Origin of the sequence: Dactylosporangium aurantiacum (assembly GCF_000716715.1) — a bacterium.
Lineage (GTDB): Bacteria > Actinomycetota > Actinomycetes > Mycobacteriales > Micromonosporaceae > Dactylosporangium > Dactylosporangium aurantiacum.
Window position 1 is genome coordinate 1 of the sequence record NZ_JNYJ01000012.1, and the last position, 55,715, is coordinate 55,715.

At 73.7% G+C, this 55,715-nt stretch carries 54 protein-coding genes (1 of these 54 running past the window's edge); 36 read left to right on the forward strand and 18 right to left on the reverse strand.

Translation table 11 applies throughout. The features are described from left to right. The first annotated feature begins 385 nt into the window (after positions 1-385). Positions 386-805, forward strand: a complete 420-nt coding sequence (locus OP18_RS15765) for a hypothetical protein (protein ID WP_033359672.1) — start codon at positions 386-388, stop codon at positions 803-805. Positions 806-869: 64 nt separating this feature from the next. Here the strand turns inward: OP18_RS15765 and OP18_RS15770 are convergent, their stop codons facing one another. Together OP18_RS15770 and OP18_RS15775 are read right to left on the reverse strand one after the other, a co-directional pair. Beyond that, positions 870-2,081, reverse strand: coding sequence for an acyl-CoA dehydrogenase family protein (locus OP18_RS15770; RefSeq protein WP_033359673.1), 1,212 nt, complete (start codon positions 2,079-2,081; stop codon positions 870-872). Further along, positions 2,081-3,106 carry a phosphotransferase family protein gene (locus OP18_RS15775; protein WP_052386794.1) on the reverse strand — a complete coding sequence of 342 codons (1,026 nt, stop codon included), beginning with the start codon at positions 3,104-3,106 and terminating at the stop codon, positions 2,081-2,083. Before OP18_RS15775 ends, OP18_RS15770 begins: the two co-directional genes overlap by 1 nt. Before the next feature lie 243 nt (positions 3,107-3,349). On the opposite strand from OP18_RS15775, the gene OP18_RS15780 reads away from it, so the two are divergent. From OP18_RS15780 to OP18_RS59660, 7 genes are all read left to right on the forward strand, one after another. Then, positions 3,350-4,123, forward strand: a complete 774-nt coding sequence (locus OP18_RS15780) for an ACT domain-containing protein (protein WP_063745526.1) — start codon at positions 3,350-3,352, stop codon at positions 4,121-4,123. Positions 4,124-4,199: 76 nt separating this feature from the next. Further along, positions 4,200-4,736, forward strand: a complete 537-nt coding sequence (locus OP18_RS15785; protein WP_052386795.1) for an ACT domain-containing protein — start codon at positions 4,200-4,202, stop codon at positions 4,734-4,736. A 108-nt stretch (positions 4,737-4,844) separates the two neighbouring features. Then, positions 4,845-6,098, forward strand: coding sequence for a cytochrome ubiquinol oxidase subunit I (locus OP18_RS15790; RefSeq protein ID WP_033359675.1), 1,254 nt, complete (start codon positions 4,845-4,847; stop codon positions 6,096-6,098). After that, positions 6,095-7,063, forward strand: coding sequence for a cytochrome d ubiquinol oxidase subunit II (locus OP18_RS15795; RefSeq protein WP_033359676.1), 969 nt, complete (start codon positions 6,095-6,097; stop codon positions 7,061-7,063). Before OP18_RS15790 ends, OP18_RS15795 begins: the two co-directional genes overlap by 4 nt. Positions 7,064-7,075: 12 nt before the next feature. Continuing rightward, positions 7,076-8,830, forward strand: a complete 1,755-nt coding sequence (gene cydD, locus OP18_RS15800) for a thiol reductant ABC exporter subunit CydD (RefSeq protein WP_052386796.1) — start codon at positions 7,076-7,078, stop codon at positions 8,828-8,830. A gap of 85 nt (positions 8,831-8,915) precedes the next feature. Next, a complete protein-coding gene (gene cydC / locus OP18_RS15805) occupies positions 8,916-10,589 on the forward strand; it encodes a thiol reductant ABC exporter subunit CydC (protein WP_052386797.1) in 1,674 nt (557 codons plus the stop codon). A gap of 33 nt (positions 10,590-10,622) precedes the next feature. Then, positions 10,623-11,324, forward strand: coding sequence for a permease prefix domain 1-containing protein (locus tag OP18_RS59660; protein WP_081970794.1), 702 nt, complete (start codon positions 10,623-10,625; stop codon positions 11,322-11,324). A 40-nt stretch (positions 11,325-11,364) separates the two neighbouring features. Here the strand turns inward: OP18_RS59660 and OP18_RS15815 are convergent, their stop codons facing one another. After that, positions 11,365-11,697, reverse strand: a complete 333-nt coding sequence (locus tag OP18_RS15815; protein WP_033359677.1) for a PadR family transcriptional regulator — start codon at positions 11,695-11,697, stop codon at positions 11,365-11,367. Between the two features lie 146 nt (positions 11,698-11,843). Between OP18_RS15815 and OP18_RS15820 the strand changes: the two genes are divergently transcribed. Beyond that, positions 11,844-13,154, forward strand: coding sequence for a hypothetical protein (locus OP18_RS15820; RefSeq protein WP_052386798.1), 1,311 nt, complete (start codon positions 11,844-11,846; stop codon positions 13,152-13,154). A 20-nt stretch (positions 13,155-13,174) separates the two neighbouring features. Here OP18_RS15820 and OP18_RS15825 read toward each other — a convergent pair whose 3' ends face one another. The 4 genes from OP18_RS15825 to OP18_RS15840 form a co-directional block, all read right to left on the reverse strand. Beyond that, a complete protein-coding gene (locus OP18_RS15825) occupies positions 13,175-14,023 on the reverse strand; it encodes a hypothetical protein (protein ID WP_033359678.1) in 849 nt (282 codons plus the stop codon). A gap of 92 nt (positions 14,024-14,115) precedes the next feature. Next, the gene (locus OP18_RS52565; protein ID WP_052386799.1) at positions 14,116-15,000 is read right to left on the reverse strand and encodes a CPBP family intramembrane glutamic endopeptidase; all 885 of its coding nucleotides are present in this window, start codon (positions 14,998-15,000) and stop codon (positions 14,116-14,118) included. Between the two features lie 4 nt (positions 15,001-15,004). Continuing rightward, a complete protein-coding gene (locus tag OP18_RS15835) occupies positions 15,005-15,778 on the reverse strand; it encodes a CPBP family intramembrane glutamic endopeptidase (protein ID WP_052386800.1) in 774 nt (257 codons plus the stop codon). Positions 15,779-15,865: 87 nt separating this feature from the next. Then, positions 15,866-17,113, reverse strand: a complete 1,248-nt coding sequence (locus OP18_RS15840) for an Ig-like domain-containing protein (RefSeq protein ID WP_033359778.1) — start codon at positions 17,111-17,113, stop codon at positions 15,866-15,868. A 477-nt stretch (positions 17,114-17,590) separates the two neighbouring features. On the opposite strand from OP18_RS15840, the gene gltB reads away from it, so the two are divergent. From gltB to OP18_RS15885, 9 genes are all read left to right on the forward strand, one after another. Then, positions 17,591-22,135 (forward strand): glutamate synthase large subunit, encoded by a 4,545-nt coding sequence (gene gltB, locus OP18_RS15845; protein ID WP_052386802.1) that lies wholly within the window; start codon positions 17,591-17,593, stop codon positions 22,133-22,135. Continuing rightward, positions 22,128-23,603 carry a glutamate synthase subunit beta gene (locus OP18_RS15850; RefSeq protein ID WP_033359680.1) on the forward strand — a complete coding sequence of 492 codons (1,476 nt, stop codon included), beginning with the start codon at positions 22,128-22,130 and terminating at the stop codon, positions 23,601-23,603. The genes gltB and OP18_RS15850 overlap by 8 nt, the downstream gene beginning before the upstream one ends. A gap of 56 nt (positions 23,604-23,659) precedes the next feature. Further along, complete coding sequence (locus tag OP18_RS51215; protein ID WP_156089551.1) at positions 23,660-24,448, forward strand: neutral zinc metallopeptidase; 789 nt, start codon at positions 23,660-23,662, stop codon at positions 24,446-24,448. Between the two features lie 52 nt (positions 24,449-24,500). Further along, positions 24,501-25,550, forward strand: a complete 1,050-nt coding sequence (locus OP18_RS57195; RefSeq protein ID WP_033359681.1) for a hypothetical protein — start codon at positions 24,501-24,503, stop codon at positions 25,548-25,550. 29 nt (positions 25,551-25,579) lie between these two features. Continuing rightward, complete coding sequence (locus OP18_RS15865; RefSeq protein WP_033359682.1) at positions 25,580-26,632, forward strand: S8 family serine peptidase; 1,053 nt, start codon at positions 25,580-25,582, stop codon at positions 26,630-26,632. Positions 26,633-26,735: 103 nt separating this feature from the next. Further along, entirely contained in the window at positions 26,736-27,140 is a 405-nt protein-coding gene (locus OP18_RS15870; RefSeq protein WP_033359683.1) for a hypothetical protein, read from the forward strand. Next, on the forward strand, positions 27,140-28,309 hold the full coding sequence (locus OP18_RS57200; RefSeq protein WP_033359684.1) for a hypothetical protein: 1,170 nt from the start codon (positions 27,140-27,142) through the stop codon (positions 28,307-28,309). Before OP18_RS15870 ends, OP18_RS57200 begins: the two co-directional genes overlap by 1 nt. Then, complete coding sequence (locus tag OP18_RS15880; RefSeq protein ID WP_052386803.1) at positions 28,306-29,379, forward strand: S8 family serine peptidase; 1,074 nt, start codon at positions 28,306-28,308, stop codon at positions 29,377-29,379. Before OP18_RS57200 ends, OP18_RS15880 begins: the two co-directional genes overlap by 4 nt. Positions 29,380-29,410: 31 nt before the next feature. Continuing rightward, the gene (locus tag OP18_RS15885) at positions 29,411-30,571 is read left to right on the forward strand and encodes a mechanosensitive ion channel family protein (protein ID WP_052386804.1); all 1,161 of its coding nucleotides are present in this window, start codon (positions 29,411-29,413) and stop codon (positions 30,569-30,571) included. On the opposite strand, the gene OP18_RS15890 is transcribed toward OP18_RS15885, so the two are convergent. Next, positions 30,546-31,682 (reverse strand): low temperature requirement protein A, encoded by a 1,137-nt coding sequence (locus OP18_RS15890; RefSeq protein WP_033359685.1) that lies wholly within the window; start codon positions 31,680-31,682, stop codon positions 30,546-30,548. The genes OP18_RS15885 and OP18_RS15890 overlap by 26 nt on opposite strands. Before the next feature lie 101 nt (positions 31,683-31,783). On the opposite strand from OP18_RS15890, the gene pyk reads away from it, so the two are divergent. The 4 genes from pyk to OP18_RS15910 all read left to right on the forward strand — a co-directional run bounded on the left by pyk (position 31,784) and on the right by OP18_RS15910 (position 35,598). Beyond that, a complete protein-coding gene (pyk, locus tag OP18_RS15895) occupies positions 31,784-33,214 on the forward strand; it encodes a pyruvate kinase (RefSeq protein WP_081970799.1) in 1,431 nt (476 codons plus the stop codon). Positions 33,215-33,233: 19 nt separating this feature from the next. Continuing rightward, entirely contained in the window at positions 33,234-34,112 is an 879-nt protein-coding gene (locus OP18_RS15900) for an acyl-CoA thioesterase (protein WP_033359687.1), read from the forward strand. Between the two features lie 3 nt (positions 34,113-34,115). Continuing rightward, the gene (locus tag OP18_RS15905; protein ID WP_033359688.1) at positions 34,116-34,571 is read left to right on the forward strand and encodes an RrF2 family transcriptional regulator; all 456 of its coding nucleotides are present in this window, start codon (positions 34,116-34,118) and stop codon (positions 34,569-34,571) included. A gap of 526 nt (positions 34,572-35,097) precedes the next feature. Next, a complete protein-coding gene (locus tag OP18_RS15910; protein ID WP_033359689.1) occupies positions 35,098-35,598 on the forward strand; it encodes an NADPH-dependent FMN reductase in 501 nt (166 codons plus the stop codon). A 131-nt stretch (positions 35,599-35,729) separates the two neighbouring features. Here OP18_RS15910 and OP18_RS15915 read toward each other — a convergent pair whose 3' ends face one another. Both OP18_RS15915 and OP18_RS15920 read right to left on the reverse strand, forming a co-directional pair. Further along, a complete protein-coding gene (locus OP18_RS15915) occupies positions 35,730-35,954 on the reverse strand; it encodes a hypothetical protein (RefSeq protein ID WP_033359690.1) in 225 nt (74 codons plus the stop codon). Between the two features lie 50 nt (positions 35,955-36,004). Next, complete coding sequence (locus OP18_RS15920) at positions 36,005-36,460, reverse strand: RrF2 family transcriptional regulator (RefSeq protein WP_033359691.1); 456 nt, start codon at positions 36,458-36,460, stop codon at positions 36,005-36,007. 157 nt (positions 36,461-36,617) lie between these two features. On the opposite strand from OP18_RS15920, the gene OP18_RS15925 reads away from it, so the two are divergent. The 3 genes from OP18_RS15925 to xylB all read left to right on the forward strand — a co-directional run bounded on the left by OP18_RS15925 (position 36,618) and on the right by xylB (position 40,757). Beyond that, complete coding sequence (locus OP18_RS15925; protein ID WP_156089552.1) at positions 36,618-37,928, forward strand: ROK family transcriptional regulator; 1,311 nt, start codon at positions 36,618-36,620, stop codon at positions 37,926-37,928. A gap of 256 nt (positions 37,929-38,184) precedes the next feature. After that, a complete protein-coding gene (gene xylA / locus OP18_RS15930) occupies positions 38,185-39,345 on the forward strand; it encodes a xylose isomerase (protein ID WP_033359692.1) in 1,161 nt (386 codons plus the stop codon). Beyond that, positions 39,342-40,757, forward strand: a complete 1,416-nt coding sequence (gene xylB, locus OP18_RS15935; protein WP_033359693.1) for a xylulokinase — start codon at positions 39,342-39,344, stop codon at positions 40,755-40,757. Before xylA ends, xylB begins: the two co-directional genes overlap by 4 nt. Positions 40,758-41,247: 490 nt before the next feature. On the opposite strand, the gene OP18_RS15940 is transcribed toward xylB, so the two are convergent. The 4 genes from OP18_RS15940 to OP18_RS15955 are packed head-to-tail and all read right to left on the reverse strand — an operon-like array spanning position 41,248 to position 43,967. Further along, the gene (locus OP18_RS15940) at positions 41,248-41,508 is read right to left on the reverse strand and encodes a DUF4235 domain-containing protein (RefSeq protein ID WP_033359694.1); all 261 of its coding nucleotides are present in this window, start codon (positions 41,506-41,508) and stop codon (positions 41,248-41,250) included. Further along, positions 41,505-41,894, reverse strand: a complete 390-nt coding sequence (locus tag OP18_RS15945; RefSeq protein WP_033359695.1) for a DUF3618 domain-containing protein — start codon at positions 41,892-41,894, stop codon at positions 41,505-41,507. The genes OP18_RS15940 and OP18_RS15945 overlap by 4 nt, the downstream gene beginning before the upstream one ends. Next, positions 41,891-42,376, reverse strand: coding sequence for a phage holin family protein (locus OP18_RS15950; RefSeq protein WP_081970800.1), 486 nt, complete (start codon positions 42,374-42,376; stop codon positions 41,891-41,893). Before OP18_RS15950 ends, OP18_RS15945 begins: the two co-directional genes overlap by 4 nt. Positions 42,377-42,434: 58 nt before the next feature. Beyond that, a complete protein-coding gene (locus OP18_RS15955) occupies positions 42,435-43,967 on the reverse strand; it encodes an MFS transporter (RefSeq protein ID WP_052386822.1) in 1,533 nt (510 codons plus the stop codon). 49 nt (positions 43,968-44,016) lie between these two features. On the opposite strand from OP18_RS15955, the gene OP18_RS15960 reads away from it, so the two are divergent. Genes OP18_RS15960 through OP18_RS15970 form a run of 3 tightly spaced genes read left to right on the forward strand, consistent with a single transcriptional unit; the run spans position 44,017 to position 46,320 of the window. After that, complete coding sequence (locus OP18_RS15960) at positions 44,017-44,901, forward strand: TetR/AcrR family transcriptional regulator (RefSeq protein WP_052386806.1); 885 nt, start codon at positions 44,017-44,019, stop codon at positions 44,899-44,901. Next, positions 44,898-45,452, forward strand: a complete 555-nt coding sequence (locus tag OP18_RS15965; RefSeq protein WP_033359696.1) for a hypothetical protein — start codon at positions 44,898-44,900, stop codon at positions 45,450-45,452. Before OP18_RS15960 ends, OP18_RS15965 begins: the two co-directional genes overlap by 4 nt. A 40-nt stretch (positions 45,453-45,492) precedes the next feature. Next, complete coding sequence (locus OP18_RS15970; protein WP_033359697.1) at positions 45,493-46,320, forward strand: DUF1028 domain-containing protein; 828 nt, start codon at positions 45,493-45,495, stop codon at positions 46,318-46,320. A gap of 81 nt (positions 46,321-46,401) precedes the next feature. Here the strand turns inward: OP18_RS15970 and OP18_RS15975 are convergent, their stop codons facing one another. After that, the gene (locus tag OP18_RS15975; protein WP_033359698.1) at positions 46,402-47,295 is read right to left on the reverse strand and encodes a LysR family transcriptional regulator; all 894 of its coding nucleotides are present in this window, start codon (positions 47,293-47,295) and stop codon (positions 46,402-46,404) included. A gap of 88 nt (positions 47,296-47,383) precedes the next feature. On the opposite strand from OP18_RS15975, the gene OP18_RS15980 reads away from it, so the two are divergent. Then, positions 47,384-48,733: an aspartate aminotransferase family protein gene (locus OP18_RS15980; RefSeq protein ID WP_033359699.1), complete on the forward strand. Its 1,350-nt coding sequence runs from the start codon at positions 47,384-47,386 to the stop codon at positions 48,731-48,733. Positions 48,734-48,744: 11 nt separating this feature from the next. On the opposite strand, the gene OP18_RS15985 is transcribed toward OP18_RS15980, so the two are convergent. Both OP18_RS15985 and OP18_RS15990 read right to left on the reverse strand, forming a co-directional pair. Further along, on the reverse strand, positions 48,745-49,383 hold the full coding sequence (locus tag OP18_RS15985; RefSeq protein WP_033359700.1) for a response regulator transcription factor: 639 nt from the start codon (positions 49,381-49,383) through the stop codon (positions 48,745-48,747). Beyond that, the gene (locus OP18_RS15990; protein WP_033359701.1) at positions 49,373-50,551 is read right to left on the reverse strand and encodes a GAF domain-containing sensor histidine kinase; all 1,179 of its coding nucleotides are present in this window, start codon (positions 50,549-50,551) and stop codon (positions 49,373-49,375) included. Before OP18_RS15990 ends, OP18_RS15985 begins: the two co-directional genes overlap by 11 nt. Positions 50,552-50,676: 125 nt before the next feature. Here OP18_RS15990 and OP18_RS15995 point away from each other — a divergent pair, with 125 nt between their 5' ends. The 3 genes from OP18_RS15995 to OP18_RS60580 are packed head-to-tail and all read left to right on the forward strand — an operon-like array spanning position 50,677 to position 52,737. Then, positions 50,677-51,333, forward strand: coding sequence for an SDR family NAD(P)-dependent oxidoreductase (locus tag OP18_RS15995; RefSeq protein ID WP_033359785.1), 657 nt, complete (start codon positions 50,677-50,679; stop codon positions 51,331-51,333). Then, entirely contained in the window at positions 51,330-52,358 is a 1,029-nt protein-coding gene (locus tag OP18_RS16000; RefSeq protein ID WP_081970801.1) for an S-adenosylmethionine:tRNA ribosyltransferase-isomerase, read from the forward strand. The genes OP18_RS15995 and OP18_RS16000 overlap by 4 nt, the downstream gene beginning before the upstream one ends. A 25-nt stretch (positions 52,359-52,383) precedes the next feature. Continuing rightward, the gene (locus tag OP18_RS60580; protein ID WP_033359702.1) at positions 52,384-52,737 is read left to right on the forward strand and encodes a hypothetical protein; all 354 of its coding nucleotides are present in this window, start codon (positions 52,384-52,386) and stop codon (positions 52,735-52,737) included. On the opposite strand, the gene mug is transcribed toward OP18_RS60580, so the two are convergent. Beyond that, positions 52,674-53,297, reverse strand: a complete 624-nt coding sequence (mug, locus tag OP18_RS16010) for a G/U mismatch-specific DNA glycosylase (protein WP_052386807.1) — start codon at positions 53,295-53,297, stop codon at positions 52,674-52,676. The two genes, OP18_RS60580 and mug, sit on opposite strands and share 64 nt — an antisense overlap. Before the next feature lie 48 nt (positions 53,298-53,345). Between mug and OP18_RS16015 the strand changes: the two genes are divergently transcribed. The 4 genes in view from OP18_RS16015 to OP18_RS16030 are tightly spaced (at most 21 nt apart) and all read left to right on the forward strand, a layout consistent with a single transcriptional unit that may run on beyond the window. Beyond that, positions 53,346-53,771 (forward strand): ester cyclase, encoded by a 426-nt coding sequence (locus OP18_RS16015; RefSeq protein WP_211273565.1) that lies wholly within the window; start codon positions 53,346-53,348, stop codon positions 53,769-53,771. Positions 53,772-53,792: 21 nt separating this feature from the next. After that, positions 53,793-54,212, forward strand: coding sequence for a RidA family protein (locus OP18_RS16020; RefSeq protein WP_033359788.1), 420 nt, complete (start codon positions 53,793-53,795; stop codon positions 54,210-54,212). Between the two features lie 14 nt (positions 54,213-54,226). Then, positions 54,227-54,865: a hypothetical protein gene (locus OP18_RS16025; protein WP_033359704.1), complete on the forward strand. Its 639-nt coding sequence runs from the start codon at positions 54,227-54,229 to the stop codon at positions 54,863-54,865. A gap of 10 nt (positions 54,866-54,875) precedes the next feature. Next, positions 54,876-55,715, forward strand: partial view of an NAD-dependent epimerase/dehydratase family protein gene (locus OP18_RS16030; protein ID WP_033359705.1) — the 5' portion only. Its footprint extends 147 nt past the window's final position; only the first 840 of its 987 coding nucleotides appear in the window; its start codon is at positions 54,876-54,878; its stop codon lies beyond the right edge, outside the window.

Here is a 55,715-nt window from a genome sequence, read left to right on the forward strand (position 1 = left end):
TCACGATCCACCGGACGGAACTGCTTCGCCATACCCAATGATCGATCGAGTACCGCGAAAGCGGAACTATCCACACATACCGAAAACGCAACAGGCTCCGTGGCGACAGTGATCCACCGGGTCGATGAAAGTTCGGCATCGGGGTGCGGCGGCTGGGTGCGGGACGGACGGACGGCGACCACCGGGATGCCGCGCGCACGCGCGTGAGTCTGCCGCGCGCCAGCGCAGGCAGTGCGAGCGCAGTGAGCACGGGGGCTCCGGGGTGGGAACCTCCCGGCCGGCCGCGGCGAAAGCCGCCCGAAGCTGGTAACAGCCCGAAGCCAGTGACTGCAGTTTGCGGAAAACGGGAACAGGGCACCCGGTCAATGGAGGAGAGGTGGCTGAGATGACCGCACAGTGGAAGAAGGGTAAGCGGCGCGCTGAGAGCGTGGCTGAGGACGCCTGGGACTACCTGGTGTCCGCGGTCGAGTCGGCGCGGTCGGTGGGCGGGTCCGTGAAGGACCGGGCGTACGACATCGCCGACGAGGCGTCGAGCCGGTACAGCTCGGCGTCGGACCGGGTCGGGTCCGTGGCGGACGAGGCGTGGCACCGGGCGAACCTGGCGTTCGACGCGCTGTCGGGTCGCAAGCAGCGCCAGCCGTGGGGCTGGCTCGCGGTCGCCGTCCTCGGTGGGATCGCGGTCGGCTGGGCGGTGGCGGCCTCGGCGCCGAAGGCCATCCAGGCGGCGCAGGAGCGGTTCGAGGACGAGGAAGACGTGCCGTCGCCCACGTACGAGGCGCCGGCGCCGTACCGCGTCGCGGAATGACGGCGGGCGGGCCGGCTCTGCGGTGACAGGGCCAGCCCGCTCGGCGAAGCTCAGAAGCCGCGGCTCAGCTGTACTTGCGCAGCTCCCGCTTGGCGAGCGACGCGCGGTGCACCTCGTCGGGGCCGTCGGCGAGCCGCAGCGTCCGGGCCTGCGACCACAGAGCGGCCAGGGGAGTGTCCTGGCTGACGCCGGCCGCGCCGTGCGCCTGGATCGCCTTGTCGATCACCCACTCGGCCATCTGCGGCACCGCGATCTTGATGGCCTGGATCTCGGTGTGGGCGCCCTTGTTGCCGACGGTGTCCATGAGCCAGGCGGTCTTCAGGACCAGCAGGCGGGCCTGCTCGATGCGCACCCGGCTCTCGGCGATCCAGTCGCGCACGACGCCCTGCTCGGCGAGGGGGCGGCCGAACGCGACCCGCTCGCTGACCCGCTCGCACATGAGCTGCAGCGCCCGCTCCGCCATGCCGATGAGCCGCATGCAGTGGTGGATGCGGCCGGGGCCGAGGCGGGCCTGCGCGATCGCGAACCCGGAGCCCTCGTCGGCGATGAGGTGGTCGGCCGGGACGCGGACGTCCTCGAACACCACCTCGGCGTGGCCGCCGTGGGCCGCGTCGGTGTAGCCGAACACGTGCATGCCACGCTTGACGGTGACGCCGGGGGTGTCCCGCGGGACCAGGATCATGCTCTGCTGGCGGTGCCGTTCGGCGCCCGGGTCGGTCTTGCCCATGACGATGAAGATCACGCAGTTGGGGTTCATCGCGCCGGAGGACCACCATTTGCGGCCGTTGATGACGTACGCGTCGCCGTCGCGCTCGATGCGGGTGGCGATGTTGGTCGCGTCGGACGAGGCGACGTCGGGCTCCGTCATGCAGAACGCGGACCGGATCTGGCCCTCCAGCAGCGGCTTGAGCCACCGGTCCTGCTGCTCCGGCGAGCCGAAGCCGGCGAGGACCTCCATGTTGCCGGTGTCGGGCGCGGCGCAGTTGAGCGCCTCCGGCGCCAGGTGCGGGCTGCGTCCGGTGATCTCGGCGAGGGGTGCGTACTGCAGGTTGGTGAGGCCGGCGCCGAACCGGTCGTCGGGCAGGAACAGGTTCCACAGGCCGCGGTCGCGGGCCGCCGCCTTCAGCTCCTCGATCACCGGTGGGCGGGCCCACGGGTCGTCGAGCCGCGCCAGCTCCTCCTCGAAGCGCGGCTCGGCCGGGTACACCTCCTCCTGCATGAAGTCGGTGAGCTTCTCGTGCAGCTCGGCGGTGCGCGTGTCGAAGCGGAAGTCCATCAGCTCTCTCCGTTGATCGCTGCGAGACCCTGCGCGAGCAGGGGTGGGACCAGCGCGCCGATCTGGTCGAAGCCGGCGCCGACCGTCTGGCCGTTGGTGTAGCGGAAGTGGATGCCCTCCAGGATGACGGCGAGCTTGTAGCAGGCCATCGCGACGTACCAGTGCAGATCGTCCAGCGGCAGCGGGCTGCCCTCGGCGTAGCGCTCCAGCAGCGCGTCGCCGGTCGGGAAGCCGGCGTCGGCGCCCAGCCCGTCGGCGATCGGGTTGACGCCGATCTTGAGCCGGTCGAGCACCGTCCAGTACGCCAGCAGCAGACCCAGATCGGTGAGCGGGTCGCCGAGGGTGGCCATCTCCCAGTCGAGCACCGCCGCGACCCGCATGGTCCCGGGGTCGACGATGAGGTTGTCGAGGCGGTAGTCGCCGTGCACGATCGCGGTGGTGGCGGAGGCGGGGATGCCGGCGGCGAGCCGGTCGCGCAGGGTCTCCGCGTCCGGCAGGTCCCGGCTCGTCGACTGGGCCAGCTGCTTCGACCAGCGCCGGACCTGCCGCTCCAGGAACCCCTCGGGCCGGCCGAAGTCGGCGAGCCCGATCGCGGCGGGGTCGACGCGGTGCAGGCCGGCGAGGGTGTCCATCATCGCGAACGCCACGTCGCGGCGGGCCTGGTCGCCGAGCGGGTCGGTCTGCCGGCGGCTGCGCAGCACCACACCCGGCACCCGGGACATCAGGTAGAACGGCGCGCCGATGACGCTGTCGTCCTCGCACAGCAGCAGCGCCTCCGGCACCGGCACGGTGGTCGGGCCGAGCGCGGAGATGATCCGGTGCTCGCGGGCCATGTCGTGGGCGGTGGCCAGGACGTGCCCGAGCGGCGGCCGGCGCAGCACGAAGACCTCGTTGAGCACGTACGTCAGGTTGGACCGGCCGCCGGCGATGAGCTCGGCGTGGAGGGGCTCGGCGACGAGGCCGGGGGCCTTGTCCCGCAGGTATGCGGCGAGGCGGGCGAGGTCGAGACCGGGCGGGGTGCTCATACGGCCAGTCCATGGGTGAGACGCGTTCTCTGTCAAGCATCGAGCGAGGTTTTTCACCGCCATTGTCCGTTTTCACGGACTCCGCGCCGACCCGTCGCGGGCGCCGGAGACGTTCCGGCATCGACACCGCGGCGAAACGGCGCGGAAATCCGGGGTCGGCAAGCTGTTCGCAGTACCGGAGAGCAAGACGTACACCAACGGCGGCGTACAGGTCAGCCAAGGACGAACGGGAGGTCGATCTACATGCTGCTGAGGCTGCGAGTGGCGCTCCCCGACCGTCCCGGCTCACTCGGGCAGGTCGCCCGGACGCTGGGTGTGGTCGGTGCCGACATCGTTTCGGTCGTAGTGCTGGAACGCGTCGGTGGCCGTGCGGTGGACGACCTCACCGTGGTTTGGCCGGCTTCGGCCCCTGTCGACCGTGTTCTCACGGGTCTCGCGGCGATCCCAGGCGTTCGCGTGGACGGTGTGTGGCGCGGCACGGAGCTGTCGGAGCCGAGCAGTGGCCGCGAGGTCGCGCTCATCGGACAGGTGGCGGCAAACCCGCAGAACGGCCTGGCAACGGTCGTCGACGCGGCACCGGCACTGTTCGGCGCGGACTGGGCGGTCGCGATCCTGGTCGGATCGGACTGGGCGGGCGGCGGCGCGCGCGCCCAGGCATGGACCGACTCCTCGGTGATCTGCGCCAGCTGGCGCACTCCGGATGTCCCCCCACAGGTGGACATCGCACCACTCCGACCTCGTGCGATCAGCGCAGCTGACGGCGTCCATCTCGCTGTCGCGCCTTTTCAGCGCGGAGGTCTGGTCCTTGTTGTCGCCCGCGGCGGGGCGGGCGGCGACGCTGGAGCACCACCCTTCCACGGCTCCGAGGTGGAACGGCTGGCGCAGTTGGTCGGTGCAACCGCATCTGTGCTGGGGGAACGGCTGGCGGGGCCCGGCTTGGCGGAGCTGGGTGAAGCGGGCGGTTCCGTGACCGGAACCCCCGCTCCCGCCGGCACAACTGCCTCCTGGGCGGCCTGACCGGCGCGGGTCCCGTGGACCCGCGGCGCGTCCCCCTCGGCTGCCCAGGCTGCGTCACAAGCAAGGAGCCCCCCGAATGACCCTCTGGCGTATCCGGGCGACCGTCGACGACCGCCCCGGCTTCCTCTCCGTCCTGACCGCCAGCCTCGCGCTGCGCAAGGTCAACATCCTCTCCGTCCAGGTGCACACCACCGAGTCCGGCGCGGTCGACGACTTCCTCGTCGAGGCGCCCGACGAGCTGAGCGTCGCGGACCTCACCGAGGCGGTCCAGCGGGGCCGCGGGCGCGACGTGTGGATCGCCCAGGCCGACGTGCGGGGGCTCATCGACGAGCCGACCCGGGTGCTCGCCCTCGCGGCGAAGGTGCTGGACGGCACCGCGACCCTGGAGGAGGCGCTCGCGTCGCTGCTCGGCGGCTGCGACATCTCCTGGCGGGCGGACACGTCCAGGGGTGCGGAGGGTTACACCGCGACCGGCATGCAGCTGCAGGACCCGGCCGGCGGCACGCTGTACGTGCGCCGCCCGGCGCCGCCGTTCACCCCGGCGGAGTACGCCCGGGCCCATGCCCTGGTCGGCCTGGCCCAGGTGGCCGGGAAGCGCAACACCGCAGCCTGAGCGACTTCACAGCAGCGCCCGCGCTCCACCGAGCGCGGGCGCTGCTTTTTCGCGTACCTACATGTAGGCTGCCGACATGTTGCTTGGGTACATGTCGGGGGGCAACCTATGACCGCGCTCGACTCCGCGCGCTGGCAGTTCGCCGTCACCGCGTCGCTGCACTTCCTGTTCGTGGCCCTCACGCTCGGCCTGGTCTTCCACGTCGCCGCGACCCAGACGCGCTACGTGCGCACCGGCGATCCCGTGTACGGCCGGATGGCCCGCTTCTGGGGCTCGCTGTACGCGATCAACTACGCCGTCGGCATCGCCACGGGCCTCGTCATGGAGTTCGAGATCGGGCTCAACTGGAGCGGCCTGTCCCGGCTCACCGGCGACGTGTTCGGCGCGCCGCTCGCCCTGGAGACGCTCGTCGCGTTCGTGCTCGAGTCGACGCTGCTGGGCATGTGGCTCTTCGGCTGGGAGCGGCTCAACCGGCGGCTGCACCTGGCCCTCATCTGGGGCGTCGCCGCGACCGCGCTGCTGAGCGCGTTCTGGGTGATGGTCTCCAACGCGTTCCTGCAGCACCCCGTCGGCTACGTGCTCGACAGCGACGGCCGGGCGCGGCTCACCGACTTCACCGCGCTGCTGGGCAACAGCGCCCTGTGGTTCGCCCTCGCCCACGTGGTATTCGCCGCCATGCTCACCGGCGGGATGTTCGTCGCCGGCGTCAGCGCCTGGCACCTGCGCCGCCGCCCCGGCGGCGAGCACACCGAGCTGTTCCGCCGGTCGCTGCGCACCGGCCTGCACAACGCGCTGGCCGGCGTGTTCCTCACCATCGGCTTCGGCTACGCCCAGTTCGGCCCGCTCACGCGGAACCAGCCGACCAAGCTCGCCGGCGGCGACGAGGCCGTCGCCCGGCAGGCCGAGATGGTCGCCAGATACGGCCCCGGCGACTACATCCCCGACGGCATCGTCGGCACCTCGCTCGGCATCATGATCATGGTGGCGAACCTGCTGTTCCTGATCCTGCTCGCCGCGCGGCTGCTCGCCATCCGCGACGTGCTCAGCACCCGGCGCTGGGCCCGGCCGATGCTGTGGCTGCTCACCGCCCTCATCCCGGTGCCGTTCCTCACCGCGATCGCCGGTTGGATCGTCCGCGAGGAGGGCCGCCAGCCGTGGGCCGTCTACGGGCTGCTCAAGACCGCCGACGCGGTGTCACCGATGAGCGACGGCGCGCTGCTGGCCTCCACGGTCGGGTTCACCGCGCTGGTCGTGGGCCTCGTCGCCGTCGACTGGTGGCTGTTGGCCCGCAAGGCCAGACGCGGCCCGGGCGACGAGTTCCTGCCCGAGCCCGAGCCCGCCCGCGAGGAGGTTTCTGTATGAGCACCGTTTGGTACGCGGTCCTGGGACTGCTCTTCATGGCGTACTTCGCGCTCGGCGGGCTCGACCAGGGCGTCGCGCTCCTGCTGCCGCGGCACCGGGGCGACGCCGCGAAGCGGGCCGCGCTCAACGCCGTCGGCCCCCGGTTCCTCGGCAACGAGGTCTGGATCGTCGGCGCCGTCGGGGTGCTCGTCGCCGCGTTCCCGCGGCTGGAGGGGGAGCTGTTCGGCGCGGCGTACCCGGTGGTCGTCGCGGTCGTGCTCGGCCTCATCGCGTTGAACGCCGGCGTGCAGCTGCGCGGCCGGACGGCGCGGCCCGGCGGGTTCGACGCGCTGATCACCGCCGGCGCCGCCGCGCTCGCCGTCGGCTGGGGGCTGCTGCTCGGTGTCGTGCTGCACGGTGTACCGATGACCGCCGACGGCCACGTGCACGGCTTCGCGCCCCTGTCCAGCCCCGCCGTGTGGCTCACCGCCCTGGTCAACGTGGTGCTCGTGGTGGCGAACGGCGCCGCGTACCTCGCCTGGCGCGGCGACCCGGCGAACCGCCGCGTGCTGGACGTGGCGGCCCCCGCCGGCGCCGGGCTCGTCGTCCTGTCGGCGGTGGTCTGGTCCTGGCAGGAGCCGCCCGGCGTGCGCAACCCGCTCCTGGCGGCCGCCCTCGCCGCGGTGACCGCCGGCGCGCTGCTCGCCGCCCGGTACCTCACCGGCGGGCGGGCCGTCACCGCCACGCTTGTGGCGTGCGCCCTACCGGTGATCACGGTCGCCCTGGCCAGGTACCCCGGCGTGCTAGCGTCCACGATGGACCCGGGCGCGACGGTGACCGTCGACAGCGCGGCCGCCGGTGGGGACACCCTCCGGTTGCTCGCCATCGGCGCCGCGCCGCTGCTGCCGGTGCTGGCCGCCGTGCAGATCGCCTGCTGGTGGCTGTTCGGGCGGCGGGAGAGTCGGCCCACCCCTCTCTACTGGTAGGGCACGCGGACGTTGGACAGAAGACTGCTGCGGCTCGGGCCGGTCAGGCACTACGCGACGGTGCTGGCCGGCTCGGCCGTCCTGGCCGCGATCCTCGTCGTCGGCCAGGCCGTCAGCCTCGCCACGCTGCTGTCCGGCGCCGTCACCGGCACGGTGTCCGCCGGCGCCGCGCTCGCCTGCCTCGCGTTCGTGGTGCTGCGCGGCGTGCACGGCGCCGCCGCCACGGCCCTCGCCGGCCGCGCCACCGCCCGGATCAAGGCGCACCTGCGGGCCGAGCTGCTCGACGCCGCCACCGCCCGCGGCCCCGGCTGGCTGGCCGGGCAGCGCGCCGGCGAGCTGGCCACGCTCGCCGGGCGGGGCGTCGACGGGCTCGACGGGTACCTCGCCTCGTACCTGCCGCAGGTGTTCCTCGCCGTCACCGTCCCGCTCGGCACGCTCGGCTGGCTGGCGGTCACCGACGTCAGGTCCGCGCTCGTCGTCGGTGTCACGCTGCCGCTGATCCCCGTGTTCGGCGTGCTCGTCGGGCGGCAGACCGGCGCCCGCACGAAACGCCAGTGGCACCTGCTGCAGCGCCTCGGCGGGCACTTCCTCGACACCGTCGCCGGCCTGCCGACGCTGCGCACGTTCGGCACCGAACGGACCCAGGTCGGCCGCGTACGGGCGATGGCGGAGGCGTACCGGGCCGCCACGATGCGCACGCTGCGCCTGGCGTTCCTGTCCGCGCTCGTGCTGGAGCTGGTGGCGACGGTGTCCGTGGCACTCGTCGCCGTGCCGGTCGGCCTGCGGCTGCTCGACGGGCGGCTGACTCTGGCCGCGGCCCTGGTCGTGCTGCTGCTCGCCCCGGAGGCGTACCTGCCGCTGCGGGCGCTGGGCACCAAGTTCCACGCCAGCCAGGAAGGGCTCGCGGCGTCCGCGGAGATCTTCCGCGTCCTCGACGCCGCTGTTGTCGCTCCGGTACTGACCGCGCCGCGCCTGCCCGACCCGGGCTTCGCCGGGCTCGCGTTCGACCGGGTCGAGGTGCGCTACGGCGACGTGGTGGCGTTGCGTGACCTCAGCCTCGACGTCGCGCCCGGCGACCGGGTCGCGCTCGTCGGCCCCAGCGGCGGCGGCAAGTCCACGATCCTCGCCCTGGTCCTCGGGTTCGTCACGCCGAGCGCCGGACGGGTCCTGGTCGGCGGCGCCGACCTCGCCGGCCTCGACCTCGCCGCGTGGCGGGCCCGGCTCGCGTGGATGCCGCAGCGGCCGCACCTGTTCGCCGGCACCGTCGCCGACAACATCCGCCTCGGCGCGCCGGACACGCCCCTCGAACGCGTCGTGCGGGCCGCGGTCGCCGCCGACGCCGACGCGTTCGTCCGCGCGCTGCCCCGCGGGTACGACACCGACCTCACCCACCACGGCCTGTCCAGCGGCCAGCGGCAGCGGCTCGCCATGGCCCGGGCCTGGCTGCGCGCCGGCGCCACCGGCGCGCCGGGCGCGGACCTGTCGGCCACGGGCTCGCTGGGTGCCGACCTGTCGGCCACCGGCGCGCCGGGCGCGGACCTGTCGGCCACCGGCTCGCCGGGGGCGGACCTGCTGCTGCTCGACGAGCCGACCGCGCGGCTCGACCCGGCCAGCGAGGCGGCGGTGATCTCGGCCGCCGCCCGGCTCGCCGCGGACCGCACCGCCCTGCTCGTCGCCCACCGGCCCGCGCTGCTGTCGGTCGCGACCCGGGTCGTCGAGGTCCGCGACGGCGTCGCGGCGCCACTCGCCGGGGCGGTGACGGCATGACCGGCCCGCAGCGGAGCGAGGAGCTGGTCATCGTGGGCGCAGTTTCGAGGTCAGGGCGGCGCCGGAGCGCAGCGGAGGTGACGCCGTGACCGCCGCGACCGTCGGGCAGGTGCGGCTCTTCGGCCCGGGCGCGCTGCTGCGCCTGGTCTTCGCCGGGCTCCTCGGCGTGCTCACCGAGGTCGCCGGGATCGGCCTGGTCGGCACCGCCACCTGGATGATCGTCCGGGCCGCCGATCAGCCACCTCTCGCCGCCCTCGCCGTGGCGATCGCCGCGGTGCGCGGGTTCGCGCTCGTCAAGGGCGGGCTCCGGTACGCCGAACGCCTGGCCGGCCACGACGCCGTCCTGCGGGTGCTCGCCGACCTGCGGGCCAGGGCGTTCGGGGCGCTCGCCCGGCCGGCGGCCGGGACGCCCGCGGTGTCCTCCGGTGACGTCCTCAGCCGGGTCGTGTCCGATGTCGACGGGGTGCAGGACGCGGTCCTGCGCGGTGCGCTGCCGGCCGGGGTCGCCGCCGTCGTCGGGCTCGCCGGGGTCGCCGGCGTCGCGCTCGCCGACCCGGCCGCCGGGCTCGTCCTCCTCGCCGGCCTGCTCCTCGCCGGGGTCCTGCTGCCGTGGGCCGGGCACCGGCGCACGCCGCGGTCCGCGGCGGCGGCCCGGGGCGAGCTGACGACCGCGACCGTCGACGTGGTGCACGGGGTGGCGGACCTGGCCGCGTACGGTGCCCTGCCCGCCGCCCTCGCCGGCACCGCCGTCCGCGCACGGCGGCTGGCCGCCCTCGAGGCCCGGGCCGCGACGGTCGCCGCGGTCACCGGGGGCGCGGCCGCCCTGGTGCCGGCGGTCGTCGCGGTGTGGATCGCGGTCCTCGCCGGTGGCCGCGCCGCGCCGGTGCTGGCGCTCGTCGCCCTCAGCGTCGGCGAGGTCGTCGTGCCCCTCGCGGCCGCCGCCGTCCGGCACGCCGAGCTGCGCGGCGGCCTGCGCCGGGTCCGCGCCCTGATCGCCACCGCCGGCCCCGCCACCGCCGGCCCCGCCACCGCCCGTGTCCAGGACGCCGCCGGCGGGCCCGACATGGCCGGCGCCGGTGCCGAGGCGGCCGTCGAGCCGCTCGACGAGCCGGTGGAGCTGGTGCTGCGCGGCGTCACCGTCAGGTACGGCGACGACCTGCCGCCCGCGCTCGCCGGGGTGGACCTCGCGCTGCCCGCCGGCAGCCGGGTCGCGGTCGTCGGGCCCAGCGGATCGGGCAAGTCGACGCTGCTCGCCGCGCTCGCCGGGCGGGTGCCGCTGGCCGCCGGCACCGTCGACGGGATGCCCGGCGGGGTCGAGGCGTGGCGGGTCGCCGGGGGCGTGTTCGCCGACGCGCACGTGTTCCACACGACCGTCCGCGACAACCTGCTGCTCGGCCGCGGCGGCGCGCTCGCCGGCGAGGCGCGGCTGCGGCGGGCGCTCACCGACGCCGGGCTGCCCGAGTACGCCGACCGCCTCGACGACGTCGTCGGTGAGGACGGCGCGAAACTGTCCGGCGGCCAGCGGCAGCGGCTGCTGCTGGCGCGCGCGTTGCTCGCGGCGCCGCCGGTGCTGCTGCTGGACGAGCCGACCGAAGGCCTCGACCCGGCCGCCGCCGACGCCGTGCTCGACACCGCGCTGCGGGCCGCCGGGGCGCGGACCGTCGTCGTCGTCACGCACCGCACGGCGCAGCTGAGCCGCTTCGACCGGGTCGTCCACGTCGAGGACGGCCGGGCGAACGTGACCGCGACGACAGGTTGACGGCACCGGACCAGCGTGTGGGAACCTTGACGGGTGGAGGGGGTCTCACACGGTTCCGGCCCGATCGACGGCTACGTCGACGAGCTCGCCGCCGCGCTGCGGGGGCCGCGCCGGCACCGGCACGACATGCTCACGGAGGCGCGTGACAGCCTCCTGGACGCGGCCGAGGCCTACGCCGACGCGGGTCACGACCCGGTCGAGGCGCAGCGCCGCGCCGTCGCCGACTTCGGCACGCACCGGCAGGTCGTCCCCGCCTACCAGGCGGAGCTCGCGATGCTGCAGGGCCGCCGCGTGGCGACCTGGATCGCCCTCGTCCTGCCGGTCATGACGCTGCTCGAGCCGCTCATGTGGTGGGACACCTCGTGGAGCACCGACGACCGGGCCAGCCACGTCTACTGGGTGCTCGTCGACCATTTCCAGTACACGTCGTTCCTCGCCGCCGGGGCCGCCGGGCTCGCCGTCGTCGGGTTCGGGTGGGGCAGCCGATTCCTGCGCGACGGCCTGCGGTACGCGCGCGTCGTCGGCCAGGCGACCGTCGTCTTCCTCGGCATGCACGCCCTGCTCGGCGCCACGGTGTTCGCGCTGAGCCTGCACCAGTGGCCGGCCGCGGCGACCTGGCCCCCGGTCCTCATCGGGATGGTCGTCAACACGGCCGCGTTCGGCTACGCGGGCTGCCTCGCCGTGCGCTGCGTCGCCGCCGCCCGCGCCCCCAGACTCCAGCCCGCCGCCGTGTGACCGGTCCCCGCCGCGGTGCGTGCTCAGCGGCGGGGAGAACTCAGGCGGTCGCGGGCGGGGGCAGCAGCACCGCGCCGATCGTGGTGGTGAACTCCTGCCACGCCGAGCGCTCCTCCGCCAGGACCTTCCGGCCGGCGCTGGTCAGCCGGTACGTGCGGCGCTCCCGCCCGCCGACCGTCGACCAGGCGCTCTCCACGTAACCGGCGCGCTCCAGGCGGCGCAGCGCCGGGTAGACGGTGCCGGTGGGCAGGGTCAGCGAACCCCCGCTACGCTCCTGCAGCGCCTCGATGATCGCGTAGCCGTGGCGGGGTTCGCCGTCCAGCACCGCGAGCAGGAGTGCGTCGAGATGCCCGCGCAGCGCGTCCGCCTTCATGTGTAGCGAGTCTACGGGTTCGCAGCTCACGGCGCCACGAGGGGGTTCGCGGCACCGGGTTGGGGCGGCGGGGGTTTACGGGCGGTGCGCCTGGGAAGAGCCCTGTCGGGTGACCGGTGGTTGGAGCCCGGGAGTCGAGGAGCGGTATGAGGCGGCGGGTCGAGGCCACGCAGGACGTCGAGTCGTTGTGGCCCAACGGGTTGGGGACCACGCTCGCGATCGCCTCGGGACGCGCCCTGGCCTATCGTGGCGGCATCGCCCGCCCGGTCGTCGCCGCTCCACAGTGGACGATGGATCGGACCGGCCGGGTCGGCGCCGACCGCAGCGGCGCGGGCCGTCACGCCCGGCGGGAGCTGGACGCCGAGGACGTCGCGGCCTGGTTCGTCGGGCAGCTGCCCGAGGGCGGTTACGGCGGCCTGGTCGTCGGCTCGCCGCACGGCGCCGCCGTCCACCTCGCGATGGCCCTCGGTGTGCCGTGGCTGCCGGTCGCGTTCGAGGTGCCGACCCCCGAGGTCGCCGCCGGTGAACGCCCCGCGGCCGACGGCGAGCGGCTCGCCCGCGGCATCCTCGCCGACAATCCCGACGTCGGCGTCCGGCAGGTGTACGACCCGGTCTGGCGCGGCTGGTCCGGCGCGGCGACCGCGTACGCCGTGGTCCGGTGGCGCCGGCTGCCGGCCGCGTACCGGCGGTTCGTCGCCGAACGGCTGCACCCGGAGGCGCCGATCGTGGTGGTGCGCGACGTCAGCCGCTGGCAGACGTCCCCCGGGGAGGACGGCTACTCCTTCCAGCTCGGCAGCCGCGCCAGCGGCCTCGGCCCGGGCGACTACCGCGACGACCGGTCGCTGCGCGGGCGGGCGCCCCGCGAGGACAGCGACGGCGAGCGGGCCGTCGACCGGGGACTCGTCGAGGACCTGCGCCGGTACGGCTCGGCCCACGGCCACCCGGTCCGCCAGGTGCTCTACCGGCACCCGGACGTACTCAGCGGCGCCGTCGCCGACCTGTACCGGCAATGGCTGCGCGCCGGCGACCGCACCGCCGGCCGGCTCGTCGTGGAGTGCGGCCGGCTCCTCGACCCGTGGCACGTGCTGCGGGCCGGTCTGGTGCCGTACTGGTGCGAGCATCCGCTGCGCTCGGCGGTGCGGTCGCTGTCGTGGTGGCTGGCCGGCAGCGAGCCGTTCGCGTCCGTCGACGTGTTCGCCGAGCCGCCCGGGATGCCGCTGCCGACGATCGCGCACCTGGAGGAATGGCAGGCGGTCGCTGGGTTCGCGACCCGGCACGGGCTCGTCGACCGGCGCTGCGCCCGGGCCTACCCCACCGGGGTCGTCCCCGGGCACCATGCCACGCAGGTGCTGCGGATGCACCCGTACGACCTGCCCTACCTGCCGTTCCTGGAGGCGCCGGCGGCCCTGTCGGCGATGACGCACAGCGCGCAGACCGACGGTCTGCTCGTCATCTGACGCGACCCGTCCGACAGAGCTCAGGGGGTGTCCTCGGACTTCTCCTTGTTCTTCTGGACCTTGCTGATCACGTCGTGCAGTGGTTTCGTACCGCTGCCGACCACGATGCCGGTGACGATGGCGTCGATCCAGACGGGGATGCCGTCCCAGCTCTCCCCGGCGATGGAGTGCAGCAGGTAGAGGCCGCCGGCCGACGACGCGACGGTCGCCACGGCGGTCGCGATGCCCCACGAGACGAGGCCGCGGCTGGCCCGCCCCTTCTCCAGCATGGACTTGGCGTGCGCGACCTGGATCAGGTCGTCGAGGGTGGCGTCGTGGTACTTGTTGGCGAGGTTCGCCACCGCCGCCTCCAGCTCGCCACGGGCGTGCTTGCCGGGCAGGAACCGGGCGAACGGCTCCAGGATCCGCTCGATCGCGGTCGCGAACGCGAACAGCACCGCGAAGAACGTCGTCGCGTCCGGCAGGTGGATCGCCTGTGCGTTGATCTTGTAGTGCCACAGCGCCCACGACCCGACGCCGCCGGCGGCGACCAGCAGGAACGCCGACACCAGCGACAGCACCGACGCGGGCTGCGGCGGGACGGCGGCGGCCTCGCCACCGGGCGTCGGCTCCGCCGGGCCGGCCGCGGCGATCGCGACGCCGACCTCCTCGCCGGCCGGCGCGGCGCCGGGGTCGGCCGCGGCGTCGGCGGTGGCCTCGGCGCTCGCCGAGCGGGTCGAGGCCCCGGGCTGGAACGGGGCCGACTGGGCGGGCACGTGGGCCCTGCCGATCGCGGGGGCGTCGGCGGGCGCGGCCGGCGTCACCGAGGCGGCCGCGACGACACGGTTGGAGTGGGGGCCGAGCACGTTCGTGCGACGGACGAGAGCCATGGGCGAGACGGTAGCGGTGCGTCGATCCCCGCGCGAGATCCGATTTCCGTCAATACGCCGCGCCGGCGCCTTCGCGGTGCCGACCCCGGTGGCTACTCCGGAACCGCCCGGCGCAGCGTGATCGGCCCGTCAGCGGGTCCGGCGGCGGTCGCGGCGGTCGCCGGTGCGGCGGCCACGGCGGTGGGTGCCGGCGCGGGTGCGGGGGCGGCGGTCCTGGCCGGCCGGCGGCCGACCCACTGGAGCACCCAGGGCACGAGGACGAGGGCGTTCACGTCGAAGACCGCGTGCACCACGATCGGCGCGAGCACCGCCCCGGTCCAGGCGTAGGCGAGGGTGAAGAGCAGCCCGATGAACGTGACCCCGAGGACGCCGCGCCAGCCCTGGTACAGGTGCTGCACGCCGAACACGGCGAGCGACAGCAGCGCCGCCGCCCAGGCGTCCAGACCGAGCAGGCCGACGCCGGCGGCGATGAACAGGCCGCGGTACACGAGCTCCTCGCTGGCCGCGACGCAGACCGAGACCACGACGGCCAGCCGCCGCTCGGCGGGTGTCTGCGCGTGCAGGAACCGGACCCGGGCCAGGGTCGCGGTGGAGCCGCGCACGCCGAGCGCGGGGGTGCCGTCGCGGCGGGCGCGGGCGAACCGGGCGGCCCCGACCAGGCTCGACGGGACGGTCGCGGCGATCGCGAGCCCGGCCGCGACGGCGTCGCCGGCGACGGGTGCGCGCAGGCCCAGGTCGGCGAGGTCGACGCCGTCGGTCCAGACGACGGCGACCGCGGCCACCGCCAGCATCGCCGAGACGCGGATGGCGCCCCGGTACAGCCGCAGCCTGCCGCCCGGGGTCGCGACCAGCCGGTCACGGGCGGCGCGGGCCTTCGCCGTCGACGCGCGCAGCGCGGCGGCGACGCTCGTCACCAGGATGAGCAGGGTCAGCGCGGCGCCGCCGACGTCGAAGCGCGGGTCGATCCAGTCGAGCACGCCGTCATGATGCGGCCTCCACCGCCGCGCTGTCTGCCCCGGCGGCGTCCGCCGCCACGCCGTCCGTCGCGGCGGGGCGCTTCGCCTGGCGGGCGAGCAGCGCCGGGACGAGCAGCAGCGACACCAGGTCGACGGTCGCGTGCAGGGCGATCGGCACGATGAGGTTGCCGGTCAGCGCGTACAGGGTGGTGAACACGACCGCGGCCCCGGTCGTCACGATCATGCCGCGGACGCCCTGGTAGCGGTGGCCGAGACCGAACAGCACGGCGGAGAGCGCCGCCGCCGCCCAGGGGGGCAGGCCGGTGGCCGTGCCGGCGGCGATGAACAGACCCCGGAACACGATCTCCTCGCCGGCTCCGGCGGCGAGGGCCCCGACGGCCGCCCAGCGCCGCTCGGCCGGGGTGGCGGGGCGCAGGAAGGCCAGCGGGTCCTCCGCGGGGTCGATCGCGCCGGCGCGGATGGTGAGCAGTGCCGCGGTCGCGGCGGCCGCGGCCGGCAGGCCCAGCGCGATCAGGACGTCGCCGACGGTGACGGGACGCAGCCCCAGGTCGGCGAGGTCGAGGTCGGGGCCGACGAGGACGGCCTCCAGGGCGATGAGCGCGGCGAGGGTGTTCGTCGCCGCGGACCGCCGGAACGCCGCGGCGAGGCCGCGGGTGCGGATCCGCTCCCGCATCCGGCCCGGCGACGCGCGCACGACGCTGGCGGTGAGCACGAGCACGACCAGCGCCGTGAGGACGACCTCGGTGGCGTGGAACGTCGGGTCGATCCAGGCGAGCACGGCAGCAATCCTGGACCAGCGAAGGGGCCGCTGTCAGCCCACCGTTGCGGTGGAACCGGCAGCGGCCCCTTCGGACTGCTGGTGTCGTCAGGCCGACGGCGAGACGGTGACCGTGGCGCTCGGCTGCGCGCTCGGGTCCGCGGCCGGCGCGGCCGGCGGCGGGAGGGCGCTGCCCTTGACGTACTCGTCCCACGGCTTGTCCCAGTCGGTCCAGCCGTTGCCCCAGGCCAGCTTGCGCGGCGTGTTCTTGACGATGTGCACGTCGCCGATCTTCGTCAGGTCGAAGAGGAACTTCGCGTTCTTCTGCGAGACGTTGGTGCAGCCGTGCGAGACGTTGCGCTTGCCCTGGTCGCCCTCGGACCAGGGGGCCGCGTGGATGTACTCGCCGCCGCTGGTCATGCGCTGGGTCAGGTACACCGTCTCGCGGTACGGGTCGGACGGGTCGGTCGACACGAACAGCTCGGACTGCTGCTTGTCCATGATGACCATCTGGCCGCTGGAGCTCGGCGTCTTGGCCTTGCCCAGGCTGACCGGGATGGTCTTGATGACCTCGCCGTTCTTCTCCACCGTCATCTGGTGGGTCTTGTCGTCGGTCGTCATGATGATCTTGTCACCGATGGTGAAGTTCGTCGTGACGTCCTTGGTGCCCCAGCCGGTCTTCGTCAGCTGCAGGCCACCCGTCGCCAGCCGGACGCTGACCTTCGTGCCGGTCTGCCAGTACTCCTTCGGGCGGAAGTGCACCTCGCCGCCGTTGAACCAGTACCAGGTGCCGACCTGCGGCGGCGTGCTGGTGACCAGCAGCCGCTTCTCGACGCTCGCCCGCAGCTCCGAGGGGACGCTGGAGCCGAAGCGCACGACGATCGGGATGGCCACGCCGTAGACCTTGTTGTCCGACAGGGCCGTCGAGACGTTGACCGTCTTGCCGGGCTTGGCCATGGTGGTGAAGGTGATCTTCTTGCCGGCGCTGTCGCCGGCCGAGGTCACCGTGGCGGTGTACTGCGTGCCGTATTTGAGCTGCTTCCCCGGGATCCAGGTGGTGCCGTCCGAGCGGAGGGCGCCTTCGACCGTGGCGCCGGACGCGTCCGTCAGGGTGACCGACGCGTTCGCGCCGGGAGCGGCCTGCAGGGCGAGTTCGGTGGCGGTCGAGACGCCGGTCGCACCGTCGGCCGGCGCGGTCAGGGTCGCGGTTGGCTGCGCGGCGGACGCGGAAGCCGAGGGGCCGCCGGCACTGCCGCTGTTGCTCCATTTGGGCTTTTCGTCGCCACTGCAGGCAGAGAGAGCGATCAGACCGGCAAGAGCGGTGATCGTGGCCAGTGCGCGTGCGGAGACTCCCATGTCCACACCTCCTTCGTTGGGCTAGAGCATGCACCGGTGATGACACCGGTGTATCCCAGGTTTGTGCCACTCGGTTCAACGCCTGAGCGATCTTGTCGCCGAACTGGTGGCGGGCGATCTTGCCGTGCATCATCGTAGGAAGTAACGGGTGGCGTGAGCCATCCGCTCCTTGGACGTGTTCCAGACTGCCGGAGGTTGCGTCCCGATTCGGTAACGGGCGGTCGCCGGGGTGCCCGGTGTCCGCGACCAAGATCGCGCAGGCGGTCCCACCTGCGGGCTCGTGGGATTTGTCACGATCTCACGTTGTAGGTCGCACCGAGGTGCAGACGGTACGTTGGTCGGCAACATGCGTGGCGGACAGCGGATCACACATGAGGATTCCGCCGCAATCTTCGCGTACACTGGCAAGACTGCTCCGTAAGCTGTTTCCAGGGCCGACGTTGTCCCGACTCGCAATCGATGACGTCAGGAGGCCCGATGGGTTACCCGGGACCGCAGCCGCAGGGCCTGTACGACCCTGCTTTTGAGCATGACGCCTGCGGGGTCGCGTTCGTGGCGGACATCCACGGCCGGCGGTCCCATGACGTCGTCGCCAAGGGGCTGTCCGCGCTGCAGCGCATGGATCACCGGGGCGCCCGCGGCGCCGAGCCCAACACCGGCGACGGTGCCGGCATCATGATCCAGATCCCGGACGCGTTCCTGCGCGAGGTGTCCGGCGTGCAGGACCTGCCGGAGGCCGGCTCCTACGCGACGGGTCTGGCGTTCCTGCCGACCGACGACGAGGCGGCCCAGCGCGCGATGCGCGTGCTGGAGAAGTACGCCCTGGTCGAGGGCGCGCACGTGCTCGGCTGGCGGGACGTGCCGACCGACGCGACGGACCTCGGCGCGACCGCGCTCGCCGCGATGCCGCGCATCCGCCAGGTCTTCATCGCCGCGGAGAAGCTCGGCTCGCCCGGCAGCGTGCTGTCCGGCCTTGACCTGGACCGGGTCGTCTACTGCGTGCGCAAGCAGGCCGAGCGGGAGACCCGCGAGCGCGGCATCCAGCTGTACCTGCCGTCGCTGTCCTCGCGCACCATCACGTACAAGGGCATGCTCACCCCGGACCAGGTCGTGTCGTTCTTCCCCGACCTGTCCGACGAGCGCGTCACCTCGGCGATCGCCCTGGTCCACTCGCGCTTCTCGACCAACACCTTCCCGTCGTGGGAGCTGTCGCACCCGTACCGGCTGATCGCGCACAACGGCGAGATCAACACCATCCGGGGCAACCGCAACTGGATGGCGGCCCGCGAGGCGCTGCTGGCCACGGAGAACCTGCCGGGCAACATCCGCCGGCTGTTCCCGATCTGCACGCCGGAGGCCTCCGACTCGGCCAACTTCGACGAGGTCCTCGAGCTGCTGCACCTGGCCGGGCGGAGCCTGCCGCACGCGGTGCTCATGATGATCCCCGAGGCGTGGGAGAACGACCCGCGCATGGACCCGCTGCGCAAGGCGTTCTACCGCTTCCACGCCTGCCTGATGGAGCCGTGGGACGGCCCGGCGAGCGTCGCCTTCACCGACGGCACCGTCGTCGGCGCGGTCCTGGACCGCAACGGGCTGCGCCCCGGCCGCTGGTGGCAGACCGCCGACGGGCTGATCGTGCTGGCCAGCGAGGCCGGCGTGCTCGACCTCGACCCGGCGACGATCGTGGCGAAGGGCCGCTCGGCCCCCGGCAAGATGCTGCTCGTCGACACCGCCGCCGGCCGGATCAAGACCGACGACGAGATCAAGTCCGAGCTGGCGCAGGCCGAGCCCTACGAGGAGTGGCTGCACGCCGGCCTCATGGACCTCGACCAGCTGCCCGAGCGCGAGCACGTCGTCTACACGCACGACTCCGTGCAGCGCCGCCAGCAGACCTTCGGCTACACCGAGGAGGAGCTGAAGATCCTCATCGGGCCGATGGCGCGCAGCGGTGCCGAGCCGCTGGGCTCCATGGGCACCGACACGCCGGTCGCCGTGCTCTCCACCCGGCCGCGGCTCATGTACGACTACTTCACCCAGCTCTTCGCGCAGGTGACGAACCCGCCGCTGGACGCCATCCGCGAGGAGATCGTCACCAGCGTCGCGGCCACCATCGGCCCCGAGGGCAACCTGCTCAAGCCGGGCCCCGCGTCCTGCCGGCAGATCGCCCTGCCGTACCCGGTCATCGACAACGACGACCTGGCCAAGCTGCTGCACATCGACGACGACGGCGACCTGCCCGGCTTCAAGGCCGTCCGGGTCTCCGGCCTGTACCCGATCCGCGACGGCGCCACCGGTCTCAAGCGCCGCCTCGTGGAGATCATGCGCGGGGTGTCCGAGGCGATCGAGGACGGCGTGCGCGTGCTCGTGCTGTCCGACCGCGACTCGACCGTCGACCTGGCGCCGATCCCGTCGCTGCTGCTCACCGCCGCCGTGCACCAGCACCTGGTGCGCGAGCAGACCCGCACCCAGGTGTCGCTGGTCGTGGAGTCCGGCGACTGCCGCGAGGTGCACCACGTCGCGCTGCTGTCCGGCTTCGGTGCGTCCGCGGTCAACCCGTACCTGGCCTTCGAGAGCGCCGAGGACCTCATCGCGACCGGCGCGCTGCCCGGCCTCGACCCGGAGAAGGCGGTCCACAACTACGTCAAGGCGCTCGGCAAGGGCGTCCTGAAGATCATGTCCAAGATGGGCATCTCGACCGTCAGCTCGTACTGCGGCGCCCAGGTCTTCGAGGCCGTCGGCCTGGACCCGCGCCTGGTCGAGCGGTACTTCACCGGCACGCCCAGCAAGATCGGCGGCATCGGCCTGGCCGAGATCCACGCCGAGATCGCCGCCCGGCACGCGCGCGCCTACCCGGCCAACGAGGCCGAGGCGGCGCACCGGCGGCTCGAGGTCGGCGGCGAGTACCAGTGGCGCCGCGAGGGCGAGCTGCACCTGTTCAACCCCGAGACCGTGTTCCTGCTGCAGCACGCGACCCGCTCCCGGCAGTACGACGTCTTCCGGCGGTACACCGCGAAGGTCGACGAGCTCGCCGGGCAGGCCGGCTCGCTGCGCGGGCTGTTCGAGCTGCGCACCGGGGTCCGCCCGCCCGTGCCGCTGGAGGAGGTGGAGCCCGCCACCGAGATCGTCAAGCGGTTCGCGACCGGCGCCATGTCCTACGGCTCCATCTCCATGGAGGCGCACGAGACCCTCGCGATCGCGATGAACCGCATCGGCGGCAAGTCCAACACCGGTGAGGGCGGCGAGGACCCGGAGCGGCTGCACGACCCGCGCCGGCGCTCCGCCATCAAGCAGATCGCCAGCGGACGCTTCGGCGTCACCGCCGAGTACCTGGTCAACGCCGACGACCTGCAGATCAAGATGGCCCAGGGCGCCAAGCCCGGCGAGGGCGGCCAGCTGCCGGGCAACAAGGTGTGGCCCTGGATCGCCAAGACCCGCCACGCGACCCCGGGCGTCGGGCTGATCTCCCCGCCGCCGCACCACGACATCTACTCCATCGAGGACCTCGCCCAGCTGGTCTTCGACCTCAAGAACGTCAACCCGACGGCCCGCGTCCACGTGAAGCTGGTCTCCGAGGTCGGCGTCGGCACGGTCGCCGCCGGCGTGGCGAAGACCAAGGCCGACGTCATCCTGATCTCCGGCCACGACGGCGGCACCGGCGCCTCGCCGCTCAACTCGCTCAAGCACGCCGGCACGCCGTGGGAGCTCGGCCTCGCCGAGACCCAGCAGACGCTGCTGCTGTCGGGGCTGCGCGACCGGGTCAGCGTCCAGGTCGACGGCCAGCTCAAGACCGGCCGCGACGTCATCATCGCGGCGCTGCTCGGCGCCGAGGAGTTCGGCTTCGCGACCTCGCCGCTCATCGTGTCCGGCTGCATCATGATGCGCGTGTGCCACCTGGACACCTGCCCGGTCGGCATCGCCACCCAGAACCCGGCGCTGCGCAAGAAGTTCACCGGCAAGCCCGAGTTCGTCGAGAACTTCTTCTGGTTCCTCGCCGAGGAGGTCCGCGGGTACCTCGCCGAGCTGGGCTTCCGCACGCTGGACGAGATGATCGGCCACACGGAGCTGCTCGACGTGCGGCCGGCCGTGGAGCACTGGAAGGCCGGCGGGCTCGACCTGACCCCGCTGCTGCACGTTCCTCCCCTCGCCGACGACGCCGCGCGGCGCCAGACCACCAAGCAGGACCACCGCTTGGAGCGGGCGCTGGACAACCAGCTCATCGCCGCGGTCACGCCGGCCCTCGACGAGGGTGCGCCGATCAAGCTGGAGATCGCCGTCCGCAACGAGCACCGCTCCGTCGGTGCGATGCTCGGCGGCGAGATCGTGCGTCGGGTCGGCGGTGCGGGCCTCCCCGACGACACCGTGGACGTTACGTTGCGCGGCACCGCCGGGCAGTCCTTCGGCGCGTGGGTCCCCCGCGGCGTCACCCTCCGGCTGCTCGGCGACGCGAACGACTACGTCGGCAAGGGCCTGTCCGGCGGGCGGCTCATCGTGCGCCCCGACCCGGCCGCGCCGTTCGTGGCCGAGGAGCAGATCATCGGCGGCAACACCGCCCTGTACGGCGCCACCGGCGGTGCGCTGTTCATGCGCGGCAAGGTCGGCGAGCGGTTCGCCGTGCGCAACTCCGGGGCCGTCGCGGTCGTCGAGGGCGTCGGCGACCACGGCTGCGAGTACATGACCGGTGGCACCGTGGTCGTGCTCGGCCCGACCGGGCGGAACTTCGCCGCGGGCATGTCCGGCGGCGTCGCGTACGTCTGGAACCTCGACCACTCCCTGGTCAACGCCGAGCTGGTGGACCTGGAGCCGGTCACCGACACCGCCGAACTGCGGGCGCTGGTGAGCGCGCACCTGGAGGCGACGGACTCCGCCGTGGCGGCGCGCCTGCTGGACGACTGGGACGCGTCCGTCTCCCGGTTCACCGCCGTCGTGCCGCGCGACTACAAGCGCGTCATGGAGGCCAAGCGGGCCGCCGAGGCAGCCGGCCGCGACGTCGACGCGGCTGTCATGGAGGTGGCGCGTGCCTGACCCGAACGGTTTCCTGCGCTACGAGCGGCGACTGCCGGCCCGGCGACCCGTCCCGGTCCGGCTGCGCGACTGGCGCGAGGTGTACCCGTCCGCGTCCGACGAGCTGATCACCGAGCAGGCCAGCCGCTGCATGGACTGCGGCATCCCGTTCTGTCACGACGGCTGCCCGCTCGGCAACCGCATCCCCGACTGGAACGACCTGGTCCGCACCGGCAACTGGGACTTCGCGATCGAGGCCCTGCACGCGACCAACAACTTCCCGGAGTTCACCGGGCGGCTGTGCCCCGCGCCCTGCGAGGCCGCGTGCGTGCTGTCGATCGCCGGCGGCCAGCCCGTCACGATCAAGCAGGTCGAGGTCGAGATCATCAACCGGGCCGTCGCCGCCGGGCGGGTCACCGCCCGCCCGGCACCCGAGCGGTCCGGCAAGAGCGTCGGCGTCGTCGGCTCCGGCCCCGCCGGGCTCGCCGCCGCGCAGCAGCTCGCCCGGGCCGGGCACGACGTCGTGGTGTACGAGCGCGACGACGCCCTCGGCGGCCTCCTGCGGTACGGCATCCCCGACTTCAAGCTCGAGAAGGGCCACATCGACCTGCGGCTGGACCAGCTGCGGGCCGAGGGCGTGCGCTTCCAGACCGGCGTCAACGTGGGCATCACCGTCTCCGTCGACGACCTGCGGGCCCGCCACGACGCGCTGCTGCTCGCCTGCGGCGCGCTGCAGGGCCGCGACACGCCCGAGACCCCGGGCCGTTCGCTCGCCGGCGTACACCTGGCGATGGAGCACCTCGTCGAGGCCAACCGCGTCGTCGCCGGCCGGGTCCCCGCCGCCTCCATCTCCGCCGCCGGCAAGAACGTGATCATCATCGGCGGCGGCGACACGGCGGCCGACTGCCTCGGCGTCGCGCACCGCCAGGGCGCCAGGTCGGTGCTGCAGCTGGACCAGTACCCGCTGCCGCCGGCCGAGCGCGACGAGACCCGCGACCCGTGGCCGACGTGGCCGTGGATCCTGCGCAACTACCCCGCGCACGAGGAGGGCGGCGAGCGCGCGTTCGCCGTCGCCGTCACCGCCTTCGAGGGCAACGACGACGGCGACCTCACCGGGGTGCGCATCGCCGAGGTCCAGGTGTCCAGAGTGGACGGCCAGCGGATCGTGACCGAGGTGCCCGGCACCGAGCGGCTCTACCCGGCCGAGCTCGTCCTGCTCGCCATCGGCTTCGAGGGCACCGAACCCGGCCCGCTGCTCAACAACCTCGGCCTCACCCGCAACCGCCGCGGCGGCATCGACACCGGCCCCGACTGGCAGAGCGCCGCGCCGGGCGTCTTCGTCGCCGGCGACATGCACCGCGGCGCGTCGCTCATCGTCTGGGCGATCGCCGAGGGCCGCTCGGCGGCCGCCTCGATCCACGCGTACCTGGGCGGCGACGGCACGCTGCCCGCCCCGGTCGAGCCGTCGGCGGTCGCGCTGTCCGCCTAGGGTTGCGAAACGGGAGCGGCTCTCATGCGGGGCCGCTCCCCGGGTACCCCTCGGCCATGAACCGCACCCCTCTGTTCGCTTCGCTGTGCTGCACCGTGTTCCTGCTGGTCGCGGGTGGTCCCGCGGCCGCGGCCCCGGCCGATCCGCCGCCGTTCTGGGCGCCTCGGATCCCGTCGCTGCCCGTGCCCGCTCCTGCTCCTTCCGCCGCCCCCGCCTATGTCCCGCCGTCCTACTCGCCGCCGCCTCCGTCCTCCTCGGCGCCGTCGTACTCGTCTTCGGACTCGTCGTTCGCCAGTGACGTCAGCATCGCGCTGCGGGTCGTCGAGCGGTACTGGAGCTCCCGCATCGTCGGCTTCCGTCCCGTGTCGCGGGTCGTGCCGTACCGCATCGACGGCGAGCTGATGTGCGGCTCCCAGCCGATCCCGACCCAGAACGCCGCCTACTGCCCCGTCGGCGACTTCATCGCCTACGACGTCAACTGGTCCGAAGAGGTCTACCAGGACCTCGGCGACGCCTTCGTCTTCTACCTCCTGGGCCACGAGTACGGCCACGCCGTCCAGCAACGCCTCGGCATCAACTACGCCTTCACCATCCAGCAGGAGCTGCAGGCGGACTGCTTCGCCGGCGCGTACATCGGCGACTCCATCAAGGTCGGCGACTTCACCCTCGAGGACGGCGACCTCGACGAGCTGCGCTCCGGCCTGCTCTCCGTCGCCGACCCCGACGACGAGCCCTGGTTCAAGGAAGGCGCCCACGGCTCCGCCGCCCAACGCACCGGCGCCTTCTTCGACGGCTACGAGCAGAGCCTCGACGCCTGCGACATGCCCGCCACCTATCACGGCTGATCCTGCGGTACCGTCACGACTGTCAATTGCACATCGTGGCGGGGAGGGCGCGATGAGTGATCACGGCTACCGCCGCTGGCGGCTGCCCCAACTCTGGCAGATGCTCGCCGCCGACAACCCCACCGACGCCCACCTCCACCTTGCCACCCTCCGCCGCCAGCAGACCGCCCTGGAAACCCAGCGCGACCGCCTGCGAACCCTCCGGGACCGCCTCGCGGACGGCTGGCCCCCGGAGCGCAGCGAGGCGGCGACGGCCTTCATCCAGCGCCTCAACGACATGATCCGGGCGATGTCGCTCACCGCGACCGGCGCGGCCGAGGTCCGCTCCAACCTGAGCCTGATCACCGACGCACTCGACCGGGCCCGCCGCGAGCTGGCACCCCTGGTCGCCGAGTACGAGAAGACCACGAAGCTGCCTGACCAGCGGGTCGGCGAACACGCCCGCAGGCTCCTGGACGACCACGCCCGCCGCATCCTCATGACCGCGGACGCAGCGGTGTCCGACCCCGCGGCCGCTCTGGATGTCGCACTTCCAGCCTACGAGCGGTTCAGTATGCAGGGCACCGTGGCGGTGCCGGTAGACGGCGGCGGCGGTTCCACGGGCACGAGGACCGGTCGTCCCGCGACGCCCCAATTCGACCCGCCGGAGCCGGCCGCCGCCGAGCCACCGGAGTTCGAGCTCGCCGGCGGAAGCGGTCCGACATCGACCGTCACGCCGGTCGCCGACCCGGCCGGATCGATCGGCGGGCTGGTCGACCACTCCGTGCTCGGCCCGGGTCGGGTGCTGGGCCGCGTCGTCCGGCCCACTGGTGTCGCGGCTGCCGGGCCGGGCGCGACAAACGGCAACCCAGGCGTGCGCGGCGGCGCGTTGAACACCCAGTCGGCCATCGGTGCGCCGGGCTCCGGTGCTGCGGGTGCGCGTGGCGGCGTGGGCGGCATGGGTGGCTACCGCGCGTCCGATACGGCCACCAGCCGCCGCCGCACGCCGGAGGAAGGCGGCGGCGAGTCCTGGTCGGTCCGGCAGGGAGTGCCACCGGTAATCGAGGCTCCGCCGAGCCGCCCCCACGACGCGGGGCCGGGCATCATCGGAATAGATCGTTGAGGGCCCGCCGCCCGGCGTTGCTGGTGTGCATGGCGTTGTCGCTGATCATCGCGGTCCCGAGCCGTGCGACCGCCGATGGCATCCGTGACCGGCAGTGGCACCTGAAGGCATTGCGGATCGCGCAGGCGCAGGAGATCACGCGGGGTGCGGGCGTCGTCGTGGCGGTCATCGACACCGGGGTCGACGACCGCCACGGCGAGTTGTCCGGGGCGGTGCTCCCTGGCAAGGAGTTCGGCGAGCAGCCTGCAGATGACGGCAAACGTGACACTGACGGCCACGGCACGGCGATGGCCGGCCTCATCGCCGGGCGCGGCCTGTCCGGCAGTGCCGGCGTCCTGGGTGTCGCACCGGAGGCGACCATCCTGCCGGTGCAGACGCTGCACAGCGAGTTCGGCGGTTCCCCGATCGATCTTGGGTCCGGTATCGCCTGGGCTGCCGGACAGGGCGCGAAAGTCATCTGCGTCGCGGCCGGCACCAGCGAGTATCCCGAAGTCAAGACGGCGGTCGAGGCTGCCGTGAAGGCAGACGTCGTCGTTGTCGCCGCCGCCGGCAACCTGCCGCAGGCGCGGCAGGTCGCGTTCCCGGCGAAGCTGCCCGGCGTGTTGGCCGTCGGGGGGACGGACAAGGACGGCAACCACACGCCCGCTTCCGCCACCGGTCCGGAGGTGGCGCTGGCCGCGCCCGCGGTGGACATCGTCTCCACCGGGGCGTTCGGTAAGTACGTCACCGGCGACGGCACCAGCAACGCCACGGCGATTGTGGCTGGGGTGGTGGCGTTGGTGCGGGCGAAGTACCCCGACCTGTCCGCCGTGGAGGTTGTCCGGCGGCTGACCGCCACCGCTACCGACCGGGGCAAGCCGGGCCGGGACGACGAGTACGGCTACGGCATCGTCAACCCTGTCGCGGCGCTGACGGCGTCCATCGGCCCGCCGGCCGCCGCGGCGTCGTCGTCGACCGCGGATCGGGCCGGACCGGGCGGCGGCTCGGGGCAGTCGCCGGTGGTCTGGGTCCTGCTCGGCGGCGGGGCCGCGGTCGCCGCCGCCGGCCTGCTGCTGCGGCGCCGCCGACGGCCGTCGGGGTAGTGGTCGTCACGCTGCGCGGTTGAGGCGATTCCGGGCGTCACCGGGGCCCTCGGGTGCGGTACCGTCACGACTGTCTATTGCACATCGTGGCGGGGAGGACGCGATGAGTGATCACCAGTCGGGGTTCGTGGTCGACCTGGAGGCGGTTCGCTCGTTCGGCGCGGGCCTGCACGCCGACCTGACCGCCCACCTGTCACCCGAGCACGACCAGATCCTGCGCACGTTCGTCGACACCCCGTCGTTCGGTACCCGCACCGCCAGCCCTGACGTCCAGGCGGCCGCGACGCTGTACCACCACAAGCTGATCGAACTGCTCGACCTGATGGACGCGTTCGTCCACAACGGCGCGGTCTTCGTGCAGGCGGCCGAGGAGGTCGCCGCCGCCTACGCCCACGCGGACCAGCTGAGCGGCGACCAGTTCAAGACCAGCCTGGCCGTCGCCTCGACAAAGGTGGACGACGCCATCTGGGCCGCCCAGCACGACCCGAGGACGGGTAGGTCCGCCTGATGGCCGAGTCGTACCGCCGGTGGCGGCTGCCCGAGCTGTGGGAGATGGTCTCCGCCGATGACGCCACGGACGCCCACCTGCACCTGGCGACCCTCCGCCGCCAGCAGACCGCATTGGAGGCACAGCGCGACCGTCTCCGAGTCCTGCGCGATCAGCTCGCCGAAGCCTGGCCCCCGTCGAAGAGCGAGGCCGCCACGGCGTTCGTGCAGCGCCTCAACGACATGATCGACGCGTTCTCGGCGACGGCGCGAGGTGCGGCGGAAGTCCGGGGTGGCCTGCAACTCGTCAGTGATGCGATCAATGACGCACGGGAGCAGTTGGCGCCGCTGGTGGCGCGGTACGCGAAGGCGCAGGCGGCACCGGACCCGCGTGTCGGCCGGCAGGCGCAACGATTGCTGGACGAGGAAGCTCGGCGAATCCTTATGGCGGCCGACGTGACGGTGCATGACGCGTCGTTCAAATTCGCGGTTGCGCTGCCGGACTACGCGCGGATCTCGACTCAGGCATACATACCGCCGGTGAACAACGGCACCACCGCAACCGGCGGTGCAGGGGCGGACGGTGGCGGTGGGAAGAACGCTTCGGCGCGATTGAGTGAGCTTCCACCGCCTCGATTCGACCCGCCGCCCCCGCGGACTGAGGACATCAACGATGACGTCGAACTCGCCGGGCGGCAGGTGGACGTGGGCGCCGGCAGTCAGCGACCTGGTGACCTCCAGGCCGTGCAAGCCGGCGATGTGCCCTCAGTCGGATATCAGCCGCCGATCGGTGGCGTCGGTCGAGTTCTCGGTGGTGGACCGGTCATCGGGATCACCGAGAACGGCGCAGAGGGAATGGCCCGCGGTGTCGGCGCCGGAACGACGCGCGGCATTCCAGGCAGCGTGATCGGTGGCGCTCCAATGACATCGCCTGCCGGTTCGGCGCATGCGCGTCCGTTGCCTGGGCAGCTCGGTTCGGCACGGCCGACATCGGCAACAGGGCGACCGGCCTCCAGGGCCGGCGGATATCAGGACCGGTCATTCGACGAGTACGTCGCACGTCGACGGGGACCGGGCGACGAGCATGCCGAACAATGGACGGTGCAGCGAGGCGTCACGCCACTGCTCGAGGCTCAGCCGCCGGCACACGACCACGATCCGGGACCGGGCGTCATCGGGCTGGATCGTTGAGTCGCGTCTTCCGTGCGGCCGCCTTGGGCATGGCGGTGGTGGCCGGCTCGGTCCTGGCTCTGCCAGGCACTGCGTCAGCCGATGCCATCCGGGACCGGCAGTGGCACCTGGTGGCGCTCGAGATTGCGCGGGCTCAGCAGGTGAGTTCGGGCGAAGGGGTGTTGGTTGCCGTCACGGACACCGGGGTCGACGATCGCCACGGCGAGCTCGCTGGTGCTGTTGTCGACGGTCGGGAATTCGGTGAAGGCGCCTCCGGAAACGGAAAGGCCGACACCGACGGACACGGCACCGCAATGGCAGGGCTCATCGCGGGCCGTGGACTGCCTGGCGGTGGTGGCGTGCTCGGTATCGCTCCGAAGGCGACCATTCTTCCGGTGCAGACGATTCACAGCGAGTTTGGGGGCAGTCCGGAGAATCTCGCGGCGGGCATCGAGTGGGCCGTTTCCCAGGGCGCGAGAGTCATTTGCATCGCCGCTGTGACCAGCGAGTACCCCGAGGTCAAGAACGCTGTTGAGGCGGCTGTCCGAGCTGATGTCGTCGTCGTTGCCGGGGTCGGGAACGCGCCGGAGGACAAGCGGGTGGGGTTTCCGGCGAAGGTGCCCGGTGTTGTCGCGGTGGCCGGGACCGGCAAGGACGGCACGCATGCCGCGGTGTCGGCGACGGGGCCGGAGGTGGTGCTGGCGGCGCCGGCTGTGGACATCGTTTCCACTGGGGCGTTCGGCCGGTACGTCACCGGGGACGGGACGAGTAACGCCACGGCGATCGTGGCCGGGGTGGTGGCGCTCGTGCGGGCGAGGTACCCCAACCTTCCGGCGGCCGAGGTGGTCCGCCGGCTCACCGCCACCGCCACCGATCGGGGCAGGCCGGGCCGGGACGACGAGTACGGCTACGGCGTCGTCAACCCGGTCGCCGCGCTCACCGCGACCCTGCCGGAACCGACCGGCGCCGCGTCGGGGGGCGCCGGCCGGCGGCCGGGGCGGGACGGGGCGGTGGGGCCAGGGTGGCTGGTGCTCGGCGGGGGAGTGGTTGCCGGGATGGTTGTCTGGTTGCTGCGACGCAGGACACGTTAGCGGGCCAGGGGGCGGGGGTACCTAGGCCCGAATGCGAGAGACGCTCATCGACACACTCAGGCCGCTGGGCATCGCGCTCGGGGCGGCGGTCGTTGCGATATTGCTGGTGCAGGCCGTGCACGTGGTGCTGTTGCGGGTGGGGCGGCGTTCGGCGTTCCTGACCGAGCTGGCGAACAAAGCGCACCGGCCGACGCAGTGGGTGGTGGTGCTGGCGGCGGTGTACTTCGCGGTGCGCGGGTCGGCCGACGAGGCGGACTGGCGGCACACGTTCCTGCACGTGGAGCAGTTGCTCATCATCGGTACGGTGGCGTGGCTGGTCGCGGCGCTGCTGGTGGTGGCGGAGGACGCGGCGCTGGCGCGGTTCCGCACCGACGTGCCGGACAACCGGCAGGCGCGGCGGGTGCACACGCAGGTGGTGATGATCCGGCGGGTGACGGTCGCGACGATCGCGGTGATCGCCGCGGGCGTGATGCTCATGACGTTCCCGCAGGCGCGCATACTGGGCACGAGCGTGCTGGCCAGCGCGGGATTCGCCGGCATCATCGCCGGTCTGGCGGCACAGAGCCTGCTGCGCAACCTGTTCGCGGGGTTGCAGCTGGCGTTCAGCGACGCGGTGCGGCTCGGCGACGTGGTCATCGTCGAGGAGGAGTGGGGCCGCATCCAGGAGATCACGTTGTCCTACGTGGTCGTGCACGTGTGGGACGACCGGCGGCTGATCCTGCCGACGTCGTACTTCACGGAGAAGCCGTTCCAGAACTGGACACGGACCGAGGCGGCGCTGCTCGGCGACGTCATGCTGGACGTGGACTGGTGGCTGCCGGTGCCGGAGGCGCGGGAGGAGCTGCGCCGGGCGCTGGAGTCGACGGACCTGTGGGACGGGCGGGTGTCGGTGCTGCAGGTGGTCGAGGCGACCGGCGCGGCGATGCGGCTGCGGGCGCTGGTGAGCGCGACGGACGCGCCGAAGCTGTGGGACCTGCGGTGCTTCATCCGGGAGCACATGGTGACGTGGCTGCGCGACGCGCATCCGTCGTCGCTGCCGCGGGTACGGGCCGAGATGACGTCGGCGATGCCGCTGCACGCGACGCTGACGGGGCAGACGCACACCGCCGACGGCGACGCCCGGGTGTTCAGCCACAGCGTCGACGGCCGGGCCCGCGCGGAGGCGTTCACGGGCGGCGAGCGCGAGCACTGACCGCGCCGCCGGCGCGCCGCAGGACCAGCCGGGCTGCCACCAGTACAGCCAGAACGGCAGCCGTCACGACCAGCGACGGCCCGACGAACGTGGCGGCCAGCACCAGCGCCGCCGCGACCGGCTCCAGCCAGCCGCGTGGTCGCAGGTGCAGCACCCACAACGCCGCCAGCAGCACCGCCACCGGGATGGTGACGGGCGCGCCGGACAGGTCGGGGCGCTCGACGATGACCGCGATGCCCGCCCCGATCGCCGCGGCGGACGCGAAGACGACGTAGTGCCCGTACCCCCAGATGAAGGCGTGCCGCTGGTCGAACAGCCGCTCGTGGGCGGGCTGGTCGAAGTACAGCCACCAGAAGGCGAAGACGATGACCAGCCCGCTCGCCGCGACCCACCACAGCCGGTCCTGCACGAACCCGGCCTGCACGGCGACCGTCGTGGACAGCACGATCTCGCCGAGGACGATGATGTACAGCAGCCCGTAGCGCTCCGCGATGTGGTGCGGGTGCCACGGCGTGTGGTAGTCGCGCTCGGCCCACGGCGGCACCGCCAGCTCCGCGGCGACCATGACGAAGAACAGCACCAGGTGGGTGGTGCCGTGGGTGAGCAGGATCAGCGACCAGCCGACCAGGCACGCGGACACCCCGGCGGCCATCCGCACCGCGGTGCGCCGGCCCGCGGCGTCGCCGGCGGCCGCCCGCAGCCACTGCGTGACCAGGGCGGCGCGCATGATCACGTACCCGACGGTGACGGTGCCGAAGTGGCCGTGGAACGCGTCGGTGACCCCGGCGGCGAGCACGAGGACCCCGGCGATCTGCACGAGGGTCGTCAGCCGGTAGGCGATGTCGTCGGTGTCGTACGCCGAGGCGAACCAGGTGAAGTTCATCCAGGCCCACCAGATCGAGAAGAACACCGTCAGATAGGCGATGATCCCGTGCGGCGCGTCACCGTCGGCGACGGCGTGGTGCAGCAGCTGCGCCACGAGGGCGATCGCCACCACGAAACACAGGTCGAACAGCAGCTCGAGCGGCGTCGCGACGCGGTGCGGCTCGTGCGTGTCGCGGGTGCCCATCGGCACGCGCCATTGTGAGCTCGGGGACGAGCTGGAGGACATCGCCCGATTATCGGGGAAACGGCAGATGGACAGCGTCTCAACTGATGGCGCCATCCCGGGTCGGCCGAAACGGTAGGGCGTGGAGGGGCTAGCCTCGTGGTGTGACTCGACGCGCAAAAATCGTCTGTACGCTCGGACCCGCCACATCGTCGCCCGAGCGGATTCGCGGCCTCGTCGACGCCGGGATGGACGTCGCGCGGCTCAACTTCAGCCACGGCAGCCATGAGGACCACGCCGCGGTGTTCGCTCTCGTCCGTGAGGCCGCCGCTGCCGCCGGCCGTTCCGTTGGCATTCTCGCCGACCTCCAGGGTCCCAAGATCCGGCTCGGTCGCTTCGCCAACGGGCCCCACGAGTGGCGCACCGGTGACACGGCCGTCATCACCAGCGACGACGTGATCGGCACCGCCGACCGGGTGTCGTGCACGTACACGAAGCTGCCGCAGGAAGTGAAGGCCGGCGACCGGCTGCTGATCGACGACGGCAAGGTCGCCGTCGAGGTCACCGGCGTCGAAGGCAACGACATCACCGTCCTCGTCACCGAGGGCGGCATGGTCTCCAACAACAAGGGCGTCTCGCTGCCCAACGTCGCGGTGAGCGTCCCCGCCCTGTCCGAGAAGGACGCCGAGGACCTCCGGTTCGCGCTACAGCTCGGCGCCGACTGGATCGCCCTGTCGTTCGTGCGTTCGCCCGACGACATCAAGCTCGTCCACGAGATCATGGACGAGGAGCGGGTGCACCGCCCGGTCATCGCCAAGGTCGAGAAGCCGGAGGCGGTCGCCGCCCTCGAGCAGATCGTCGCGGCGTTCGACGGCGTCATGGTCGCCCGCGGCGACCTCGGCGTCGAGATGCCGCTCGAGCAGGTGCCGCTGGTGCAGAAGCGGGCCGTCCAGCTGTGCCGCGAGTCGGCGAAGCCGGTCATCGTCGCCACGCAGATGCTCGACTCCATGATCGAGAATGCCCGGCCGACCCGCGCCGAGGCGTCCGACGTGGCCAACGCCGTGCTCGACGGCGCCGACGCCGTCATGCTGTCCGGCGAGACCAGCGTCGGGCGGTACCCGATCCTGACCGTCTCCACGATGGCCCGGATCATCGCCACCACCGAGGGCGGCTCGCTGTCGGTGCCGCGGCTGCAGCACGACCCCCGCACCCGCGGCGGCGCGCTCACCTCGGCCGCCTCCAACATCGCCCGCAACATCGGCGCCAAGGCGCTCGTCGCCTTCTCGCAGACCGGCGACACGGTCCGCCGCCTCGCCCGCCTGCACTGCGAGCTGCCGCTGCTCGCGTTCACGCCCGAGCCGACGGTGCGTAACCAGCTGGCCCTGTCGTGGGGCGTGCAGACGTTCGACGTGCCGTTCGTCCAGCACACCGACGAGATGTTCCAGCAGGTCGACATGGCCATGGCCGGCCTGCCGTGGCTCAGCGCCGGTGACGACGTCGTCATCGTCGCCGGCTCCCCGCCCGGCACGCCCGGCTCGACCAACACGCTGCGCGTGCACCAGCTGGGAGCACTGTCACAGGAACACGGCGCGTAATTACCTTTAGATTGCAGGGGTGGACGAGCTCGCAAGTGGACAGGCGGCGGTAGACGCCCTCGTCCGACTCCTGGACCTCGAAGCGCTGGGGGACGACCGGTTCCTGGGCATGAGCCCGCCGGTCGGCCCCCAGCGCGTCTTCGGCGGGCAGGTGGCCGGTCAGGCCCTGGTCGCCGCCGGTCGCACCGTCGACCCGGAGCGCCAGGTGCACTCGCTGCACGGGTACTTCGTCCGGCCCGGCGACCCGACCGTGCCCATCACGTACACGGTGGAGAACATCCGCGACGGGCGCTCCTTCTCGGTCCGGCGGTCCGTCGCACGCCAGCACGACGAGGTCATCTTCTTCATGTCGGCGTCGTTCCACGTGCCCGAGGCCGGGCTGGACCACCACGAGGCCGCCCCGGCCGACGTGCCGTCGCCGGAGGACACCCCGACGATGGCGGAGCGGCTGGCCAAGTACCCCGAGCGCGCCGGCATCTGGTCGATGATCCCGCGCCCGATCGACGTGCGCTACGTCGGCGAGCCCGGCTGGGTCCGCCCCGGCGACCGCCCCGCGTCCCCGACCCAGCGGGTCTGGATGCGCATCGACGGCAAGCTGCCCGACGACCCGCTGCTGCACGCGTGCGCGCTCACGTTCGCCTCCGACCTCACGCTGCTCGACTCGGTCCTCGCCGTGCACGGCGCCGTCTGGGGCCCCGGCGGCTTCGTCGGCGCCAGCCTCGATCATGCCCTGTGGTTCCACCGCGGCTTCCGCGCCGACGAGTGGTTCCTCTACGACTCGGTCAGCCCCTCGGCCTCCGACGCCCGCGGCCTCGCCACGGGCCGCATGTTCACCCGCGACGGGCGACACATCGCGACGGCCGTGCAGGAAGGCCTGTTGCGACGCGTGGGAGGATGAGACATGCGCCTTTCAGCCCGGGTCGACTACGCCCTCCGCGCGGTGGCGGAGCTGGCGGCATCGGCCGGTGACGGCAAGCTGGTGACCGCCGACCGTCTGGCGTCCGCCCAGCAGATCCCACCGAAGTTCCTGGAGAGCATCCTGCTCCAGCTGCGCCGCGGCGGCATCGTCGTCGCCCAGCGCGGCCCCGAGGGTGGCTACCGCCTCGCCCGCCCCGCCTCCGAGATCAGCCTCGCCGAGATCATCCGCGTGATCGACGGCCCTCTCGCCAACGTCCGCGGCCAGCGCCCCGAGGAGCTCGGCTACCACGGCGCCGCGTCCGCGTTGCAGGACGTGTGGATCGCGCTGCGGGCCAACGAGCGGCTCATCCTCGAGACGGTCACCATCGACGACGTGGTCACCGGCGAGCTGCCCGAGCGCGTCCGCGACCTGGTGGCCGACCCGCGCGCCTGGGTCTGACCCCGGGCTGCGGCGGGCCTGGTCGGCTGCGGCGGGCCTGGTCGGCTCCGGCCGGGCCTGGTCGGCTGCGGCCGGGCCCGGTCGTCGATGCGCCTTGCTCAGGTCCGTCGTGGGCGCGGCCCGCAGCTCCCGTCAGCCACCGGTCGGGCCTTGACGGCCCTCCCTGCCAGGTCCGCCGATAGTCACCCAGCCGCGACCTGACGGCCGCGACAAGCCCGCGGCCGCGAACGGCCGCGCCGCGACCTGCGGCCGCGAACAGCCCCGCGACCTGGCGGCCGCGGCAACCGGGAGCCGGTGGACGGGCCGCGACACGGCCTGGTCGCGGGGCGGCCGGCGGTCGGCCTGGGCCGGCGTCCGACCGGGCCGCGGCGACCGTGATGCCGGCTGACCTTGGACACTTTGACCGGCCGGGACCGGCGAAATCGTCCAAGGTCAACTTGTGGTGGCGTGTGGTCGGGGGTCGGGAAGGCCAACGCGGCCCTCGGTCGGCATTTCCGATCGGATCAATAGGAGATAGGATCCGGGCATGATCGTTGTGGTGTCCGGTAATCCGCGTCCGCACTCCCGTACGCTGCACCTGGCGGAGGAGGTGGGGGCGGCGCTCGCGGACCGGCTCGGCCAGCCCGTGCCGCACACCATCGACGTGGCGGCGCTCGGCACCCGGCTGCTGCAGACCGGGGACGGCGCGGTCGCCGACGCGCTGGGCCGGCTGCGGCGGGCGAGTGTGCTGGTGGTGGCGACGCCGACGTACAAGGGCACGTACACCGGGGTGCTCAAGGTCCTGCTGGACCAGCTGCCGGCCGAAGGGCTCCAGGACGTGGCCGCCGTGACGGTCGTGACCGCCGGGGTCCGCGCGCAGGCCGACGCGACCGAGCGGCACCTGCGCGAGCTGCTCGGCGAGCTGGGCGCGGTGCCCGTGACACCCGGGCTGGCGGTCGTCGAGGCGGAGCTGGCCAACGCGGGGACCGCCGCCGCCGCGTACGTCGCGCAGGTCGGCGACGCCTTCACCGCAGAGGCCGCCACCTGATCACCGCCGAGATCGGCCCAAGAAAGCCGCGACCCGCCCAAGAAAGCCGCGACCGGCCCAAGAAAGCCGCGACCGGCCCAAGAAAGCCGCGACCGGCCCAAGAAAGCCGCGACCGGCCCGATAACGGTGCCTCAGCGGCCCATCAGGTTGCCGGCCATGGCGAGCGGCGAGTCGTCGGCATCCTCGGCGCGGTCGCTCAGGACGTTCAGCGACCGGGCGATGCTCACCAGCGCGTACGTCTGCGTGACCTGCAGCGTCCGGTCCATCTGCAGGTCGTCGGCCATGTCGAGCTCGTCGCGGATGGCGTGCAGGAAGCCCTCGGCCGCCTGCAGGTAGGGGTCGTGCGCCTTAGACATGACCTGAGCGTAGGTCCGCGACGGGCGGCTCACCCCGGGTTCGGGGATGTTCAGCGCGGCTGCCAGGCCTGCGGCGGCGTGGTGAGGCGCCGCACGTGGGCGGGCATCCGGCCGCGGACCACGTCGGCGAGACTGACCTCGTCCAGGACGTTGCGCACGGCGGCCCGCACCGCGACCCACAGCTGCTGGAGGTGCTCGGCGGTGCCGGAGTACATCGCCTCCTCCGGCCGGACGCCGCGGACCTCGGCGAGGGGGCCGTCGACGGCGCGCAGCACGTCGCCGACCATGATCTCCGACGGCTGGCGGGTCAGGACGTAGCCGCCGTCGACGCCGCGCTGGCCGCGCACGAGGCCGGCGCGGCGCAGGTCACCGAGGACCGCTTCGAGGAACTTCCGGGGCATCTCCTGTTCGTCGGCGAGGCCGGCGGCCGACACGACCGCCGGGTAGGCGGCCGCCAGGCCGAGCGAGGCCCGCACCGCGTAGTCGCCGCGTGCCGAGATGTGCATGGCAAAGACTGCCTTCCCGCAGAGAGCGTCGCCGTACCCGGGACGGACCGTGGGGCCCGCCGCGGGGGCCAGCTTTTGGAGCTAGCCGGTGGGGAATGTCCGTTACCAATGTAGGGTGCGCGCTCGCGGGTGATCGCCGGGGTAGCGTTGTCGGATTATGCGACCAGACGAACGCGTGGGTGAGCGCTCACCCGAGCCCCGCCGCGGCGCCGACCACAACGTGATGCGCGAGGTCAACCGCTCGCTCGTGCTGGCGCTGGTCAAGGAGGGCGGGCCGGTCTCCCGCGCGAGCATCGCCCGGTCCACGACCCTGGCCAAGCCGACCGTGTCCGCGATCGTCGACGAGCTGATCGCCGACGGGCTCGTGCGTGAGCTGGGGCCGGGTTCGACCGCGGTCAGCGGCGGGCGGCCGCCGATCCTGCTGGAGTTCAACGCCCGCTCCCAGCTGGTGGTCGGCGCGCACATCGGGGCCCGGCGCACCACGGTCGCGATCGGCGACGCGGCGGGTGAGGAGATCGCCCGGCGGGAGTTCCCGACGCCGACCGCGCTGGCCGCCGGTGTCGCGGGCGCGGACCCCGCCGGCGCGGGCACCCACATCGCCGGCGTCGCACCGGCGGACGCGCTGCGCATGGTGGCGGCCGAGGCGCGCGCCGCGATCCAGGGCACGGCACTGCCCACCGCCCGGCTGGCCGCCGTCGGCGCGGTGCTGCCCGGGCTCACCGACTTCCACACCGGCGTCTGCCTGCTCGCGCCGAACCTCGGCTGGCGGGACGTGCCGGTCCGCGACATCCTGGCCGGTGAGCTCGGCGCGCCCGTGTACGTGCACAACGCCGGCCAGGCCGCGGCCGTCGCGGAGAACCTGGAGGGCGCCGGCGGCCGGGTCGGTGACCTGGCGCTGCTGTACGCCGGCACCGGCCTGTCCGCCGGGGTCCTCTCCGACGGGCGGGTCTTCCACGGCGTGGGCGGCACGGCCGGCGAGATCGGGCACAACGCGGTGCCGGGCAACGAGGAGCCGTGCAACTGCGGGAAGGTCGGCTGCCTGGAGACGGTGGCGTCCGGCCCGGCGATCGTACGGGCGGTGCGCCGGGCCGTCGCCGCCGGCGAGCCGTCCAGCCTGGCGGGGCTGGACACGTTCGACGCGCGCGACGTCGCCACGGCGGCCCGCGCCGGGGACGCCCTGGCCGCCTCGGTGATCGCCGAGATCGGGGCGCACCTGGGGCTCGCCGCGTCGTGGCTGATCAACGCGTACAACCCGGCGGTCGTCGTGGTCGGCGGCGGCCTCGCGCCGATCGGGGACCTGCTGCTGGACCCGCTGCGGGCCTCGGTCGCCCGGCACGCCCTGGCCCCGGCCCTGCGCGGCGTCGAGATCCGCGCGTCGGTGCTCGGCCCGGACGCCGAGGTGCGGGGCGCGGTGCTCCTGGCGCTGCAGCACTCGGAGACCTATTACCGCGTGGTGTTCCGCGCCTGAGGCACGGCTGGACGGCATCCCACGGCGCGAACGAAATCCGGGGCGCGAAACCGGACCGCGACGCGCGGCAAACCGTGCAGCGAGCCGCAAACCCGGCCGTCGCCGCCGAAATACAGCAATGCTCCGTCCCGATTGAGCCGGATATTTCAGGATACGTAGGCAGGCAGAACCTAGTTAGTTCTGATATTGAACTAACCCCGTCCGGCGGCGTAGGGTGCTAACCGTCCGCCAACGAACACCCCGCGAAGAGGTACTCATGAACGATTACCAGCCCACCCGCGACGACAAGTTCTCGTTCGGGCTGTGGACCGTCGGCTGGCAGGCCCAGGACGTCTTCGGCGGCCCGACCCGCGCGCCGCTCGACTCCGTCGAGGCCGTCCACCGGCTGTCGGACCTCGGCGCCGCCGCCGTCACGTTCCACGACGACGACCTGTTCCCCTTCGGCAGCGACGACGCGACCCGCGACCACTCGATCGCCCGGTTCAAGGACGCGCTCAAGGCGACCGGCGTGCGCGTCGAGATGGTCACCACCAACCTCTTCAGCCACCCGATCTTCAAGGACGGCGGCTTCACCTCCAACGACCGCGCGGTCCGCCGCTTCGCGATCAAGAAGGTGCTGCGCAACATCGACCTGGCGGCGGAGCTGGGCGCGGAGACCTACGTGCTGTGGGGTGGCCGTGAGGGCGCCGAGTCCGGCGGGGCGAAGGACGTCGCGGCCGCGCTCGACCGGTACCGCGAAGGGCTCAACCTGCTGTGCGCGTACGTGCGCGACCAGGGCTACGACCTGCGCTTCGCGCTGGAGCCCAAGCCCAACGAGCCCCGTGGCGACATCCTGCTGCCGACGATCGGCCACGCCCTCGCCCTGATCTCGACCCTCGACGAGCCCGACCGGGTCGGCCTCAACCCCGAGGTCGGGCACGAGGAGATGGCCGGGCTCAACTTCGCCCACGGCATCGCCCAGGCGCTGTGGCACGGCAAGCTGTTCCACATCGACCTCAACGGCCAGCACGGCCCCCGGTTCGACCAGGACCTGCGCTTCGGCGCGGGCAACCTGCGCGGCGCGTTCTGGACCGTCGACGTGCTCGAGACCGGTGGGTACACGGGCTACCGCCACTTCGACTACAAGCCCCCGCGCACCGAGGACTACGACGGCGTGTGGGAGACCGCGCGGGCCTGCATGCGCAACTACCTGATCCTCAAGGAGCGGGTCAAGTCGTTCCGGGCGGACCCCGAGGTCGCCGCGGCGCTCGAGGCGGCGCGGGTCAACGAGCTGTACGAGCCCACCCTCGGCGAGGGCGAGACGATCGAGTCGCTGCGCGCCGAGGACTTCGACGTCGAGAAGCTCGCCGCGCGGGGCAGCGCGTTCGAGTACCTCGACCAGCTGGCGATGGAGCACCTGCTGGGTGTGCGTTCGTGAGCAGACGCCTCGTCGCGGGCGTCGACACGTCGACCCAGTCGACGAAGGTGCTCGTCTGCGACGCCGACACCGGTGAGGTCGTGCGGGAGGGCCGGGCCGGCCACCCCGACGCGACCGAGGTCGACCCGGCCCACTGGTGGCGCGCGTTCGGCGAGGCCACGGGCGACGGCGCGCTGCTTTCGGGCGTGGCCGCGATCGGGGTCGGCGGCCAGCAGCACGGCATGGTGCTGCTGGACGAGGACGGCGCCGTGGTCCGCGACGCGCTGCTGTGGAACGACACGCGTTCCGCCGGTGCGGCCACCGACCTCATCGCCGAGCTGCCGGGCGGCGCCGCCGGCTGGGCCGACGCGACCGGGCTCGTGCCGGTGGCCAGCTTCACCGTGACGAAGCTGCGGTGGGTCGCCCAGCACGAGCCGGACAACGCGGCCCGCGCCGCCTCCGTCATGCTGCCGCACGACTGGATCACGCACCTGCTGCGGGCGGACACCGCCGCCGGCCCGACCACGGACCGGGGCGACGCGTCGGGGACGGGGTACTGGTCGCCGGCGTCCGGGTCGTACCAGCCGCAGCTGCTGCGCCTGGCGTTCGGTCGGGACCTGGCCGTGCCGCGGGTCGCGGGGCCGGCCGAGGTGGTGGGTGAGACCGTCGCCGGTGCCCTTCTTGCGCCGGGCACCGGCGACAACATGGCCGCCGCGCTCGGGCTGGGCCTCGGCCCGGGCGACGTGGTGGTGTCGCTCGGCACCTCCGGCACCGTCTTCGGCGTGTCGGAGCGGCCGGTCACCGACGTCAGCGGCACGGTCGCCGGGTTCGCCGACGCGACCGGCCGGCACCTGCCGCTGGTCGCGACCCTCAACGCGGCGCGGGTCCTGTCGACGGTGGCCACGCTGCTCGGCGTCGATCTGTCCACATTGGACGAGCTGGCCCGCTCGGCGGCGCCGGGGGCGGGCGGGCTGACGCTGCTGCCGTACCTCGACGGCGAGCGCACCCCGAACCTGCCCGACGCCCGCGGCCTGCTCAACGGCATCACCCGCGGCAACGCCACCCCGGCGAACCTGGCCAGGGCGGCGGTGGAGGGCATGCTGTGCGGGCTCGCCGACGGCATCGACGCGGTCCGTGGGCTCGGCGTGCCGGTCGAGCGGGTGCTGCTCATCGGTGGTGCCGCGGCCTCGGCTGCGGTACGTGAGGTCGCCCCCGCCCTCTTCGGCGTCCCGGTCAGCGTGCCGGACCCCGGGGAGTACGTGGCGCTGGGCGCCGCGCGGCAGGCCGCGTGGGTCCTCGACGGCGGCGCGGAGGCACCGGCCTGGCGGGTGCCGGGCACGGCCGCGGCGGCGGAGACCCTGGCCGGTCCGGCCGCGCAGACCCGCAAGGTGTACGCCGACGTCCGCGACCGCGCGCAGGCGCTGCTGCGGTAGCCGGCACCACGGGGTGGACTGCCCACGGGCGTTGGTGAGGCGCCCGGTGTGGTGGAGGGGCCGGGATGTTGTTGGGGCGTCCCGGCCCTTCGCCGTGGTCGCGGCGCAGGTACGCCGAACGGGCCCGACGCCGTGTCGCCGTGGCAGCGGCGGTGGCGTGCGCCGGGCCGGCGCGCCGCCGTGACCCGGGATTCCGGTGCCGGGCCGTCCGCCCGACGGGCCCGGCACCGGAGTCCCGCGCGCCGGTGCCGCTCCCTCGTGCGGCGCCGGCGCTGGATCACGTGCGCAGGACCGACTGTGGGCCCGCCGTGTTGCGCGGGACGGTTTTGCGACGGGAGTGCGTGCGTTGCCGCCGCAGGCCGGACCACCTGGCGTCCACCGGCCGGTGGACCGGGTCCCGCCGGACGGCGGGCCAGGACCCGCGAGCGGCCGGACACAACAGCGACAGGGCCTCCCGCGGGGGAGACCCTGTCAGCACGAGCGTGGACTGTCAGTCGGGCCAGTCGCCGGTCAGGCGGCGCACGCCCGCCGCGCCGCCCCGGTCGATCGCCGCCTTGACCACGGCGAAGATCGCGCCCTGCAGGGCGGCGGCGGCGAGGACCTCGCCCCAGCCGTACTCCCGTGAGGTCGCCTGGGGCGCCTCGTCCTCACCGGAGAGGCGCTTCCAGATCTGCTTGAAGACGACGCCAGCGGCGACACCGCCGGCGACGCTGAACGCGATGCTGAACGGCTTGTACAGGATCTTGTTCACTCCTGGCCCTTCCGGTACCCGATCAGCGCCATCAGGATGAGCAGACCGCTCGCCACCACCCAGGGTGCGGGGCGCTCACGGGCCGACCGGACCATCCGCCGCAGCGACTGGTCCAGCACCTGGCGCGGGTGGGTCCGCAGCTCGCGGCCGGCGTAGGCGGCGTTGACCGCCACCTGCTCGACGCCCTCCCGCATCCGCAGCTTCGCCGCCGTCACCGAGGTGGAGACGGCCTCCTGCGCGCGGGCCTTCACGTCGGCCTTGGCCGCGAGGGCCTCAACGGTCTCGCCGAGCCCCGCCCTGGTCCGGGCGATCTCCTGCCGGAGCGCCTCGGGGTCGGTGGGGGTGACGTGGCCGTTGTGGCTGTTCTTCGACTCCGTCGCCGTCATCGGTGCCCCCGGTCCTTCACGGAGTGGGTGATCGTGTTGATGTCGGCCTTGACGCTGGCGACCGCGTCCTGCGGCACCGGCGGCCCGGCCTTGCTCACCTGGGACTTGCCCATGAGCGCGAGGATTCCGGCGACCGCCAGCAGGACCACGCCGATCAGCAGCGCCGACAGCCAGGCCGGCATGACCGTCGCCAGGCCGATGATGGCGGCGGCGAGCAGCGCGCCCACGCCGTACAGTGCGACGAGGCCGGCGCCGCCGAACATGCCGACGCCGCGCCCGGCCCGCTTGCCCTTCTGGGTCAGCTCGACCTGCGCCAGCTTCAGCTCGTCGCGCACCAGGGTGGAGATCTGCTCGGCGGCCAGCTTGACCAGGTCCGCGGTGGAGCGGTGGTCGGTCGCCGAGGCAACAGTGGCAGTGGCCGGGGCCACTGGGGGTTGCACGCGCGGCGCGGTGGCCGGCCGGTCGTTCACGGTGTACGTCATCGCTTCTCCTCTCGCCCGCACGTACCTGTTGCCCCGTGAACGGCCGGGTTAACCCATGTCACGCCACCGGTGCGGGCGCCTGCGCGGCGCTCGGGGCCGGGTCCTCGGCCGGCTCCTCGCGGGCCCGCCGCGGCAGCAGGAACGCCAGACCGGCGGCCAGGGCGAGCAGCCCGAGCTCGAGCCACAGCACGTGCCGCAGGGCCGCGTCGAAGACCCGGCCGAGCTGCTGCGGCTGCGCCCAGGCGAAGAACGCGGTGCCGAGCGCGGCGACGCCGATCGCGCCGCCGACCTGCTGGGCCGCGGTCAGCGTGCCGGACGCCGAACCGACCTCGTGCTCGTCCACGGCGGCCAGGACGATGTCGAAGTACGGCGCCATGGAGCAACCCATGCCGATACCGAGCACCAGCAGCGACGGCAGCAGGGCCATGGAGGATACCGGGCCGTCGGCGACGGTCAGGGTGACGAGCAGGGCGACGACGCCCGCGGCGAGCACGGCCGTGCCGCCGACGAGCAGGCGCCGGCCGCCGAACCGGGCGCTGAGCACGTGGCCGGCGACCGCGCCGACCGCGGTGCCGAACGCCCACGGCGACTGGGTGAGGCCGGCCCGCAGCGGCGAGAAGCCGAGGCCGAGCTGCAGGTACACGCTGAGGATCAGGGTCAGCCCCATCAGCCCGGCGAAGAAGATCAGGCCGACGAGCAGCCCGGCCGTGAAGCGCTGCTTCGCCAGGAGGCTGGGCTCGATGAGCGGGCTGCGGCCGAGGCGGTGCAGGCGTCGCTGGTACCGCTGGAACGCGCCGAACACCGGGACCGACAGGGCCATCATCGCCCACGCCCACCAGGGCCAGCCGAGCTCGCGCCCCTGCACCAGCGGGAAGACCAGCAGCAGCAACGCCCCGCTGAGCAGGACCGTGCCGGCGAGGTCGAGCCGCAGCGGCGAGCGCTCCTGGTCGGGCCGGGGCAGCACCAGCCAGGCGCCGATCAGGGCGGCGACGCCGACGGGCAGGTTGATCAGGAAGATCATCCGCCAGCCGGTGCCGAAGAGGTCGGCGTCGACCAGGACGCCGGCGACGATCGGGCCGCAGACCGCGGACAGGCCCATCACCGGGCCGAACGCGCCGAACGCGGCACCGAGCTGCTCCGGCGGGAACGCGGCCTTGATCAGGCCGAGGCCCTGCGGGATGAGGACGGCGCCGGCGAGGCCCTGCAGGACGCGGAACGCCACGAGCCACGCCGGGCCGGGCGCGACGGCGCACAGCAGCGACATGAGGGTGAATCCGGCGGCGCCGGCGAGGAACATCCGGCGGCGGCCGAAGACGTCGCCGAGCCGGCCGCCGGTGACCAGGCCGACGGCGAAGGCCAGGGTGTAGCCGGCGGCGAGCCACTGCAGGAACGCGGTGCCGCCCGCCGGGTCCGCGCCGATCAGGTCGGCGCGGATCGAGGGGCCGGCGATGGCGATGACCGTGGCGTCGAGGAGGTCCATGACCTCCGCGGCGAGGACCACGGCGAGGACGGCCCAACGCCATCGGTACGGCTCGGGCGGCTTGGCGCCGGTAGGGACGGATGCGGGTTTCGAACGCTGTTCGTCAGTCACGAACACCGTTCTACGTACGAACGGCGTTCGTGTCAAGTACGATTGGGCCGTGCCAGCCCGCGCCGTCCCAGAGTCCAACCAGATCAACGTCCCGCCCGGGCACGAGTGGGACGCCGGGTTGCCGCAGCCGCCGTGGCGGACGCGGCGCAAGGCACCCGTCGCCCGGCAGCCGCTCAGCGCCGAGGCGGTGATCGAGACAGCGCTGCGGCTCGTCGACCGCGACGGGCTCGACGCGCTGAGCATGCGGCGGGTGGCGCAGGAGCTGGGGACCGGGGCCGCGTCGCTGTACGCGTACTTCGCCAACAAGGACGAGCTGCTCGAACAGCTGCTCGACCGGATCGTCGCGGAGATCCCGCTGCCGGTCGCGCCCACGGACGGCGCCGGCGACTGGACGGCGGTGGTCAAGCGCAGCTGCTGGGACAGCCGGGCGGTGTTCCTCGCCCACCGTGACCTGGTCAAGGTCGCCCGGGCCAACATCCCCGTCGGGCCCAACGCGCTGCGGTACACCGAGGCGCTGCTGTCCGTCCTGCGCGGCGCCGGGATCCCCGACCGGATCGCCGCGTGGGGGATGGACCAGCTGTCGCTGGTGATCGTCGCCGACGCCATCGAGGCCTCGATCCACGCCGGCCAGGGCCGGCAGACGGAGGCCGACGCGGAGCCGTACCTGGCGCAGGTCCGCGACTACTTCGGCGCGCTGCCCGCCGACCGGTTCCCGAACCTCGTCGCCATGGCCGGGGCGATGACCGAGGGCAGCGGCGACGAGCGGTTCGCGTTCGCGATCGACCTCATGGTCGACGGGCTCGCCCGGTACGCCGGTGCGACGGACGCCACGACCGAGGGTGCCGCGGCGGTCACCCACGGGTCCGCTGTGCTTGAGTCCCCTGAGGTTGTGCCGGCGGGTGCCGGCGCTGTCGCGGACGGGGGTGGGGTATGACGGCGATCGTCGGCCTGGTGCACAGCGGCACCGTGTACATCGGCGGGGACAGTGCCGGGGCGTCCGGGTGGAGCCTCACGGTGCGCGCCGACAGCAAGGTGTTCCACAACAACGGCTACCTGTTCGGGTTCACCACCTCCTTCCGGATGGGGCAGCTCATCCGGTACGCGCTGAAGCCGCCGAAGCCGGTCGGCGACATCGAACGGTTCATGGCCACCCGGTTCATCGACTCGGTCCGCGAGGCGTTGAAGGCCGGCGGCTGGGCGCGCCGCGACAGCGAGCGCGAGGAGGGCGGCACCTTCCTCGTCGGGGTGAAGGGGCGGCTGTTCACCGTCCACGACGACTACCAGGTCGCCGAGGCCGCCGACGGGTACGCCGCGGTCGGCGTCGGCGACGAGATCGCGCTCGGGGCGCTGTTCGCCACCGCCGGGTCGCGGATGGCGCCGCAGCGGCGGGTCGAGGTGGCGCTGCGGGCGGCGGAGCGGTTCAGCGCCGGGGTGCGGGGCCCGTTCGTGTGCCTGTCGCAGCCGCCGAGCGCCCTGCCGTCCTGACCCGCTCGGCGGTGGCCGGCGGTTCCGTTACGGTGGCGCCATGACGTTCTCGATCGTCGGGCGGTCCCCGGACGGGCTGTCCCTCGGGGTCGCGGTGGCCAGCAAGTTCCTCAGCGTCGGGGCGGCCGTCCCCGCCGTCGAGGTGGAGGTCGGGGCGCTCGCCACGCAGTCGTTCGCGAACCTCGCCTACCGGGTGCAGGGGCTGGCGATGCTGCGGACCGGCACCACCGCCGCGGACACGATCGCCGGGCTCACCGCCGCCGACCCGGGGCGGGCCACCCGGCAGCTCGGCGTCGTCGGGCGGCAGGGCCCGGGGGCGACGTTCACGGGTGACGAGTGCTTCCCGTGGGCCGGTGGCGTCGCCGGTGATGGGTACGCGATCCAGGGCAACATCCTCACCGGCGCCGACGTCGTGCTCGAGATGGAGGCCGCCTGGCTCGCCGAGCCCGGCGCGCCCCTGGCCAGGCGGCTGCACGCCGCGCTCGCCGCCGGGGACCGGGCCGGCGGCGACAGCCGCGGCCGGCAGAGCGCCGCGCTGATCGTGGTGCGCCGCGGCGCGGGCTACGGCGGGCTCAGCGACGTCGAGGTCGACCTGCGCGTCGACGACGACCCGGACCCGGTGACCCGGCTCGGCGGGCTGCTGGACCTGTGGGACCTGTACTTCCGCAGGCCCGACCCGGCGACGCTGCTGCCGCTGACCGGGGCCCTCGCCGACGAGGTGGCGGGCCGGCTGAGGTCCCTCGGCTTCGCCGACCTGGCCGGCTGGGCGGGCGTGGAGAACCTCGAGGAGCGCCTCGTGGAGGACGCCATCGACCCGCTCGTCCTGGCGCACCTGCGCGCGGCGACCCCAGACGGCGCGCAAGGCTGACCCCGTCCGGCGCGGCGTGGGCCGGCAGCGCCCGGCGGGCGCTCCATGGGTGCTCAGCGCCCGGCGGGCGCGGTGCGGGTGTCAGTGGCTGGCGCGGCGCAGCGCCTCGACGACCGCGACGATCGAGGCGCGCCCGGCGGAGCTGCGGCGGACCGCGGCGGTGATCCGGCGGCGCATCGGGACGCGGACGGGGCGCGCCGCCACCCGGAAGCGCCGGTCCACGGCGAGCTCCGGCAGCAGCGTCACCGACAGGCCGGCCTCCACGTGCGCCAGCAGTGAGCCGTACGAGGCGAAACACCCGGCGAGGTCGGGCTCGAACCCGGCGCGCCGGCAGGCGGTCGTCACCAGGTCGTACGTCCAGGTGCCGGGCAGCTCCGTGCTCCAGCGGCGGTCGGCGAACCCGGCCAGGTCGGCTGGTCCGCCGCCGGCCGGGTGGTCGGCGCCGGCGGCCGTGACGAGCATGATCTCGTCGGTGGCGAGCGGGGTGTGCACGACGTCGGGGGTCGCGCCGCCGCCGGGGTCGGCGGTGACCACCACGTCGCACTCGCCGCGCTGCAGCGCCGCCACGCTCTCGGCCGGGTCCAGCTCCCACACGGTGACCCGCAGCCGCGGATGGGCGCCGGCCAGGTCGCCCACCGCCGCGAGCACGAACGTGTTGAGCGCGCTGGTGAACGCGCCCAGCCGGACCGCGCCGGTGAGCCCGGCGTCCGTGGCGTCGAACGCGGCGAGCTCCTCGCGGGCGGCGTCCATCTGGTCGAGGATCACCCGCGCGTGCCGGACCAGCGCCGCGCCGGCGGGGGTGAGCCGCAGCCGGCGGCCGGCGCGCTCGAAGAGCCGCGTGCCGGCCTCCCGCTCCAGCACGGCCAGCTGCTCCGACACGTTCGACGGGCTCAGCCGGGCCGACCCGGCGACGGCCCGGACCGTGCCGAGGCTCTCCAGCAGCGTCAGCAGCCGCAGCCGCCACGGGTCGAGCACGCAACACCCCGATCGTCCGGTTCCTCCGCACAGTATGTGCGGGATGATGCGCTGGAGCCTGACAACGCCCTCGCCTACGGTCGGTCGCATGGCTGACGAACGGCAGGAGTTCTGGCAGGACGTGCGGCGGCACGTGGTGCGCTACGGCGGGGCGTTCACGCCGGAGATCATCGAGCGGGCCGAGGGCAGCTACGTGTACACCGAGGAGGGGCGGCGCATCCTGGACTTCACGTCCGGGCAGATGAGCGCCATCCTCGGCCACGCCCACCCGGAGATCGTCGCCACCGTGCGGCGGCAGATCGGGACCCTGGACCACCTCTTCAGCGGCATGCTGTCGCGGCCCGTGGTCGAGCTCAGCCGCCGCCTCGCCGACTCCGTCGGCAAGGCGGCGGCCGGCCTGGAGGGCAGCGACGGCGGGCCACTCACGAAGGTGCTGCTGCTCACCACCGGGGCGGAGTCCAACGAGGCCGCCGTGCGCATGGCGAAGCTGGTCACCGGCGGGCACGAGATCGTGTCGTTCGCCGGGTCGTGGCACGGGATGACGCAGGCCGCCGCGGCCGCGACGTACAGCGCCGGGCGCAAGGGGTACGGGCCGAACGCACCCGGCAACATCGCGATCCCGACGCCGAACGCGTACCGGCCGGACTTCACCACGCCGGACGGCGGCCACGACTGGCAACGGCAGCTGGACCTCGCGTTCGCGCTGGTCGACGCGCAGTCCGTGGGCAGCCTCGCGGCCTGCCTCGTCGAGCCGATCCTCAGCTCGGGCGGGGTCATCGAGCCACCCCCCGGCTACTTCGCCGCGCTGCGGCGCAAGTGCCGGGAGCGCGGCATGCTGCTCATCCTCGACGAGGCGCAGACCGGGCTGTGCCGCACCGGCACCTGGTACGCCTTCCAGCGCGACGGCGTCGTGCCCGACATCCTCACCCTGTCCAAGACGCTCGGCGCGGGGCTGCCCCTGGCCGCGGTCCTCACCAGCGAGGACATCGAGGCGCGGGCGCACGAGCGCGGCTACCTGTTCTACACCACGCACGTGTCCGACCCGCTCGTCGCCGCGGTCGGCAACACCGTCCTCGACGTGCTCGAGCGCGACCAGCTCGACGTGCGGGCCGGGGTCCTCGGCGGGCGGCTGCGCGACGGGCTGCTGCAGATCCAGCGCCGCCACCCGGTCGTCGGCGACGTGCGCGGACGGGGCCTGCTGCAGGGCATCGAGCTGGTCGATCCGCACGACGGCGCGGCACCGGCGGCCGGCGCCGACCGGATCGGCGCGGCGGTGACCCGGCGCTGCCTGGAGCTGGGGCTGCACCTCAACGTGGTGCAGCTGCCGGGCATGGGCGGCACGTTCCGCATCGCACCGCCGCTGACCAGCAGCGACGAGGAGATCGACCGCGGCCTGCAGATGCTGGACCAGGCGATCGGCGACGTCACCGCCGCCTGACCCGCGGGCGGTCAGTCGAGACCGGAGCGCACGGCGTACAGGGCGGCCTGGGTGCGGTCCTGCACGCCGAGCTTGGTGAGGATCGCGCTCACGTGGGTCTTCACCGTCTTCTCCGCCAGGCCCAGCCGCCGGGCGATCTCCCGGTTGGACCGGCCGCGGGCGACCTCGGCGAGCACCTCCCGCTCCCGGGCGGTGAGGTGCGCGGCCTCCGGCGGCGGGCCGCTGTCGGCGAGCAGCCGGGCGACGTCCGGGTGCAGCAGGACGTGCCCGGCGTGCACGGCGCGGATCGCGGCGGCCAGCGCCGGCGGGTCGATGTCCTTGTACACGGCGCCGGCGGCACCGGCCCGCACGGCGGGCAGGACCGCGGACGGGTCGGTGAAGCTGGTGATGACGAGCACCTTCGCGGGGTCCGGCCGGCGCAGCGCGCGCAGCGCCTCGACCCCGTCGCCGCCGGGCATCCTGAGGTCCAGCAGGATCACGTCGGGCGAGGTCGCCTCGGCCGCGGCGACGCAGGAGGCGCTGTCGTGGGCCTCGCCGACGACCACGATGTCGTCCTGCAGGTCGAGGAACGTGCGCAGGCCCTGCCGCACCACCGGGTGGTCGTCGACGACGAGCACCCGGATCCGGGCCGGGGCGGGCTCAGCGGTCACCGGGGACCTCCATGGTGACGGTCGTGCCGGCGCCCGGCGTCGACGTCACGGTCAGCCGGCCGCCGACGCTGCGGGCGCGTTCGCGCATCGAGGCGAGCCCGAGCCGGCGCTGCGCGGCGCCCGGGCGGGCCGAGCCGCCCGAGCCGCCGGGGCCGGCGGTGTCGAACCCGGTGCCGTCGTCGGTGACCCGCAGGGTGCAGCCGCGGCCCGAGCGGCGCAGGTCGATGTCGACGTGCCGGGGGTCGCCGTGCCGCAGCGCGTTGTGCAGGGCCTCCTGGGCGACCCGGTACACCGCCTCCTGCCGCTCCTCGGACAGCTTCGGCACCTGGTCGCCGGTAAACCGGATCCGGGCCGCGTGGACCCGGTCGAGCAGCTCGGCCTGCCGCCGCAGCGCCGTGGCCAGGCCGTCGCCGGCGAGGTCCGCGGGGCGCAGGCCGACCACGACGGACTTGAGCTCGGCGGTCGCCTCGGCGGCCAGCCGGCGCACCGTGTCCAGCTCGGCGAGGGCCCGCTGCGAGTCGCGGGTCACCAGGGCGGACGCGGCCTCGGCGGTGAGCCGCAGGCTGAACAGCTTCTGGGTGACCGCGTCGTGCAGCTCCCGCGCGATGCGCTGGCGCTCCTCCACGATGGACAGTTCGCGGCCGCGCTCGTACAGGCGGGCGTTGACGATCGCGATGGCGGCGTGCGCGGCGAGCAGGCGCAGCAGCTCCTCGTCCCCGGCGTCGAAGCCGCCCCCGCCGTGCCGGCCCGGCTGCGGGCGTTTGTTGGCCAGGAAGATCTCGCCGAGGATCTCGTCGCCGTCGACGATCGGCATGCCCAGGAAGTCGACCATCTCGGGGTGCCCGGCCGGCCAGCCCTCGAACCGGGGGTGCCTGCGGATGTCGGCGGCGCGCACCGGGCTCGGGTCGTGCAGCATCGCGCCGAGCAGGCCGTGCTGGCGGGGGATCGGGCCGATCGCCCGCCACTGCGCGTCGGAGAGACCGTCGGCGATGAACTCGCGGAACGAGCCGTTGCCGTCGGGGATGCCGAGCGCCGCGTACTGCGCGTCCAGCAGCCGCCGGGCGGCCGCGACGATCGTCTGGAGGACCTCGCGGACCGCCAGGTGCGCCGTGACGGCCAGCACCGCCGCGCTCACCTCGCGCAGCTCGTCCCGGTCACAGGCGCCCATGCTCCCGACAGTACCGACGCCGCGGCACCCGCCGCCTCGGCTCCTGGACCTAGGACCAAAGGCCCGGGCGCCGGCCCGTCCGCGGCCCGATGGCGGCGGGCCGGGCGCTGCATAGCGTCGGTGCCATGCCAACTGCCATCATCACCGGCGCCTCCCGGGGACTCGGGCGGGCGCTCACCACGGCCCTCGCGACGGCCGGCTGGACCGTCGTCGCCGACGGCCGCACCCTGACCGCGACCGCGGACGGGTTGCCGCCCGGGGTCGTCCGGGTGCCCGGCGACGTCACCGACCCCGCGCACCGGGCCGCGCTCGTCGACGCCGCGCTCGCCACCGGCCGGCTCGACCTGCTCGTCAACAACGCCGGCATCCTCGGGCCCAGCCCGCAGCCGCCCCTGGCGGACTATCCACTTTCGACACTGCGCGACGTGTTCGAGGTCAACGTGCTCGCGCCGCTGGCACTGACCCAGCTGGCGTTGCCGGCGCTGCGCAAGCACGGCGGCGCCGTCGTCACCGTCACCTCCGACGCGGCGGTCGAGGCGTACGCGGGCTGGGGCGGCTACGGTGCCGCCAAGGCCGCCGCCGAACAGGCCAGCAGCGTGCTCGCCGTCGAGGAGCCGGACCTGCGCGTCTGGTGGGTCGACCCCGGCGACCTGCGCACCCAGATGCACGCCGAGGCGTTCCCCGGCGAGGACATCAGCGACCGGCCGCTGCCGGAGACGGTGGCACCGGCGTTCGTCGACCTCGTCACCGCCCGGCCCGCGTCCGGAAGGGTCCGGCTGTGACCGCGCTGGAGCTCGGGGCGGGCCGGGCGCCGCTGGACTTCGAGCTGCCGCCGGCGCTGGAGGCGCACGAGCCGCCCGAGGCGCGCGGGACCGCCCGCGACGGGGTGCGGCTGCTCGCCGGGCAGGGCACCACGGTCAGCCACCACCGGTTCACCGACCTGCCCGACCTGCTGCGCGCCGGTGACCTGCTGGTCGTCAACACGTCCGGGACGCTGCCCGCGTCGGTGCCGGTCGCCGGCGCGCCGCTGCGCGTGCACTTCTCGACCCGGCTCGCCGACGACCGCTGGCTGGTCGAGATCCGCGGCCCCGATCTCGGCCCGCACCCCGGCCGGCCCGGACCGCTGCGGCTGCCCGGCGGCGGCACCGTCACGCTCGAGGAGCCCTACTCGCGGGGCAGGCTGTGGTTCGCCACGGTGCGCACCGGCCTGCCCGTCGTGGAGTTCCTGCAGCGGTACGGCCAGCCGATCCGCTACCCGTACGTGCGCCGGCGGTGGCCGATCGAGGCGTACCAGACGGTGTTCGCGACCCAGCCGGGCAGCGCCGAGATGCCCAGCGCGGCGCGGCCGTTCACCGACCGGGTCGTGACCCGCCTCGTGGCGGCCGGGGTGCTGCTCGCCCCGCTGGTGCTGCACACCGGGGTCGCGTCGGCCGAGGCGCACGAGCGCCCGTACCCGGAGTGGTTCCGTGTCCCGCCGAGCACGGCGCGGCTGGTCAACGACACCCGCGCGGCCGGCGGCCGGGTCGTCGCGGTGGGCACGACGGCGGTCCGCGCCCTGGAGACGGTCGCCGCCCCGGACGGCCGGGTCGCCGCCGGTGAGGGCTGGACCGACCTGATCGTCACGCCGCAGCGCGGGGTCCGGGCCGTCGACGGGCTGCTCACCGGCCTGCACGAGCCGAAGGCGTCGCACCTGGACCTGCTCGCCGCGGTCGTCGACCGGGACCTGCTCGCCCGCTGCTACGCCGAGGCGGTCGGGCACGGCTACCTCTGGCACGAGTTCGGCGACGTCAACCTGCTGCTGCGCTGAGCGCACCCTGGGTTAGGGTCGCGGCATGACGATGGCCGGGGACGTCGGGCGGGCGCTGGACGAGTTCGTGCGCAGGGTCGGCGTGTTCGACGGGCCCGCCGGCCAGGTGCCCGGTGGCGCCGCGGCGGACGGCGTCGAGCTGCGGGTCGGTGACACCGCGGTGCGGCTGTCACCGGGGACGGCGCGGGCGTTCGTCGAGGCGCTGCGGGCGTACCAGGACCCGCGCGACCGCGGGTCGTGCGACCACTGCGGCGGTCCGCGGCTCGACGACAACTTCATGTGCGCCGACTGCGGCCAGCCCAGCGGCCTGTTCGGTCAGCTGCTGCGGGAGCGGGCCGCCAGGTTCGAGGGGCCCGGCGAGCTGGGGTCCGCCCCGTAGGCGACCGCCCGCCGCAGCGCGGCGAACTCGGCGGCGAGGGCGTCGAGCGTGAAGTGGGCGTTGAGGCCGCTCGGGTTGGGCAGGATCCACAGCCGCGCGCCGCTGAACTCGCCGTCCTGCGGGCCGACCGTGACCCGCTGCGCGCCGAACGCGGTGCGGAACGCGGTCACGCCGAGCACCGCCAGCCAGGCGGGCGCGAACCGCGCGACCTTCTCGCGCAGGACCGCGCCGCCGGCGGTCAGCTCGTCGCGGGTCAGCTCGTCGGCGCGCGCCGTCGCCCGGGCGGCCAGGTTGGTGATGCCCAGCCCGTACCCGATGAGCAGCTCCTGCTCGTCCGGGCGCAGCTGCCGCGGGGTGAAGCCGCCACGGTGCAGCGCCGGCCAGAACCGGTTGCCGGGGCGGGCGAAGTGGTGCCCGGTCGCCGCCGACCACAGGCCCGGGTTGATCCCGCACAGCAGGACGTCCAGGCCCGGCGCGATGACGTCCGGGAGCACCTTGTCCACCGCGGCGGCCAGGTCCTCACGGCTCGGGCGGCCATCCCGGTTCACTGTCGACGCCATGCCGACAAGCATGCCAGCGGCGCCGCCGCGACCCGGCACAGTGGACCCGTGGAGACGACACCTACCCCGATGGATCTCGATGCCGTGCTGGCGCTGTGGGACCGGCCGGTCGGCGACCGGGCCGACGCCGCGGCCGACTTCCGGCGGTACTACGCCGACCCGGTGCCGGTCAACGGCACCCCGATGACCGCCGAGGACCTCGTCGCCCGGGCCCGCGCGCTGCAGGTCGCGTTCGCCGACCGGCGCACCGAGCTGGTGCACCGGGTGGAGACCGCCGACCGGCTGGTGATCGGCTTCCTCATGCACGTGCGGCACGTCGGCCCGTACGACACGCCGCTCGGACGGGTCGAGGCGACCGGCCGCCGGCTGCGGATCAGGGTCACCGACATCCTGACCGTCGAGGACGGGAAGATCACCGACATCTGGGTGATGTCGGACGACGCCGACGTGCTGCGCCAGCTCGGCCGGCTCTGACGATCCACTACGGTGGTCGGCATGGCTGAGCGACGGTTGATCTCCAGCGGTTCGACGTTCGAGCGGGAGATCGGGTACTCCCGGGCGGTCGTCGACGGTGACTGGGTGCACGTCTCGGGGACCACCGGCTTCGACTACACCACGATGACGATCTCCGACGACGTGGTGGCGCAGGCCCGGCAGTGCTGGGCCAACATCGACGCCGCCCTGCGCGAGGCCGGTGCCGCCGTCAGCGACGTCGTCCGGGTGCGCTACCTGCTGCCGGACGCCGCGGACTTCGAGCCGTGCTGGCCGGTGCTGCGCGAGTGGCTCGGTGACGTCCGCCCGGCGGCGACGATGCAGGTGTGCGGCCTGTCCGACCCGCGGATGCGGATCGAGATCGAGGTGACCGCCCGCCGCGGCGGCAGCCAGGTCGCGCCCGGGCTCGGCTGGCCCAGGTAGGGACCCGCGCGGCGATGGACGCGGCGGCGGCACGCGCACGGCTGCGGCACGTGCGCTGGATCGGTGGCGGCAGCGGCGGGGGCAAGTCGACGCTCGCGCGGCGGCTGGGCGAGGAGCGCGGGTGGCGGCATTACGCGACCGACGACGTGATGGGCGACCACGCCCGGCGCAGCACCGCGGCCGACGCGCCGCTGCTGGCCGCGTTCGCGGCGATGGACATGGACGAGCGGTGGCTGCTGCGCCCGCCCGAGGTGATGCTCGAGACGTTCCACTGGTTCCGGGGTGAGGGCTTCGGGCTGATCGTCGAGGACCTCCTGGCGCTGCCGGAGCGCCCCATCGTGGTCGTGGAGGGGTTCAGGCTGCTGCCTGAGCTGGTCCAGCCGCTGCTGACGCGGCCGGAGCACGCGGTGTGGCTGCTGCCCACGCCGGCGTTCCGCCGGGCCGCGTTCGAGCGGCGGGGCTCGTTGTGGCAGATCGCCGGCCGGACCAGCGACCCGGAGGCGGCGCTGCGCAACCTGCTGCGCCGCGACGAGCTGTTCACCGAGCGGCTCGCGCGGCGGGTACACGAGCTGCGGCTGCCGGCGATCGAGGTGGACGCGACGGTGGGTGAGGAGGCGCTGACGCGGCGGATAGGGGCGGTTTTCAGCGCCTAGGCTGGGCGGCATGCGGATTCTCATCGTCGGCGGCACGCAGTTCGTGGGACGGCACATCACGGAGGCGGCCCTCGCGGCCGGGCACGAGGTCACGTTGCTGCACCGGGGGCAGACCGGTGCGGGGCTCTTCCCGTCGGCGACGCACCTGCTCGCCGACCGTAACGCGCTGCCCGAAGGGCTGCTCGACGGCGAGTGGGACGCGACCGTCGACGTCAGCGGCTACGTGCCGCGGCAGGTCCACGCACTCGCCGACGCGCTGGCCGGGCGGGGCGGCCGGTTCGTGTACATCTCCAGCGTGTCGGTCTATGACACGCCGGTGGCGCCGGGCTTCGGCGAGGACGCGCCGGTGCAGCGGCTCACCGACCCGGCGGTCGAGGAGGTCACCGGCGCGACGTACGGGCCACTGAAGGCGGCGTGCGAGCGGGTGGCCGTCGACCGCTTCGGGACCTCGACGCTGATCGTGCGGCCCACGTATGTCGTGGGCCCCTACGACCACCTGTCGCGGTTCACGTTCTGGGTCGAGCGGGTCGCCCGCGGCGGGGAGATCCTCGCGCCCGGCCCGCGTGACGCCGCGATCCAGGTCATCGACGCGCGGGACCTGGCGGACTGGACGATCCGGCTGCTCGACCGGCCCGCCGGCGGGGTGTTCCACGCGGTGAGCCCGGCGCCGCCGTTCTCGTTCGGGGAGCTGCTGGAGGCGATGGTCGCCGAGGTCGGGCCGCCCGGGACGACGCTGACCTGGGTCGAGCCCGGGTTCCTCGGCGAGCGCGGGCTCGACGGGGAGCGCCTGCCGCTGTGGTCCGCCTTCGACGAGGAGGCCGACCTGAACGCGGCGGACCCGTCGGCGGCG

What these genes read in the sequence shown, in the direction of transcription:
- OP18_RS15820 (WP_052386798.1), top strand. Translation starts at nt 11,844, where the DNA reads ATGAGGCGGCGGGTCGAGGCCACGCAGGACGTCGAGTCGTTGTGGCCC.
- OP18_RS15890 (WP_033359685.1), bottom strand. Translation starts at nt 31,682, where the DNA reads ATGTCCTCCAGCTCGTCCCCGAGCTCACAATGGCGCGTGCCGATGGGC.
- mug (WP_052386807.1), bottom strand. Translation starts at nt 53,297, where the DNA reads ATGGCGTCGACAGTGAACCGGGATGGCCGCCCGAGCCGTGAGGACCTG.
- OP18_RS15970 (WP_033359697.1), top strand. Translation starts at nt 45,493, where the DNA reads ATGACGTTCTCGATCGTCGGGCGGTCCCCGGACGGGCTGTCCCTCGGG.
- OP18_RS15815 (WP_033359677.1), bottom strand. Translation starts at nt 11,697, where the DNA reads ATGAAGGCGGACGCGCTGCGCGGGCATCTCGACGCACTCCTGCTCGCG.
- OP18_RS15905 (WP_033359688.1), top strand. Translation starts at nt 34,116, where the DNA reads ATGCGCCTTTCAGCCCGGGTCGACTACGCCCTCCGCGCGGTGGCGGAG.
- OP18_RS15945 (WP_033359695.1), bottom strand. Translation starts at nt 41,894, where the DNA reads ATGACGGCGACGGAGTCGAAGAACAGCCACAACGGCCACGTCACCCCC.
- OP18_RS16020 (WP_033359788.1), top strand. Translation starts at nt 53,793, where the DNA reads ATGGCTGAGCGACGGTTGATCTCCAGCGGTTCGACGTTCGAGCGGGAG.
- OP18_RS15780 (WP_063745526.1), top strand. Translation starts at nt 3,350, where the DNA reads ATGCTGCTGAGGCTGCGAGTGGCGCTCCCCGACCGTCCCGGCTCACTC.
- OP18_RS15920 (WP_033359691.1), bottom strand. Translation starts at nt 36,460, where the DNA reads ATGCACATCTCGGCACGCGGCGACTACGCGGTGCGGGCCTCGCTCGGC.
- OP18_RS15825 (WP_033359678.1), bottom strand. Translation starts at nt 14,023, where the DNA reads ATGGCTCTCGTCCGTCGCACGAACGTGCTCGGCCCCCACTCCAACCGT.
- OP18_RS15865 (WP_033359682.1), top strand. Translation starts at nt 25,580, where the DNA reads ATGGCGTTGTCGCTGATCATCGCGGTCCCGAGCCGTGCGACCGCCGAT.
- OP18_RS15775 (WP_052386794.1), bottom strand. Translation starts at nt 3,106, where the DNA reads ATGAGCACCCCGCCCGGTCTCGACCTCGCCCGCCTCGCCGCATACCTG.
- OP18_RS16025 (WP_033359704.1), top strand. Translation starts at nt 54,227, where the DNA reads ATGGACGCGGCGGCGGCACGCGCACGGCTGCGGCACGTGCGCTGGATC.
- OP18_RS57200 (WP_033359684.1), top strand. Translation starts at nt 27,140, where the DNA reads ATGGCCGAGTCGTACCGCCGGTGGCGGCTGCCCGAGCTGTGGGAGATG.
- OP18_RS15995 (WP_033359785.1), top strand. Translation starts at nt 50,677, where the DNA reads ATGCCAACTGCCATCATCACCGGCGCCTCCCGGGGACTCGGGCGGGCG.
- gltB (WP_052386802.1), top strand. Translation starts at nt 17,591, where the DNA reads ATGGGTTACCCGGGACCGCAGCCGCAGGGCCTGTACGACCCTGCTTTT.
- OP18_RS15980 (WP_033359699.1), top strand. Translation starts at nt 47,384, where the DNA reads ATGGCTGACGAACGGCAGGAGTTCTGGCAGGACGTGCGGCGGCACGTG.
- OP18_RS15915 (WP_033359690.1), bottom strand. Translation starts at nt 35,954, where the DNA reads ATGTCTAAGGCGCACGACCCCTACCTGCAGGCGGCCGAGGGCTTCCTG.
- OP18_RS60580 (WP_033359702.1), top strand. Translation starts at nt 52,384, where the DNA reads ATGACGATGGCCGGGGACGTCGGGCGGGCGCTGGACGAGTTCGTGCGC.
- OP18_RS15765 (WP_033359672.1), top strand. Translation starts at nt 386, where the DNA reads ATGACCGCACAGTGGAAGAAGGGTAAGCGGCGCGCTGAGAGCGTGGCT.
- OP18_RS15785 (WP_052386795.1), top strand. Translation starts at nt 4,200, where the DNA reads ATGACCCTCTGGCGTATCCGGGCGACCGTCGACGACCGCCCCGGCTTC.
- OP18_RS15925 (WP_156089552.1), top strand. Translation starts at nt 36,618, where the DNA reads ATGCGACCAGACGAACGCGTGGGTGAGCGCTCACCCGAGCCCCGCCGC.
- OP18_RS15790 (WP_033359675.1), top strand. Translation starts at nt 4,845, where the DNA reads ATGACCGCGCTCGACTCCGCGCGCTGGCAGTTCGCCGTCACCGCGTCG.
- OP18_RS15870 (WP_033359683.1), top strand. Translation starts at nt 26,736, where the DNA reads ATGAGTGATCACCAGTCGGGGTTCGTGGTCGACCTGGAGGCGGTTCGC.
- OP18_RS15990 (WP_033359701.1), bottom strand. Translation starts at nt 50,551, where the DNA reads ATGGGCGCCTGTGACCGGGACGAGCTGCGCGAGGTGAGCGCGGCGGTG.
- xylA (WP_033359692.1), top strand. Translation starts at nt 38,185, where the DNA reads ATGAACGATTACCAGCCCACCCGCGACGACAAGTTCTCGTTCGGGCTG.
- OP18_RS15965 (WP_033359696.1), top strand. Translation starts at nt 44,898, where the DNA reads ATGACGGCGATCGTCGGCCTGGTGCACAGCGGCACCGTGTACATCGGC.
- OP18_RS15950 (WP_081970800.1), bottom strand. Translation starts at nt 42,376, where the DNA reads ATGACGTACACCGTGAACGACCGGCCGGCCACCGCGCCGCGCGTGCAA.
- OP18_RS15840 (WP_033359778.1), bottom strand. Translation starts at nt 17,113, where the DNA reads ATGGGAGTCTCCGCACGCGCACTGGCCACGATCACCGCTCTTGCCGGT.
- OP18_RS15795 (WP_033359676.1), top strand. Translation starts at nt 6,095, where the DNA reads ATGAGCACCGTTTGGTACGCGGTCCTGGGACTGCTCTTCATGGCGTAC.
- OP18_RS15910 (WP_033359689.1), top strand. Translation starts at nt 35,098, where the DNA reads ATGATCGTTGTGGTGTCCGGTAATCCGCGTCCGCACTCCCGTACGCTG.
- OP18_RS51215 (WP_156089551.1), top strand. Translation starts at nt 23,660, where the DNA reads ATGAACCGCACCCCTCTGTTCGCTTCGCTGTGCTGCACCGTGTTCCTG.
- OP18_RS15770 (WP_033359673.1), bottom strand. Translation starts at nt 2,081, where the DNA reads ATGGACTTCCGCTTCGACACGCGCACCGCCGAGCTGCACGAGAAGCTC.
- OP18_RS15885 (WP_052386804.1), top strand. Translation starts at nt 29,411, where the DNA reads ATGCGAGAGACGCTCATCGACACACTCAGGCCGCTGGGCATCGCGCTC.
- OP18_RS57195 (WP_033359681.1), top strand. Translation starts at nt 24,501, where the DNA reads ATGAGTGATCACGGCTACCGCCGCTGGCGGCTGCCCCAACTCTGGCAG.